The organism is Trujillonella endophytica, assembly GCF_900110555.1.
GTDB lineage: Bacteria > Actinomycetota > Actinomycetes > Mycobacteriales > Geodermatophilaceae > Trujillonella > Trujillonella endophytica.
In genome coordinates this window covers 339770-396353 of record NZ_FOEE01000003.1, presented here as the reverse complement: position 1 = coordinate 396353, position 56584 = coordinate 339770, and the positions used below count along the sequence as shown (strand labels likewise).

53 protein-coding genes (1 of these 53 only partly in view) are annotated in these 56584 nt (G+C 75.2%); 18 read left to right on the top strand and 35 right to left on the bottom strand.

The window, feature by feature from the left end; translation table 11 throughout:
* The first annotated feature begins 58 nt into the window (after nt 1-58).
* On the top strand, nt 59-562 hold the full coding sequence (locus tag BMY88_RS07135; protein ID WP_244524506.1) for an NUDIX domain-containing protein: 504 nt from the start codon (nt 59-61) through the stop codon (nt 560-562).
* 42 nt (nt 563-604) lie between these two features.
* Here BMY88_RS07135 and BMY88_RS07130 read toward each other — a convergent pair whose 3' ends face one another.
* On the bottom strand, nt 605-1111 hold the full coding sequence (locus BMY88_RS07130; RefSeq protein WP_091941551.1) for a MaoC family dehydratase: 507 nt from the start codon (nt 1109-1111) through the stop codon (nt 605-607).
* Between the two features lie 134 nt (nt 1112-1245).
* Between BMY88_RS07130 and BMY88_RS07125 the strand changes: the two genes are divergently transcribed.
* Nucleotides 1246-1734, top strand: coding sequence for a hypothetical protein (locus tag BMY88_RS07125; RefSeq protein WP_091941549.1), 489 nt, complete (start codon nt 1246-1248; stop codon nt 1732-1734).
* Nucleotides 1731-2666, top strand: a complete 936-nt coding sequence (locus tag BMY88_RS07120) for an MFS transporter permease (RefSeq protein WP_170860986.1) — start codon at nt 1731-1733, stop codon at nt 2664-2666. Before BMY88_RS07125 ends, BMY88_RS07120 begins: the two co-directional genes overlap by 4 nt.
* A 32-nt stretch (nt 2667-2698) precedes the next feature.
* Here BMY88_RS07120 and BMY88_RS07115 read toward each other — a convergent pair whose 3' ends face one another.
* Entirely contained in the window at nt 2699-2992 is a 294-nt protein-coding gene (locus BMY88_RS07115; protein WP_091941547.1) for a WXG100 family type VII secretion target, read from the bottom strand.
* A 151-nt stretch (nt 2993-3143) separates the two neighbouring features.
* On the opposite strand from BMY88_RS07115, the gene BMY88_RS07110 reads away from it, so the two are divergent.
* Nucleotides 3144-7394, top strand: coding sequence for a type VII secretion EssC family protein (locus BMY88_RS07110; protein ID WP_091941545.1), 4251 nt, complete (start codon nt 3144-3146; stop codon nt 7392-7394).
* A gap of 38 nt (nt 7395-7432) precedes the next feature.
* Here the strand turns inward: BMY88_RS07110 and BMY88_RS07105 are convergent, their stop codons facing one another.
* The 4 genes from BMY88_RS07105 to BMY88_RS07090 all read right to left on the bottom strand — a co-directional run bounded on the left by BMY88_RS07105 (nt 7433) and on the right by BMY88_RS07090 (nt 11609).
* A complete protein-coding gene (locus BMY88_RS07105; protein WP_091941543.1) occupies nt 7433-7945 on the bottom strand; it encodes a DUF6912 family protein in 513 nt (170 codons plus the stop codon).
* Nucleotides 7946-8029: 84 nt separating this feature from the next.
* Nucleotides 8030-9418, bottom strand: a complete 1389-nt coding sequence (locus BMY88_RS07100; protein WP_091941541.1) for a WS/DGAT/MGAT family O-acyltransferase — start codon at nt 9416-9418, stop codon at nt 8030-8032.
* Nucleotides 9419-9498: 80 nt separating this feature from the next.
* Entirely contained in the window at nt 9499-10794 is a 1296-nt protein-coding gene (locus BMY88_RS07095) for a CpaE/TadZ family protein (protein WP_091941539.1), read from the bottom strand.
* Nucleotides 10794-11609 (bottom strand): SAF domain-containing protein, encoded by an 816-nt coding sequence (locus tag BMY88_RS07090; protein WP_244524504.1) that lies wholly within the window; start codon nt 11607-11609, stop codon nt 10794-10796. Before BMY88_RS07090 ends, BMY88_RS07095 begins: the two co-directional genes overlap by 1 nt.
* Nucleotides 11610-11803: 194 nt before the next feature.
* On the opposite strand from BMY88_RS07090, the gene BMY88_RS07085 reads away from it, so the two are divergent.
* Entirely contained in the window at nt 11804-12073 is a 270-nt protein-coding gene (locus BMY88_RS07085) for a helix-turn-helix domain-containing protein (protein ID WP_091941533.1), read from the top strand.
* Between the two features lie 34 nt (nt 12074-12107).
* Here the strand turns inward: BMY88_RS07085 and BMY88_RS07080 are convergent, their stop codons facing one another.
* Nucleotides 12108-12674, bottom strand: coding sequence for a hypothetical protein (locus tag BMY88_RS07080; protein ID WP_091941531.1), 567 nt, complete (start codon nt 12672-12674; stop codon nt 12108-12110).
* 84 nt (nt 12675-12758) lie between these two features.
* Between BMY88_RS07080 and BMY88_RS07075 the strand changes: the two genes are divergently transcribed.
* Both BMY88_RS07075 and BMY88_RS07065 read left to right on the top strand, forming a co-directional pair.
* The gene (locus tag BMY88_RS07075) at nt 12759-13571 is read left to right on the top strand and encodes a LysM peptidoglycan-binding domain-containing protein (RefSeq protein ID WP_091941529.1); all 813 of its coding nucleotides are present in this window, start codon (nt 12759-12761) and stop codon (nt 13569-13571) included.
* Nucleotides 13568-14158 (top strand): Rv3235 family protein, encoded by a 591-nt coding sequence (locus tag BMY88_RS07065; RefSeq protein ID WP_244524503.1) that lies wholly within the window; start codon nt 13568-13570, stop codon nt 14156-14158. The genes BMY88_RS07075 and BMY88_RS07065 overlap by 4 nt, the downstream gene beginning before the upstream one ends.
* A gap of 61 nt (nt 14159-14219) precedes the next feature.
* Here the strand turns inward: BMY88_RS07065 and secA are convergent, their stop codons facing one another.
* Complete coding sequence (secA, locus tag BMY88_RS07060; protein ID WP_091941525.1) at nt 14220-17252, bottom strand: preprotein translocase subunit SecA; 3033 nt, start codon at nt 17250-17252, stop codon at nt 14220-14222.
* 60 nt (nt 17253-17312) lie between these two features.
* Here secA and BMY88_RS07055 point away from each other — a divergent pair, with 60 nt between their 5' ends.
* Nucleotides 17313-17705, top strand: coding sequence for a pyridoxamine 5'-phosphate oxidase family protein (locus BMY88_RS07055; protein ID WP_139220418.1), 393 nt, complete (start codon nt 17313-17315; stop codon nt 17703-17705).
* Nucleotides 17706-17996: 291 nt separating this feature from the next.
* Here BMY88_RS07055 and hpf read toward each other — a convergent pair whose 3' ends face one another.
* The 14 genes from hpf to BMY88_RS06980 form a co-directional block, all read right to left on the bottom strand.
* Nucleotides 17997-18689, bottom strand: a complete 693-nt coding sequence (gene hpf, locus BMY88_RS07045; protein WP_091941521.1) for a ribosome hibernation-promoting factor, HPF/YfiA family — start codon at nt 18687-18689, stop codon at nt 17997-17999.
* 39 nt (nt 18690-18728) lie between these two features.
* On the bottom strand, nt 18729-19544 hold the full coding sequence (locus BMY88_RS07040) for a ComF family protein (protein ID WP_139220417.1): 816 nt from the start codon (nt 19542-19544) through the stop codon (nt 18729-18731).
* 64 nt (nt 19545-19608) lie between these two features.
* Nucleotides 19609-21327: an LpqB family beta-propeller domain-containing protein gene (locus tag BMY88_RS07035; protein ID WP_091941519.1), complete on the bottom strand. Its 1719-nt coding sequence runs from the start codon at nt 21325-21327 to the stop codon at nt 19609-19611.
* Nucleotides 21324-22976 (bottom strand): MtrAB system histidine kinase MtrB, encoded by a 1653-nt coding sequence (mtrB, locus tag BMY88_RS07030; RefSeq protein WP_280138698.1) that lies wholly within the window; start codon nt 22974-22976, stop codon nt 21324-21326. The genes BMY88_RS07035 and mtrB overlap by 4 nt, the downstream gene beginning before the upstream one ends.
* Before the next feature lie 106 nt (nt 22977-23082).
* Nucleotides 23083-23790 carry an MtrAB system response regulator MtrA gene (gene mtrA / locus BMY88_RS07025; protein ID WP_091941515.1) on the bottom strand — a complete coding sequence of 236 codons (708 nt, stop codon included), beginning with the start codon at nt 23788-23790 and terminating at the stop codon, nt 23083-23085.
* A 110-nt stretch (nt 23791-23900) separates the two neighbouring features.
* Nucleotides 23901-25397 carry an adenosylhomocysteinase gene (gene ahcY, locus BMY88_RS07020; RefSeq protein WP_091941513.1) on the bottom strand — a complete coding sequence of 499 codons (1497 nt, stop codon included), beginning with the start codon at nt 25395-25397 and terminating at the stop codon, nt 23901-23903.
* 153 nt (nt 25398-25550) lie between these two features.
* The gene (locus BMY88_RS07015) at nt 25551-26477 is read right to left on the bottom strand and encodes a GmrSD restriction endonuclease domain-containing protein (protein WP_091941511.1); all 927 of its coding nucleotides are present in this window, start codon (nt 26475-26477) and stop codon (nt 25551-25553) included.
* An 85-nt stretch (nt 26478-26562) separates the two neighbouring features.
* Complete coding sequence (gene manA / locus BMY88_RS07010) at nt 26563-27768, bottom strand: mannose-6-phosphate isomerase, class I (RefSeq protein WP_244524502.1); 1206 nt, start codon at nt 27766-27768, stop codon at nt 26563-26565.
* Nucleotides 27769-27888: 120 nt separating this feature from the next.
* Nucleotides 27889-29685 carry a glycerol-3-phosphate dehydrogenase/oxidase gene (locus BMY88_RS07005; RefSeq protein ID WP_091941507.1) on the bottom strand — a complete coding sequence of 599 codons (1797 nt, stop codon included), beginning with the start codon at nt 29683-29685 and terminating at the stop codon, nt 27889-27891.
* 47 nt (nt 29686-29732) lie between these two features.
* Nucleotides 29733-30680, bottom strand: coding sequence for a DUF808 domain-containing protein (locus BMY88_RS07000; protein ID WP_091941505.1), 948 nt, complete (start codon nt 30678-30680; stop codon nt 29733-29735).
* A gap of 82 nt (nt 30681-30762) precedes the next feature.
* The gene (locus tag BMY88_RS06995; RefSeq protein ID WP_091941504.1) at nt 30763-31911 is read right to left on the bottom strand and encodes an SIS domain-containing protein; all 1149 of its coding nucleotides are present in this window, start codon (nt 31909-31911) and stop codon (nt 30763-30765) included.
* Nucleotides 31908-32156 carry a Trm112 family protein gene (locus BMY88_RS06990; protein ID WP_091941502.1) on the bottom strand — a complete coding sequence of 83 codons (249 nt, stop codon included), beginning with the start codon at nt 32154-32156 and terminating at the stop codon, nt 31908-31910. Before BMY88_RS06990 ends, BMY88_RS06995 begins: the two co-directional genes overlap by 4 nt.
* A complete protein-coding gene (locus tag BMY88_RS06985) occupies nt 32153-33517 on the bottom strand; it encodes a phosphomannomutase/phosphoglucomutase (protein ID WP_091941499.1) in 1365 nt (454 codons plus the stop codon). Before BMY88_RS06985 ends, BMY88_RS06990 begins: the two co-directional genes overlap by 4 nt.
* Nucleotides 33518-33817: 300 nt before the next feature.
* Entirely contained in the window at nt 33818-34168 is a 351-nt protein-coding gene (locus BMY88_RS06980; protein WP_091941497.1) for a DUF3499 domain-containing protein, read from the bottom strand.
* 110 nt (nt 34169-34278) lie between these two features.
* Here BMY88_RS06980 and dprE2 point away from each other — a divergent pair, with 110 nt between their 5' ends.
* Nucleotides 34279-35046 carry a decaprenylphospho-beta-D-erythro-pentofuranosid-2-ulose 2-reductase gene (gene dprE2, locus BMY88_RS06975; protein ID WP_244524501.1) on the top strand — a complete coding sequence of 256 codons (768 nt, stop codon included), beginning with the start codon at nt 34279-34281 and terminating at the stop codon, nt 35044-35046.
* Between the two features lie 19 nt (nt 35047-35065).
* Nucleotides 35066-35533 (top strand): metallopeptidase family protein, encoded by a 468-nt coding sequence (locus BMY88_RS06970; RefSeq protein ID WP_091941493.1) that lies wholly within the window; start codon nt 35066-35068, stop codon nt 35531-35533.
* 32 nt (nt 35534-35565) lie between these two features.
* On the opposite strand, the gene BMY88_RS06965 is transcribed toward BMY88_RS06970, so the two are convergent.
* Together BMY88_RS06965 and BMY88_RS06960 are read right to left on the bottom strand one after the other, a co-directional pair.
* Nucleotides 35566-36846 (bottom strand): glycosyltransferase 87 family protein, encoded by a 1281-nt coding sequence (locus tag BMY88_RS06965; RefSeq protein ID WP_091941491.1) that lies wholly within the window; start codon nt 36844-36846, stop codon nt 35566-35568.
* A 111-nt stretch (nt 36847-36957) separates the two neighbouring features.
* On the bottom strand, nt 36958-37848 hold the full coding sequence (locus BMY88_RS06960) for a hypothetical protein (protein WP_091941489.1): 891 nt from the start codon (nt 37846-37848) through the stop codon (nt 36958-36960).
* A gap of 84 nt (nt 37849-37932) precedes the next feature.
* Here BMY88_RS06960 and BMY88_RS23745 point away from each other — a divergent pair, with 84 nt between their 5' ends.
* Nucleotides 37933-38976, top strand: a complete 1044-nt coding sequence (locus BMY88_RS23745; RefSeq protein ID WP_091941488.1) for a hypothetical protein — start codon at nt 37933-37935, stop codon at nt 38974-38976.
* Here BMY88_RS23745 and BMY88_RS06950 read toward each other — a convergent pair.
* On the bottom strand, nt 38951-39769 hold the full coding sequence (locus BMY88_RS06950; protein ID WP_244524500.1) for a GNAT family N-acetyltransferase: 819 nt from the start codon (nt 39767-39769) through the stop codon (nt 38951-38953). The two genes, BMY88_RS23745 and BMY88_RS06950, sit on opposite strands and share 26 nt — an antisense overlap.
* A gap of 80 nt (nt 39770-39849) precedes the next feature.
* Nucleotides 39850-40185: a WhiB family transcriptional regulator gene (locus tag BMY88_RS06945; protein ID WP_091941486.1), complete on the bottom strand. Its 336-nt coding sequence runs from the start codon at nt 40183-40185 to the stop codon at nt 39850-39852.
* Nucleotides 40186-40423: 238 nt separating this feature from the next.
* On the opposite strand from BMY88_RS06945, the gene cofD reads away from it, so the two are divergent.
* Genes cofD through rfbA form a run of 3 tightly spaced genes read left to right on the top strand, consistent with a single transcriptional unit; the run spans nt 40424 to nt 43342 of the window.
* Nucleotides 40424-41374, top strand: coding sequence for a 2-phospho-L-lactate transferase (cofD, locus tag BMY88_RS06940; RefSeq protein WP_091941484.1), 951 nt, complete (start codon nt 40424-40426; stop codon nt 41372-41374).
* Complete coding sequence (locus BMY88_RS06935) at nt 41367-42443, top strand: coenzyme F420-0:L-glutamate ligase (RefSeq protein WP_091941482.1); 1077 nt, start codon at nt 41367-41369, stop codon at nt 42441-42443. The genes cofD and BMY88_RS06935 overlap by 8 nt, the downstream gene beginning before the upstream one ends.
* 29 nt (nt 42444-42472) lie before the next feature.
* A complete protein-coding gene (gene rfbA, locus BMY88_RS06930) occupies nt 42473-43342 on the top strand; it encodes a glucose-1-phosphate thymidylyltransferase RfbA (RefSeq protein ID WP_091941722.1) in 870 nt (289 codons plus the stop codon).
* Between the two features lie 16 nt (nt 43343-43358).
* Here rfbA and BMY88_RS06925 read toward each other — a convergent pair whose 3' ends face one another.
* The 5 genes from BMY88_RS06925 to BMY88_RS06905 are packed head-to-tail and all read right to left on the bottom strand — an operon-like array spanning nt 43359 to nt 47927.
* Nucleotides 43359-44057 carry an enoyl-CoA hydratase/isomerase family protein gene (locus tag BMY88_RS06925; RefSeq protein ID WP_091941480.1) on the bottom strand — a complete coding sequence of 233 codons (699 nt, stop codon included), beginning with the start codon at nt 44055-44057 and terminating at the stop codon, nt 43359-43361.
* Between the two features lie 13 nt (nt 44058-44070).
* Nucleotides 44071-45018 carry a DNA-3-methyladenine glycosylase family protein gene (locus BMY88_RS06920; protein WP_091941478.1) on the bottom strand — a complete coding sequence of 316 codons (948 nt, stop codon included), beginning with the start codon at nt 45016-45018 and terminating at the stop codon, nt 44071-44073.
* A 58-nt stretch (nt 45019-45076) separates the two neighbouring features.
* Entirely contained in the window at nt 45077-45847 is a 771-nt protein-coding gene (locus tag BMY88_RS06915; protein ID WP_091941476.1) for an SDR family NAD(P)-dependent oxidoreductase, read from the bottom strand.
* A gap of 14 nt (nt 45848-45861) precedes the next feature.
* Nucleotides 45862-46959 carry a mannose-1-phosphate guanylyltransferase gene (locus BMY88_RS06910; RefSeq protein ID WP_091941474.1) on the bottom strand — a complete coding sequence of 366 codons (1098 nt, stop codon included), beginning with the start codon at nt 46957-46959 and terminating at the stop codon, nt 45862-45864.
* On the bottom strand, nt 46956-47927 hold the full coding sequence (locus BMY88_RS06905; RefSeq protein ID WP_091941472.1) for a glycosyltransferase family 2 protein: 972 nt from the start codon (nt 47925-47927) through the stop codon (nt 46956-46958). Before BMY88_RS06905 ends, BMY88_RS06910 begins: the two co-directional genes overlap by 4 nt.
* Before the next feature lie 132 nt (nt 47928-48059).
* Between BMY88_RS06905 and BMY88_RS06900 the strand changes: the two genes are divergently transcribed.
* The 4 genes from BMY88_RS06900 to BMY88_RS06885 all read left to right on the top strand — a co-directional run bounded on the left by BMY88_RS06900 (nt 48060) and on the right by BMY88_RS06885 (nt 53770).
* Nucleotides 48060-49991: an arabinofuranosyltransferase gene (locus BMY88_RS06900; RefSeq protein WP_139220416.1), complete on the top strand. Its 1932-nt coding sequence runs from the start codon at nt 48060-48062 to the stop codon at nt 49989-49991.
* Between the two features lie 97 nt (nt 49992-50088).
* The gene (gene glf / locus BMY88_RS06895) at nt 50089-51276 is read left to right on the top strand and encodes a UDP-galactopyranose mutase (protein WP_091941468.1); all 1188 of its coding nucleotides are present in this window, start codon (nt 50089-50091) and stop codon (nt 51274-51276) included.
* Nucleotides 51276-52874 (top strand): glycosyltransferase, encoded by a 1599-nt coding sequence (locus BMY88_RS06890; protein WP_211435527.1) that lies wholly within the window; start codon nt 51276-51278, stop codon nt 52872-52874. The genes glf and BMY88_RS06890 overlap by 1 nt, the downstream gene beginning before the upstream one ends.
* On the top strand, nt 52871-53770 hold the full coding sequence (locus tag BMY88_RS06885) for a glycosyltransferase family 2 protein (RefSeq protein WP_091941466.1): 900 nt from the start codon (nt 52871-52873) through the stop codon (nt 53768-53770). The genes BMY88_RS06890 and BMY88_RS06885 overlap by 4 nt, the downstream gene beginning before the upstream one ends.
* A gap of 74 nt (nt 53771-53844) precedes the next feature.
* Here the strand turns inward: BMY88_RS06885 and BMY88_RS24115 are convergent, their stop codons facing one another.
* The 4 genes in view from BMY88_RS24115 to wzm are tightly spaced (at most 43 nt apart) and all read right to left on the bottom strand, a layout consistent with a single transcriptional unit that may run on beyond the window.
* On the bottom strand, nt 53845-54705 hold the full coding sequence (locus BMY88_RS24115; RefSeq protein ID WP_244524499.1) for a TylF/MycF/NovP-related O-methyltransferase: 861 nt from the start codon (nt 54703-54705) through the stop codon (nt 53845-53847).
* Nucleotides 54706-54748: 43 nt separating this feature from the next.
* On the bottom strand, nt 54749-55669 hold the full coding sequence (gene glfT1 / locus BMY88_RS06875) for a galactofuranosyltransferase GlfT1 (RefSeq protein ID WP_091941462.1): 921 nt from the start codon (nt 55667-55669) through the stop codon (nt 54749-54751).
* On the bottom strand, nt 55666-56439 hold the full coding sequence (gene wzt, locus BMY88_RS06870; protein ID WP_091941460.1) for a galactan export ABC transporter ATP-binding subunit Wzt/RfbE: 774 nt from the start codon (nt 56437-56439) through the stop codon (nt 55666-55668). Before wzt ends, glfT1 begins: the two co-directional genes overlap by 4 nt.
* Before the next feature lie 41 nt (nt 56440-56480).
* On the bottom strand, nt 56481-56584 hold the 3' portion of the coding sequence (gene wzm, locus BMY88_RS06865; RefSeq protein WP_091941458.1) for a galactan export ABC transporter permease subunit Wzm/RfbD. The gene runs 730 nt beyond the window's last position; only the last 104 of its 834 coding nucleotides appear in the window; its start codon lies beyond the right edge, outside the window; its stop codon occupies nt 56481-56483.

Here is a 56584-nt window from a genome sequence, read left to right as displayed (position 1 = left end):
TGGCCGTCGGGGGTTCGTCAAGCGGAGGGCGCCGGGCGAGCCGCGTAGCGTCCGCCGGGTGCCCGTGCCCGAGCCGCCCGTACCCGGTGCCGGGACCGGCGAGCCCGTGCCCGAGCCCGTACCCCGGTCGGTGCCGCAGTCCGTGCCCGAGTCGGCGCCCGTGCCCGTCGTGGCCTGCGTCGGCGCGGTGGTGCACGACGCGGCCGGGCGGCTGCTGCTGATCCGGCGGGGCACCGAGCCCGGACGGGGCCTCTGGTCGGTGCCCGGCGGCCGGGTGGAGCGGGGCGAGTCGCTCGTCGCGGCAGTCGAGCGGGAGGTCCTCGAGGAGACCGGGCTGCCGGTGCGGGCGGGGGCGGTGGTCGGCCGGGTGCGGATCCCGGGGCCGGGCGTCGTCTACGACGTCGCGGACCTGGCGTGCACTCTGCTGGACCCGACGGCGGTGCCCGTGGCCGGCGACGACGCCGACGAGGTCACCTTCGCCGCCGCGGCCGACCTGGCCCACCTGTCCTGCACCGCGGGCCTGCTGGAGAGCCTGGGCAGCTGGGGCGTGCTCCCCCGCTGAGGCCGCCGGCGACGGCGGTCGTGCCGCCGCCGGCGTCGCGGCTCAGCGCGCCACGGGCTCCGGGCGACCGGGCTGCTCGCCACCGCGCGCCTCGCCGTAGCTGCGCTTGGGGACCATCACCTTGCGCCGGAAGATGCAGACGACCGTGCCGTCCTGCTTGTAGCCGATCGTCTCGACGTACACGACCCCGCGGTCGTCCTTGGACGTGGACGGCGTCTTGTCCAGCACCGTGGTCTCGCCGTAGATGGTGTCGCCGTGGAACGTCGGCGCCACGTGCCGCAGCGACTCGACCTCCAGGTTGGCGATCGCCTTGCCCGACACGTCCGGGACGCTCATGCCCAGCAGCAGGGAGTAGATGTAGTTGCCGACGACGACGTTCTTGCCGAAGTCGGTCGTCTCGGCCGCGTAGTGCGTGTCCAGGTGCAGCGGGTGGTGGTTCATCGTGATCAGGCAGAACAGGTGGTCGTCGTACTCGGTGACCGTCTTGCCGGGCCAGTGCTTGTAGACCGCCCCGACCTCGAACTCCTCGTAGTACCGACCGAACTGCATGTGGGCGCTCCCCGCGTCGTTGCTGATGTGGCCACCGGTGGGGGCGAGGCAGCGCCGCGGGCAGGACCCGGGGAGCGGCGCCCGCGCACGCGTCGGTGACCCGTCTGGACGGGCGTCGATCCTACGATGCTGCGGTGTCCCTGCTCTCCACGGCCGAGGACACCACCGGAACGGATGTGGTCCGCCTCTCCTCGGCCTCTCGTCGGGTGCGGCTGGCCGTGACCGCCGTGGTGTTCGCGGTCGTCATGGCCGGGACCGTCTGGGGCGACGACTCCGACTTCCCCTTCGGTCCCTTCCGCATGTACTCCACCCGCGCCGATCCCGATGCCCCCGTCGTCTCCACCCGCGTCGTGGGCCTCACCGAGGCCGGCCAGGAGGTCCGCCTGTCCGGAGGGGAGGTGGGTCTGCGCCGCGCCGAGTTCGAGGGCCAGTTGCCGCGGATGCGTGCCCACCCCGAACTGCTCGGGCTGCTCGCCGAGACCTACGTCGAGCACCACCCCGGCGCCGAGCCGCTCGTCGAGGTGCGAGTGGTCCAGCGTCGCTTCGAACTGGTCGACGGTCAGCGCACCGGCGAGTACACCGACACGGTCGTCGTCGACCACGACCTGGAACCGATCCCGTGAACCGCTCCGACGCCTCCTCCCCCGCCGCCCCCGCCTCGTCCGCTGCCGAGCCGGCCCGGGCCTTCCCGCTCGGCGCGCGCTGGTGGTTCCGCCCGGTGCCGCTGGCCCGCATCGCGGTCGTCCGGACCATCGCCTACCTGTTCATCTGGGTCGACGTGTGGCTGACGACCGCCTGGGTCCGGGCGCACGCCGACGTCCCGCCGGAGTGGTACGCGCCGCTGACCATCGGTGAGCTGCTCCCCCTGCCCACCCCGACCCGCACGGTGGTCACCGTCGTGCAGTGGGCGTTGCTGCTCACCGCGCTGGCGGCGGCGACCGGGCGCGCTCCCCGCCTCCTGGGCACCGCGGTGTTCCTCCTCTACCTCGAGTGGATGGTCATCGCGATGAGCTACGGGAAGGTGGACCACGACCGCATCGCCTTCCTGGTGCTGCTCGCGGTCCTGCCGACCGTCGGCGTCGCCCGCTGGCGGGACCGCCGGCGGTCCGAGGCCGCGGGCTTCGCGATGGCTGCGGTCCTGCTCGCCGTGGTGCTCACCTACTTCCTGGCGGCCTGGGCCAAGATCCGCTTCGGCGGCTGGGACTGGCCCACCGGCGCCACCCTCGCCCGCGCCGTCATCCGCCGCGGCACCTCGTTGTCGGAGTGGACGCTGGACGCCCCCTGGCTGCTCGAGGCGCTGCAGTGGGCGATGATCGTGCTCGAGGCGCTGGCGGTGCTCCTGCTGCTCGTCTGGCGCGACCGGGCCCGGGTGGCCCTGGTGGTCTTCCTCATCGGCTTCCACCTGATGGTCTACGCCGGCGTCACGATCGTCTTCCTGCCGCACTGCGTGGCGATCCTGTCGATCCTGCCGTGGGAGCGCGTGCCGGAGCTGCGGGGCCGGCTGCTGGCGCGGCGGCACCGCCGCCCCGGCGTGCCGGCGCCCGCGACGCCGTGAGATCCCCGCCCTCCCGCTCCTGACGGCAGAGGTCACAGGAGCGAGCCGATCCTCGCGGCCATGTCGGCCTCGTGCTGCTGGTAGGAGTCGGCGACCCCCGCGAGCAGGCCGCCCATGCCGGTGAGCGCGTCGGCCACCCCCTGGGCGGACAGGCGCCACTGCTCGTACAGCTCGGTGAAGCGCACCGCCGCCTGGCTGTCGGTCCAGCCGTCCAGCACCGAGGTGTTGATGCTGCTCGACAGCCCTGCCTGGCGGGCCGTCGTCTCCGCTGCCTCCGCCCGGCACTGCCCGGCCATCGACTGCAGCGTCGCGATGTCGACCTTCACGTGTCCTCCTCCCGATCCGGGTCTCTCCCGGTGACGGCGGACGGTAGGCCGCGGTGGCGCTGGCACCGCCACGCCGTCCACAGGCGGGCCGGCCGTCCACAGATCGACGCGGAGCGGGTCCGGTGCGCCCTCATCCGCCCAGGATCGCGGCGTGAATGCAGCCCCGGCCACCGGCCGTCCGCCGACGCGCCGCTGGACCCTGGTCGGCCCGTCGGGGGCGCTGGACGTGGAGGTCACCGCGTCGGACGAGACGCCGCTGGGCGCCGTCGTCGAGCTCCTCGCGGGTGTCTCCGGCTCCGGGATCCCCCAGGTGTGGAGCGGATCGACCTGCCTGGACGCCGGCACCGAGCTGCGCTCGGCCGCCCTGGCGCACGGTGCCGTGCTCGGCGTCGGGCGGCCGGGTCCCCGGCCGCCGTGTGCGGCGTCCCCGACTGCGCTGGCCCTCGAGTTCGTGGGCGGCCCGGAGGCGGGCCGCTCGCGCCCGCTCGACGGGGGCCGGCACGTCCTCGGCCGCGGCAGCACCGCCGACGTCCCCGTCGACGACGCCGACGTCTCGCGCCGGCACGTCGAGGTGGAGGTGACCGCCGGACGCGTGTGGGTCCGGGACGCCGGGTCGGCCAACGGCAGCTCGCTCGACGACGCGGCCCTGGGTGCGGAGCCGGCCGAGTGGCCCGAGGGGTCGGTACTGCGCATCGGCTCGTCGGCCGTGACCGTGCGCGGGCCGCGTGGCGCCCGGTTGGCCGGCCGGCCGGCGCCGGGGGGCCGCACGCTCGTGCACCCGGTGGCGGAGGTGCACCCGGCCCGTTCGGAGGTGGAGGTCCGCTTCCCCGCGGAGCCCGCGCAGCTCCCACGGCGACGGCTCGCGCTGGTGGCGATCGCGGTACCGGCGATGGCCGGAGGGCTCGCCGCGTGGATCTTCTCCGCGCCGATGTTCCTGTTCTTCGCGCTGCTCAGCCCGGTCGTCGCGCTGGGGACCTGGCTCGGGGACCGGTGGACCGGTCGCCGGACGCGCCGGCGCGACGCCGTGGTCCACGCCGAGCAGGCGGCAGTCGCCCGGGGCCTGCTCGAGGACGCCATCCGCGCCGACCGGCGGGCGAGCGAGCGGGCCGCGCCGGACCTGGCCCGGCTGACCGCTGCGGCCCGTCGCCGGGCGGTTCCGCTCTGGGAACGACGCCGCGGGGATCCGGGCGCGCTCGTCGTCCGGCTGGGCCGAGGCCCGGGTACGTCCCGGGTGGTCCAGGTCGAGGCCGACGGCACCCGCACTCCCGCCCCGTGCCCCGATCTCCCCGTCACTGTCGACCTCGCGCTCACCGGTGGGCTCGCCGTCGCCGCTCCCCGTCCGCGCACCCTCGGGGTGGTGCGCAGCGTGCTCGCGCAGGCGTGCGTCCTGCTCGCCCCGGGCGAGCTGGGCGTCGCCCTGCTCACCACCCCGGACCGCCTGGCCGATTGGCGGTGGCTGCGCTGGTTGCCGCACCTGGGCGCCTCCGACGTGCGGACCGCTCCCTCGGCTGCCGACCCCGACGAGACGGCGGACGCGGGCTGGCTCGACGCGGTGGTCGCCCGGCGCACCTCCGCACGGGGCGGAGGCGGACGCCCGGGTGCCGCCGCGGGCGCCGCCCCCTGGCTGCTGGTCGTGCTCGACCGCCCGGCGGGACACCGATTGGCGGCGTCCCTGCGCGCCGCCCGGCAGGAGGGCGTCCTCACGCTCGTCCTCGGGGGCTCGACGCCGTCCGAACCGGCGGCCCTCCTGCGGGTCACCGGGGAGACGGGCCAGGACGCCGAGCTCCACGTCGCGGGATCGGCGCCCCGGGCGCTCGTCGTCGACCACCTGGCCCCGGCCGCGGCGTCGGCGCTGGCCCGAGACCTGGCACCGCTGTCGTCCCCGGCGTCCGGGAGGGAGGGGGTGCCCGCTGCGGTCCGCCTGCTCGACGTCCTTGCGGCCGACCCGCTGCTGGCGCCGGCCCCTGCCGCGGCCGGCCGGTGGTCCCGTCGGCGGGACGCACTGGTGGCCGCCCTGGGCCGATCGGCCGACGGCGTGACCACCGTCGACCTGTGCCGCGACGGCCCGCACGCGTTGATCGCCGGCACCACGGGCGCGGGCAAGTCGGAGCTGTTGCAGACCCTGATCGCCGGACTCGCAGAGGCCCACCCGCCCGACCGCTGCTCCTTCCTGCTCGTCGACTACAAGGGAGGTGCGGCGTTCGCCGAGGCCGCCGACCTCCCCCACACGGTGGGGGTGGTCACCGACCTCGACGCCCGCACCACCGAACGCGCACTCCGCTCCCTGGCCTCCGAGCTCACGCGCCGGGAGACCGTCCTCGCGGCCGCAGGGGTCGCCGACGTGGCCGCGCTGCCGGAGGCCGCGGACCTGGCGCGGCTGGTCATCGTGGTCGACGAGTTCGCGGGACTGGCCGAGGAGCTGCCCGACTTCGTCCCCGGCCTGGTCGCCATCGCGCAGCGGGGCCGGTCGCTCGGGGTGCACCTCGTGCTGGCCACGCAGCGCCCCGCCGGCGTGGTCTCCCCGGAGATCCGGGCCAACTGCAGCCTGCGCATCTGTCTGCGCACCACCGACGAGTCCGACTCCCGGGATGTGCTCGGCAGCGGTGCCGCGGCCCATCTGCCGGCGCACCGTCCGGGCCGGGCCTACCTGCGCGTCGGGGCGGCCGCCCCGGTGCTCCTCCAGGTCGCGCGCGTCGCCGGCCGCCCGGCCCGGGAGCCGGCCGGTCCCCGGGTGCGCCCATGGACGTGGCCGGGGAGCGGACCGGACGAACCCACCCCGGAGACGACGGACTCCACCGACCTGGCCCGGCTGGTGGCCGCCCTGCGCGAGCGGGCGGAGCGGGACGGCGTGCGGCCCCCGCACCGCCCGTGGTGCCCTCCGCTCCCCGATCGGCTGACCACCGCCGAGCTGAGCGACGCCCCGACGACGCGCCGGTCATCGGGCCCGGTGCTCGCGATCGGCCTGGTCGACCGCCCCGACGTGCAACGTCGGGAGGTCCTGACCCTGGACCTCGCCACGGGAGGCGGGTGGCTGGCCGTCGGCGGCCCGGCGAGCGGCCGGACGACCCTCCTGCGCACCGTGCTGGCCGAGGCGGTCACGTCCTGCACCCCCGACGAGCTGCACGTGCACGTGCTCGACCACGCCGGTGGCGCCCTCGCCCGTGCGTCCGCCGACCTCCCCCACACCGGCACGGCGGTCGCCGCGGACGACTCCCTGCGCACCGTGCGGCTGGTCGACCGGCTCGTCGCCGAGGTGGCGGCGCGCCGAGCGGTCGGCCGGTCGATGCCGCGTCTGCTGCTCCTGGTCGACGGCGTGGAGCACCTGTCCGCGCAGTTGGACGAGGCCGACCCCGCCTCCGGGTCGGGCGCCCTGCTCCGCCTGGTCCGGGAGGGCGGTGCCGCGGGACTGACGTGCCTGCTCACCGCCGACCGGGCCGTGCCCGGCGGCCGGCTCGCCGCTGCCGTCGGCACCCGGCTGGTGCTGCCGCTCGCGGAGCGGGCCGACTACGGCATGGCCGGGGTCGCCGCCCGCGCGATCCCCGGGCACCGTCCGCCCGGCCGGGCGCTGGTCGGGGAGGCGGCCCGGGAGTGCCAGATCGCGCTGCCCCGCCCCCTTCCTGTCGCGCCTCCCGCCGGCCGCGCGGGACCGGCCTCCGGCGCGCTGCGCATCCCGGTCCTCGATCCCGATCCCGAGCTCCTCCTGCCGCACGGGCCGGGTCCACACCTCCCGGCCATGACCGTGCCCGTGGGGCCCGGCGGCGACGAGGGCGACGTGCTCACCGTGGACGTCGCCCGATCCGGCGGGCTGCTGGTGGTGGGACCGCCCGGGAGCGGACGGTCGGCGGTCCTGGCCGCGGTCGCGGCACACCTCGCCGCCGCGGGCACCCCCGTCCTGCGGATCGCGGGCTCCGCCGGCCGATCGCCGGGCGCCGCTCGCCCCTGCACCGGCCCGGCAGCCGTCGGCTCGGCCGGTGCCCCGGTCGACGTCGGCCCGTCGGACCTGGCCGGCTGGACCGCCTGGGTGGAGGGGCTCGCCGGCCGGATCGCGGTCGTCGTCGTGGACGACCACGCGGCCGTGGCCGAGGCGCCGGTGGTCACCGCTCTGGCCGCGGCGATGCCGGAGGGCGTCGTCGCGGTGGTGTCGGGCGCCGCGGCGGAGCTGGCGAGCGTCTACCGGGGCCCGGTGGCCGCCCTCCGGCGCCGGCGCACCGGGCTGCTCCTGTGTCCGGGCCCGGGCGACGCCGACCTGCTCGGCGTGCGCCTGCCCCGGACGCCCGTGCCGGTGCGGCCGGGCTCGGGCTGGCTGGTGCAGTCGGGGGTTCCCCAACGGGTACAGGTCGCGCTCCGGCGCCGAGCTCCGGCTCCGGCTCCGGCTCCGGCTCCGGCTCCGGCGGCACCGTGACCGCTCGAGGCATGATGACCGCCCGGCGGCCGCCGGGCTCAGAGCAGGTCGAGCAGCGGCCCGAGTTCCTGCGTCGCGTACCAGGCCAGCTCGTGACCCTCGGCCTGGTCGACGACGAACTGCGCGTCGTCGCTGCCCAGGTCGGCCTCGAGGACGACGGCGACCGCGGTGCGGACGTCCTCCTCGGCATCCGCGCCGTCCAGGTGCACGCTGGCGACGTCGCGCATGCCGATGTCGGCGCTCACCCGGACCGCGCCGGCGTCGATGTGCGGCTCGTCCAGCGCGGCGACCGCGTCGTCGGGCACGTCGGCGGCGACGACCGCCCGCCGGCGGGGAGCGAGCGGGTCGTTGTCCAGCAGGCGCAGGCTGGCACGGGCGGCGGTCAGCAGCGCCGCGTACTCCAGCTCCTCCGCGTCGGCCTCCGCGTCGCTCACCGCGTAGTGCTGCCGCAGCACCGGGGTGACCGCGAAGGCGGTGTGCGGCCCGGCCAGCCGCCCCTCGTCCACCAGCGTCCGCAGCACGGTCGTCGTCGCCGGCAGGTACACGCGCACGCGGGTTCTTCCCTCCATCGGTGGAGCGACGACCGTATCCCGGCCGCCCCCACGCCCCTCGGCCGCGCAGGCGCGGCCGGGCGATCAGCGCGATGCCTCGACGAGCTCCGCCATCTCCTGCTCGATGAGGTCGGCCAGCAGGTCGACGTCGCCGACGGTGTCGCGGTCGGCGTTGAGGCAGACGCACACCCGCCCGTCGTAGCTGGTCATGCCGATCGACAGGCCCTGCCCACGGACCAGCGGCACCACGGGGAAGACCTCGTGCATCCGCGCACCTGCGGCGAACAACGGCACCTGCGGGCCGGGCACGTTGGTGATCACGAGGTTGAACATCCGCCGGGACAGGCCGCGCGCCGCCCGGGCACCGAGGGCGTGCAGCGTCGGCGGGGCGAAGCCGGTGAGCGCGATCAGGGCATCGGCCCCCACCGACCGGCCGGAGCGCGCGACACCGCGCATGGCGTAGCTCAGCCGCGCCAGCCGGACCCGGGGGTTGGGCTCTCCTACCGGCAGGTCGACCAGGTAACTGGCGACCCGGCTGCCCGGGGCCTCCTGCTCGTCGCTCTGCACCGACACGGGCACCAGCGCCCGCACCGACGTCGAGGCGACCACCGCGATCCCCCGGGAGAGCAGCCAGTCACGCAGGGCACCGGTCAGCACGGTCAGCAGGACGTCGTTGATGGTCCCGCCGTGCGCGCGCCGGACGGCCTTCAGGTCCTCGAGGTCCGCGCGCGCGAACGCCACCCGCCGCTGGCGCCCCCGGGCGTGGTTGAGCGGGCTCTGCGGCGCGGGGAAGACCGCAGACCGGGCGGCGCGGACGAACCCCGAGGCCGCGCCGCCGACCCGCGCGAGCGTCGCCCGCACGTCGGTCGCCGCCGCGGCGAGGCCCTCGACGGCCGCGGACGGCCGCTGCACGTACTCGGTCACCGCGGTCCGCAGCAGCTCCGCGCCGGTGGGCAGCCGGCGCGGGCGCCACGGCTCCGCATCCGGCGCCGGCAGCTCCGGCGTCGGGGAAGGGTCCAGCAGGACCTGGGCGATGTCCACCGCGCCGAGCCCGTCCACGAGGGCCGGGTGGGTCTTGGTGATGACGGCGACGCGGCCGTCGGCGAGCCCCTCGACGAGGTACAGCTCCCAGAGCGGACGCCGCGGGTCCAGCCGGCGCGCGGTGAGCCGCGAGACGAGGGAGAGCAGCTGCGCTTCGGTACCCGGCCGGGGCAGCGCCGACTGCCGGACGTGGTAGGCCACGTCGAACTCGGGATCGTCGGCCCACACCGGGTCGGCGAGCCGGCCGGGGACCTCCACCACCCGCTGGCGGTACCGCGGCACGAGCGGGAGCCGCGCCTGGACCAACGCCGCCAGCGCGTCCAGCCCACCGGCCGGCGGCTCCAGGAGCAGGACGCCGCCGACGTGCATGGGCGCGTCGGGCTCCTCGAGGTACACGAACGACGCGTCGATCGTCGTCAGGCGCTCCAGCATCGTCCCCCCTGCATCCGGCTGCCCACGCTACGCACACCCCACGTCCGCGCTCCACGCCTCGGGGGCGTCCGGAGCGCGGTTCACCCCGCGGCGCGACCCGCCCGAGCCCGGCCCCGCCGGGCGGCTCGCACCGGAACCCCGGTCAACCGCGCGGCGAGCGCGCGCAACTCCTCCCGGAGCGCCGACGCCGGGGCGGCCTCGGCCAGCGTGCGGCCCGATCCCAGGGCGGCGTCGGTGGCCCGGCGGTCGGCCGGCAGGAAGCAGTCGACCTCGCGGGCGGCGAACCGCGTCAGGGCCTCGGCGATCTCCCGGCGCGGATCGCCCGGTACGGGTCCGCGCCGGACCTGGTTGACCACCAGCAGCGGCTCGACGTCGGGGAGGACGTCGCGCAGGTCCCCCAGCGCGCGGATGCAGCGCTGCAGGGCCACCGGGTCGGCGCCGCCCACGCAGAGCACCACGTCCGCGGTCTCCAGGACCGCCAGCGTCGCCCCGTTGCGGCGCGGTGCCGCCGTGTCGAACGACAGCTCCTCGTCCTCCTCCAGGTTGAACCCGCAGTCCACGACGGTCAGTGCGGCCGTTCTCCGGGCCTCCTCCAGCACCTGCACCACCGCCGACGGCCGCAGCTCGGGCCACCGATGGGCGCGCGCCAGACCGGTCAGGACCGCCAGCCCCGGCCGCACCTCCCAGGCCAGTCGGCGCAGCGCCGCCTCGTCCAGACCCCCGGTGGCCGCCCGCCGCGCCGCCGCAGCCAGACCGGGCGACTCGTCCAGCAGTCCCAGCACCTGCGCCACCACACCGCCGTACACGTCGGCGTCGACGAGCAGCGTCTCCACGCCCAGCCGCGCCGCCTCGTCCGCGAGCCCGACGGCCACGGTCGTCCTGCCCGGCGCCCCCGTGGGGCCCCAGACCGCGACCACGATGCCCTCCCCGCCCTCGCGCTCGGCCGGACCGAGGGGCCGGGCGCCGCCGTCGAGGGCCGACCGCGTGTCCGCGACGTCGCGACCTCGCGGCGGTCCGCCGGCCACCGCGTCCCGCAGCGCCTCCGCGATGTCCTCGGGCGCGGCGTCGGCCGGCAGCACGTGCAGCACGCCCCATGCCTGCAGCCGCGCCGCCCCACGCTCGTCGCCGGGGTCCACCAGACCGACGGCGGCCACCCCGGCGGCCGCCAGCCGGGCCACCGCGTCGGCGTCCAGGCGGCGCAGGTCGGCGGAGAGCAGGGCGGCCGCCCCGGTGCCTGTGGCCGCGGCGGCGAGCAGTTCGGAGACGTCCACGCAGCGCCGCACCACGGTCACGCCGTGGTCGGCCCGGTCCAGCGCGGCGACCAGGGCCGACTCCCAGGCGGCGCCCGTGACCGCGGTGAAGACCTGGAGCGCCATCAGGACGGCGGGGCCGTGGACGCCGACGGCGTGGCCGTCGACGGAACGGACGACGGCGCAGCGGACGACGGCGAGGTCGTCGAGGTCGGCGCGGTCCCGGTCGTCGAGGGGGCCGCCGCGTCCACGGATCCGCGCAGCACGACGACCAGAGGACGGCCGGCGATCGCGGCCAGCACCTCGTCGGCGGTGTCCGCCGCCACGGACACGACCACCTGCACGGTCGTCAACGAGCCCGAGAGCACCCCGTCGTTGCGCCCGGAGACCGCCTGAACCGGCGCCGAGCCGACCACGAGGGTCACCTGGCCGTCCGCGGTCCCCGACGCACCCGCCGCGGGGTCGGCCACCGCGTACACGTCCACGATGCGGCCCCGGTCGAGTCCCGGCGGCACGAATCCGGCCTGCACCGGCAGCGCGATCTGGACGAGGTCGGGCGCCTCCTCCAGCGCCGACCCCGGCAGGAGTTCTCCGCTCCGCACCGCCCGCCCCAGGGTGCGCCCCTCGGGCCGGGTGCTGGTCGCCAGGTATCGCGCGGCGACGTCGTCCAGGCGCACGTCCACGGCGACCAGGTCACCGGCGGAGAGCACCGTGCCCGCGGCGAGGTCACCCGAGGCCGCCCACACCGGCACGGTCGTGTCGGCCGCCGCCACCACGCGCGCGCCGACCAGGACCGAGACGAGCACGAGGAGCACGCCCAGCACCAGCCGCAGGTCCAGCCAGCGCGGGGCACGGACCCGCCGCGGCACCGGCCCGCGCACCCGCGCGATCGCGGTGGGTGCCACCGGAGCCGGGGGCGGGCTCGTCCGCACGTCGGTCACCGGTGCTGCCTCCATCCGCTGTCGGCGGTGTCCCCGCCGGTTCCCGACCGTCGGGAGCCGACGGTCGGACGCAGATGATGCGGGACGGACGCGTTCCCGTGCACCGGTTGTCCACACGTTCGGGTGTGGACGGTGCGGCAGAAGCCTCCGGAGGGCTGACAGACTGGCGGTCGACCCCGGATGGGAGACCGTCGATGCCCACACCGCGTTTCCTGACCCTCGCCGACGTGGCGGAGATCCTGAACGTCTCCTGGCGACAGGTGTACGCGCTCGTCCGTCGCAAGGAACTGATCGCGATCCAGATCGGCGGGCGCGGCCAGTGGCGCGTCGAGGTCGACGAGCTCGAGCGCTTCATCCAGGAGCGCTACGCCGAGGCCCGCGCCGGGGACGTCCCGGAGCTGGAGCCGGACGCCGCGGACGCCTCCCCCGGAGCCACCAGCACGACGGCGCCCGCGGAGTCCTGATCTCCGCGCCCCGCCGGACGGACCCGGCGACCGGCTAGTCCAGGCCGGGCGCCAGCCGGCGCACCGCGGCGACGGCGTCGAGCGCGATCGCGCGCACCCCGTGCACCGCCGCGGTCCGCCGCGGCTCGTCACCCGCGTGCTCGGCCAGTTCGAGGAAGTCGGCGCCCACGCGGTCGACCGTGCCGGTGGACGTCCCGCCGTCATCGAGCAGCACCTGCACCGGGCTGCGGTCGCGGGCCAGCCCGCGCAGTGCCCAGCGGAGGTCCAGCCGGGCGACCACCTCCCCGCCGGTCGGCGCGGCCGTGCCGCGGTCCAGCCCGGTCACCGAGCGGACTGCCGCGAGGGCGACGAGCACCTCGCGCCCACCCGCCTCGGTCACCAGCAGCCAGCCGGCGCCGACCTCGGTGAGCAGCCCCCGCAGGTCCCCGAGACCTCGGCAGCGGACGGTCAGCTCCCGGCCCACCGCGCCGCCCAGCCGGTCCGCGAGGTGGATCGCACCGATCTCCAGCCGGGTCCGCGACGCGTCCTCGGCCCGCTCCGCCGCGACCTCCTCTGCCTCCCACTCCGCCTGTAGGTCGGCGAACAACCGCTGCCAGCGCATGACGGTGAGCGTACCTCTATACACATCCCTTGCGTTTGGTGACGTTTGCTTGCTCTAGTGATCCCACTACCCGAGGAGGATCCGTTGTCGCTGCGCCGCCTGGCCACCACGACCGTCGTCATGGCGGTCGCCGCGCTGCTGCTGGCGGCGCTCACCCCGGAGCTGCCCGGCCCGGCGGTGCTCTCGGACCCGCAGGGCTTCGCCGACGAGGCCGGCCCCGACGCGCTCGTCGTGGCGGCGGTGGGCCTGTCGGCCTGGGTGGCATGGGGATGGGGTGCGCTCGGCCTGCTGCTGACCGCGCTCTCCGCCGCCCCCGGCCTCGCCGGCGCCCTGGCCCGTGGCGCCGGCCGCCTGGTGCTGCCCGAGAGCGCCCGCCGGGCCGCCGCCGTGGCCCTGGGCGTGGGGCTGACCATGGGCGTGCCCGCGCTGTCGGCCTGCTCCACCCCCGCACAGCCGGTGGCCGCCGTCGAGTCGCTGCCGCAGCTCCCACCGGTGCCGGACTGGCCGATCGCCGCGGCTCCCTCCGGCACCACCGGGCCGACCGACACACCCGCCGCCGCCGGACCGGTGCCGGACTGGCCCGCCGGTGAGCCCGATGGGCCAGCGACCGGGCCCGCGACCGAGCCCGATGGGGAGCCCGCCGCCGCACCGGCCGGCGATCCCCCCGGCGGCCACGTCGTCGTCCGCGGGGACTGCCTGTGGGAGATCGCGGCGGCCGACCTGCGCGCGCGGACCGGCACGCACCCCGCCCCGCCCGACGTCTCCCGGGCCGTGGCCGCCTGGTGGACCGCCAATCGCGACGTCATCGGCCCCGATCCCGACCTGCTGCTGCCCGGTCAGGTGCTGCGCGCGCCGGCCGTCCCCACCGATCCCGCAGAGAGCGAGACCCGACGATGACCGCGTCCGCCGCGCCCGCGCCGACCGCACCCGCACCCGCACCTGCACCTGCACCGAGCGCACCCGCCCCGGCCGGCGCCTCCCCCGTCCGGTCGTTCCACCTGACCGTCGTCCACACGCCGCAGCCCCCGGCCTGCGACGGGCCGGCCCTCCCCCTGGTCCGGCGCGGGATCGCGCCACCGCGGGCGCCGCACCGGCCGGGACCCCGGCCCCGCGAGAGGCACCAGCGCCTGGCGGACTTCGGCCCCACCTGGTCCGGCCGCGGCGACCTGCCCGACCCGGGCCTGGCCGGACGGCGCCTGTTCCTGCTCGTCCTCGAGGGCCTGGCGGGGTTGCGGCCGCTCGCGCAGGTGCAGGCGCTGACCGCGCCCAACCTCTACGCGGGCCTGGCCGCCCGTCCCCGGCCGGCCTGGTGCTCGGGCGGCACGGCGCCGGTCCTGCTCGGGCCCGTGCACGTGTGCGAGCCGGTCGACGGCGTCGCCGAGATCAGCGCGGTGGCCCGCCGGTCGGGCCGGGCCCACGCCGTGGCCGCCCGACTGGAGGGCCTCGACGGCCGCTGGCGCTGCACCGCCCTGCAGATCGGCTAGGCCCCGACCCCTCGCGCGGGCCCGCGGCGGGCCGGCCGGCGACGGGGGGCGAGGGGGCCCCTCACTTGGCCGCGCCGTGGCAGAACTTGTACTTCTTGCCCGAGCCGCAGGGGCAGGGCGAGTTGCGCGCCGGCTCCTTGTTGCCGCTGACCGTGACGGTCTTCGCCGCCTTGGCCGCGCCGCCCTCCCGGGGCGAGGCGTCCAGCGTGGGCGCGGAGTACGTGAGGTTCTCGTCCCGGCGGGGCTCGTCCAGGCCCTTGACGGCCAGCTGCGGGCCCGTGCCCGACGGAGCCGGCTCGTCCACGGTCGGCGCCGGAGCCGCGGCCCGGGCCACCGGCTTCGCCGTCCGCTTGCCCGGGCCGGCGCCGGCGCTGCGGCGGGCGGCCGGGGCGGCCTTGGCCGGGGTCGTCCCGGTGCTCTTGCCCGGGCCGGTCGCGCCGGGAGCACCGGCGGGCGCGGTGCCGGCGCCGTTGCCGGCGGCCGCGGCCGCGGCCGCCTGCTGACGCGCCAGGACGCGGGCCGTGCCCTCCTGAGCAGCCGCGAGCGCCTTGGCCTCCGCCTCGGACCGGGCCGCAGCAGCTTCGGCCTCCTGCTGCTCCTTGGTCTTGACCTCGAGGTTGAACAGGAAGCCGACGGACTCCTCCTTGATGCCGTCGAGCATCGCGTTGAACATGTCGAAGCCCTCGCGCTGGTACTCCACGACCGGGTCGCGGTTGGCCATCGCGCGCAGGTGGATGCCGGCCCGCAGGTAGTCCATCTCGTAGAGGTGCTCGCGCCACTTGCGGTCGAGCACGCTCAGCAGCACCCGCCGCTCCAGCTCGCGCATGACCTCGGCGCCGAGCGTGGTCTCCCGCTCGTCGTAGGCGGTGTGGACATCGTCCAGCAGCTCCGAGCGCAGCGTCTCCGGCGCCAGCGCGGCCTGCTCGCCGTCGGCCACGCGCTCCAGCAGCTCGTCGCGGTCCAGGCCCACCGGGTAGAGCGCCTTCAGGCCGGTCCACAGCTGCTCGAGGTCCCAGTCCTCGGCGTACCCGGTCTCGGTCGCGCCGTCGACGTAGGCCCCGATGACGTCGTCGAGCATGTGCTGGACCTGGTCGGCCAGGTCCTCGCCGTCGAGGATCTTGCGCCGCTCGTCGTAGATGACGGTGCGCTGCCGGTTGAGCACCTCGTCGTACTTGAGCACGTTCTTGCGGATCTCGAAGTTCTGCTGCTCGACCTGGGTCTGCGCCGACAGGATCGCGCGGCTGACCATCTTCGACTCGATCGGCTGGTCGTCGGGCACCCGCAGGGTGTTCATCATCGACTCGAGCATCGGGCCGTTGAACCGGCGCATCAGGTCGTCGCCGAGGGAGAGGTAGAAGCGCGACTCCCCTGGGTCGCCCTGCCGGCCGGAACGGCCGCGCAGCTGGTTGTCGATCCGGCGGCTCTCGTGGCGCTCGGTGCCCAGCACGTACAGACCACCGGCCTCGACGACCTGCTCGTGCTCCTCGGCGACCTGCTGCTTGGCCTTCTCCAGGGCGTCGTCCCAGGCGGCCTCGTACTCCTCCGGGGTCTCCGTGGGAGTCAGACCGCGGGCGCGCAGCACCTCGTCGGCGATGAAGTCGGGGTTGCCGCCGAGCTGGATGTCGGTGCCTCGGCCGGCCATGTTGGTGGCCACGGTGACGGCGCCGAGCCGCCCGGCCGCGGCGACGATCGTCGCCTCCCGCGCGTGGTTCTTCGCGTTGAGCACCTCGTGCGCGATGCCGCGGCGCACCAGGTACTTCGACAGCAGCTCGGACTTCTCGACGCTGGCGGTGCCGACGAGGATCGGCTGGCCGGCCTCGTGCCGCTCCGCGATGTCCTCGACGACCGCGTCCAGCTTGGCCTTCTCGGTCTTGTAGATGACGTCGGAGCGGTCCATGCGGACCATCGGCCGGTTCGTCGGGATCGGGACGACGCCGAGCGAGTAGGTCTGGGAGAGCTCAGCTGCCTCGGTCTGGGCGGTGCCGGTCATCCCCGACAGCTTCTCGTAGAGCCGGAAGTAGTTCTGCAGGGTGATCGTGGCGAGGGTCTGGTTCTCGTCCTTGATCTGCACCTTCTCCTTGGCCTCGATGGCCTGGTGCATGCCCTCGTTGTAGCGCCGCCCCGACAGCACGCGGCCGGTGAACTCGTCGACGATGAGCACCTCGCCGTTGCTGACGATGTACTGCTGGTCGCGGTGGTAGAGCTCCTTGGCCTTGAGCGCGTTGTTCAGGTAGCTGATCAGCGGGGAGTTGACCGCCTCGTACAGGTTCTCGATGCCGAGCTGGTCCTCGACGAACTCGACGCCCTCCTCGGTGACGGCGACCGTGCGCTTGGCCTCCTCCACCTCGTAGTGCACGTCGCGCTTCATCTGCGGCACGATCCGCGCGAACTCCTGGTACCACTTGCCCGCCGACTCGGCCGGCCCGCTGATGATCAGCGGGGTCCGGGCCTCGTCGATGAGGATGGAGTCCACCTCGTCGACCACCGCGTAGTGGTGCCCCCGCTGCACGAGGTCGGCCTTGCTCCAGGCCATGTTGTCGCGCAGGTAGTCGAAGCCGAACTCGTTGTTCGTGCCGTAGGTGATGTCGCAGGCGTACTGCTCGCGCCGGTGCGCCGGCCGCTCGCCGGACAGGATCGTGCCCACGGACAGGCCGAGGAAGCGGTGCACCCGCCCCATCCACTCGGCGTCGCGCTTGGCCAGGTAGTCGTTGACCGTGATGACGTGCACGCCGTCGCCGGTCAGCGCGTTGAGGTAGGCCGGGAGGACGCCGGTCAGCGTCTTGCCCTCGCCGGTGCGCATCTCGGCGATGTTGCCCAGGTGCAGGGCGGCTCCGCCCATGATCTGCACGCGGAAGTGCCGCTGGCCCAGGGTGCGGGTGGCGGCCTCCCGGACGACGGCGAACGCCTCCGGCAGCAGCTCGTCGAGGGACTCCCCGTCGGCGTAGCGCTCCTTGAACTCGTCGGTCTTCGCCCGCAGTTCGGCATCGGTCAGGTCGACGTAATCGTCGGCCAGCGACTCGACCGCATCGGCGATCTTGTTCAGCCGACGGACGATCTTTCCCTCACCGGCACGGAGGATCCTCGAGAACACCACGGACCCCAGGGTAGGCGGCCCGCCTGCGGACACGGTGAGCAGCGCGCATACCCTCCGCCGGTGGTTTCCGACCCGCGCACCCTGGGCCCCGGCACGCTCACCTTCCTCACCGAACGGCACCTCGCCACGCTGACCACCCTGCGCGCCGACGGCAGCCCGCACGTCGTCCCCGTGGGGGTCACCTTCGACCCGGAGACGGCGACGGCCCGCGTCATCACCTCGGGCTCGTCGGCCAAGGCCCGGCACGTGCGGGCCGGGCAGGCCCGGGTCGCGGTCTGCCAGGTGGACGGCCGCCGCTGGCTGACCCTGGAGGGGACGGCGGTGGTGCGGGACGACGCGGACGCCGTCCGGGAAGCCGTCGAGCGCTATGCCCTCCGCTACCGGCAGCCGCGGGAGAACCCGGCACGGGTGGTCATCGAGATCTCGGTCGACCGGGTCCTGGGGAACACGTGAGGGAGGACCCCGTCCTCCGGACCCCTCGCCAGCTCGGTGCGAGCCTCAGGACGGGGCCGGGAACGGCTCGACGCGGCGCGACGACGGATCACTGACGATCCCGGCCGAGATGGACCTGAGCGGCATCGACCTGACCACCGAGGTCGTGCGGACGGAGCGACTCGACCTGCGTCCCTACCGGACCGCCGACGTCGATGCCGTCCTCACCGCGTGCCAGGACCCGGAACGGCCGAGCGGGCGGGCTGAGCGGAGTCGCTCGGTGACGGTTTCCGTCACCGAGCGACTCCGCTCCTAGCGGGCTCCCGCCGGCTCGGCGGCTGCCGGTACATGCGAGGTCTGCCCGTCGAGGGGCGTCTCGACCAGCCGGATGAGGCCGTAGTCGTAGGCGTGCCGGCGGTAGACGACCGTCGGCGTGTCCGTGTCGGCGCACTGGAACAGGAAGAAGTCGTGGCCGACCAGTTCCATCTCGTGGAGGGCCTGGTCGACGGTCATCGGCGTGGCCGGATGGTGCTTCTCCCGGACGATCCGCCCGGGCAGGTGCTCGTCGAGGTCGGTCACGAGCGGTTCGCCGTCGACCTGGGAGTCCAGGTCTCCGGTGAACGACGACTCGACGGGGGGCAGCGACTCGGCGGTGTTGCCGCCGATCCGCACGCTGGCCGGGGTGCGCCGGCCGTGGTGCACCCGGCGGCGGTCGGCCGCCTTGCGCAGCCGGTTCTCCAGCTTGGTCGAGGCGATGTCGAGGGCCGCGTAGAAGTCGGGCGCGGCCGCCTCCGCCCGGACGACGGGGCCCTTGCCCCGCAGGGTGATCTCCACGCGCTGGCAGTTGGACGCCTGTCGTGGGTTCTTCTCGTGGAACAACTCGACGTCCATGCGGAGCATCTTCAGCTTGCCGTCGAACCGGTCCAGCGAACCGACCTTGTCCTCGACGTGCTGGCGGTAGTGCTCCGGCACTTCGACGTTCCTGCCGCGGACAACGATCTCCATGAGACCTCCCGGTAGCTCGGGTGTGAGTCCAATTGGACGCTAGTCGCCCTCCCGGGGTCCCGACAGTCGATCAGCGGGGCGCCAGGGCCCTCGGTCACCGGAACTCCGTCGTCCGCGCAGGTGGCTCGCCGAGGCACCCGCCGGGGGTCGGCGCGGGGTCGCGGCCACGACGGCGGCCAGCACCGGCGTGTCGTCGACGGAGGTCCCGGCGAGCGCGGCGGCCGCCTCGGTCAGCGTGGCGCCGCTGGTCACCACGTCGTCGACGAGCACCAGCAGCACCCCGCGGCGGACCGCTCCCCCGCGGACGGCGAAGCTGCCGGCCAGGTTCTCGCGGCGCTGGACGGACGACAGACCCGCCGAGTCGGCGACCCGCCCGGACCGCCCGAGCAGCCGCGCGACCTCCGCGGGCACGCCGGCCGACCGCAGCTCGGCGACGGCGGCGCGGGCCAGCTCGGCGACGTGGTCGCGCCCCCGCGCGCGCAGCGCCGCCCGGGTCGCGGGCAGCGGCACCAGCAGCACCGGGGTGCCCGCGCCGGCCGCGGGGACACCGGCCCGGACGGCCGCCACCGCCAGGGCCAGCGCCGCGCCGAGCGGGCGCGCCAGCTCGGCCCGGCCGTGCTCCTTGAACGCGTTGACCGCCGGGCGCACCGGCCCGGCGTAGACCGCCGCCGCGACCGTGGGCGGGAAACCCGCCGGGAAGCGCCGCGGCTGCGCCAGGTGCGGCACGGTGAACTCCCGCACGCAACCGCGGCACAGCAGCACCCCGGGCACCCCGCACCCGGCGCAGATCCGCGGGAGCACCAGGTCGCCCAGCGCCCCGGCGGTCGCCCGGACCAGCTCCCCGACGTCGCGCACGCCCCACCCTGCACGCGCCGCCACCCCCCCGGCCAGCCGTCGGTCGGCGTTGTGGACGCGTCGGCTACGCGGGGAAGAAGGGCTCCGTGCCGGGCACCGGCTGCTGCCCGCGCACGAGGGTCAGCCAGGTGCCGCCCGACAGCTGCCAGATCGTGCTGCTCGGGAATCCGGCGGTGACGAGCGGCTGCTGCCCCGGCGCGGCGGCGATCGAGATCGGCAGCCCGGGCAGCCCGGCGGTGGGCACGGCGGCCAGCCCCCAGCCGTCCACGCGGAGCGAGTACGGCGCGGTGCCGTCCTCGCCCTCCCCCGACGCCAGCACCAGCAAGCGGTCGGGCGCGCTCCACGCCACGTCGGTCACCCCGGTCAGCGACGGCGCCACCGGGCGCAGGTTCCGCAGCTCCACCGGGCCGTCGTCGTCCCGGACCACGGTGCCGACGTACAGCTGGTTGCCGTTGACGATCACGGCGGCCCGGACGCCGTCCGGCGAGAGCTGGAGCGCCGACGCGCGGCCCAGCACCTCCAGGGTCAGTGCGTTGACGACCTGCGGCCGGCCGTCCGCGGGGACCCGCACGACGGCGGTGCCGTTGCGGACGGTCCAGAACTCGGTCCGGGTGGCGGCGACCGACGGCGCGGTGAAGGTCTCGCCGTCCAGCACCTCCTGGAGGTCACCGCCGTAGGCGCCGACCAGCAACCGCGCCGCGCCGTCGCGGGTCGTCGTCCCCACCATCGACGACAGCTCACCCGTCCGGGGATCGGCGGCGATCGCCGCGCTCTGCAAGGCGTACGCCGCCTGGCCCGCGGGGCCGGGAGCGGCCTCGCCGTCGGTGAGCCGGAGCGCGCCGGCGGGGTCGAGGAAGTGCCCGACCGCGCCGACCGGCGCCGCCTCGGGGTCGAAGGTCGACCAGTCCTCGACGGACTGCTCCGCGGGGATCCCGTCCAGCACCAGCGGCTCGCCGTCCACCAGGAGCTCCACCGACGGCGCCCCGGGCAGCTGGTTGAGCGTCCACACGACCTGCGCGCACAGGACGGGCAGCTCGGGCGCGGCCAGGTCGGCGATCCCCGCGAGCTCGACGGTGACCGCCTGACCGGAGACCGTGACCGCCCGCACGAGCCGGGCACCGGTCAGCGCGTTCTCCACGCCGCCGTCCAGCGCCGACGCTGGTCCCGCCAGGAGCCGCTCCATCAGCGCCGTCGGCTGCGCCTCGCCCGAGATCAGGTAGCGCAGGTCGGGGACCACCCGCTGCCGCGTCGGGTCGACGAAGTAGACGGCCCGCTCGTCGTAGAGCTGCTCGAAGTCGGCCTGGACCATCAGCAGCCCCTCGGGCGTCGGCGGGATGCTGATCCGCCACTCCCCGCCGACCTCCTCGAGGGCGACGTCGGCCCGGTAGGGCTGCCCGGAGCCGACCGTGAAGACCCCGCGCGAGTCGACCGTGCCGACCAGGTCGGCGGTGATCTGCACCCGGCCCTCGGGCGTCGTCACCGTGGCGTAGTCGCCCCCGATGACGGTGATGCCGCTCTCGTCGGACCAGGTCTCGGCGGCCGCGGACGTCAGGTACTGCCGCGCCACCGGATGGGTGCGGACGGTGCTGGCCGCGGCGCTGATGAAGCCGCGCACGATCTCCTCCGCCGTCGCGCCCTCCTCGGGTTCGAGGGGCTCGACGCCGACGTCCTCCGGGCCGCGGGGCGGCTCCTGGGTGATCTGCACGGTCGGCGAGCTGGACGGCACGGTGGAGCAGCCGGCCAGGAACAGCAGCGCGATGACGACGACGAGGCCCCGGTTCACGGCGCACCGCCCGGACGGCGGACGATCGTCGGCCGCAGCGGCAGCGGGGAGCTGGCCAGTTCCCCGCCCGCGGTGAGCGGCAGGGTCAGCCGGAACTGGGCCCCCAGCTCGGGCTGCCCCCACACCTGCAGCCAGCCGCCGTGCAGGCGCGCGTCCTCCAGGCTGATCGACAGCCCCAGGCCGCTGCCCCCGACCGTGCGGACCCGCGAGGGGTCGGCCCGCCAGAACCGGTCGAACACGTGCTGGGCGTCCGCCGGCCCCAGCCCCACGCCGTGGTCCCGGACGGTGACCGCCACCGCCACCCGGTTCGCCGCCCAGGTGAGCTCGATCGGCCGGCCCGCGCCGTGCTCCACCGCGTTGCCGACGAGGTTGCGCAGGATGCGCTGCACGCGCCGCGCGTCGACCTCCGCGATCACCGGCTGCTGCGGCCCCCGCAGGCGGAGCTCGCAGCCGTGCATGGTCGCCAGCGCCGACAGGTCGTCGGCGACCCGGCGGACGAGCGCGCCGACGTCGGTGGGCTCCCAGTCCAGGACCGCGGCCCCGGCGTCGTAGCGGCTGATCTCCAGCAGGTCGGTCAGCAGCGTCTCGAACCGGTCGAGCTCGGTGTGCAGCAGTTCCGCCGACCGGGCCACGTGCGGCGCGAACTCGCCGCGCGACTCGTGCAGCACCTCGGCGGCCATCTGGACCGTCGTCAGCGGGGTGCGCAGCTCGTGGCTGACGTCGGAGGTGAACCGCTGCTGCAGCTGGGAGAGCGCCTCGAGCTGGGTGATCTGGCGCTGCAGGCTGTCGGCCATCGCGTTGAAGCTGGTCGCCAGGCGGGCCAGGTCGTCCTCGCCGCGCACCGTCATCCGCTCGGCGAGCTGCCCCTCGGCCAACCGCTGGGCGGTGCCCGCGGCGCGCCGGACCGGGTCGACCACCAGACGGGTCACGAGCACCCCAATGCCGACGACGAAGAGGGTGAGCGCGATGCCGCTGATGACGACGGTGCTGCGGATCCGCGACAGGCTCTCCTCCTCCTGGTCGAGGGGGAAGGCGTAGTACAGCTCGATCCGCTCGTCGCCGGTTGCGTCGACCGTGACCGGCGCCCCGATCAGCAGAGTCGGCTGGGGCACGCCCTCGGCGTCGGGCACCGGGGCGTACTGGGAGAACTGGCCTCCGGAGTCCACGCCCGCCCGCAGGCCGTCGGGCAGCGCGTCGACGACCCCCCGCCGGCCCGCGGCGAGCTCCCGGTCGCCGCTGCGGTGGATCATGACGACGTCGAAGTCACCGGCCGAGCCGGCCCGGCTGCGCAGCCCCTCGACCGTCCGGCTCAGGGTGGACCGCAGGCTCGCGGCATCGCCGGTGGCGATCCCGGCGACCTCGTCGCGGGCGTACACGACGCCGGCCTGCGCCTGGTCGATGGCCGCGTCGCGCTTGACCGACAGGAGCTGGTCACGGATCTGGCTGAACAGGACGAGGCTGACGATGATCACGACGGTGCCCGCGACGACCATGGTGATCGCGCCGATCCGCACGTGCAGCGACGACCGCCACGCGTGCACAGCGGTGGCCGCCAGCCGGCGCGCCGCACGCCGCGTGCGGGCGGCGCGGACCTGCAGTCGCCGCCGCACCCGGACGGGACCGGGTGCGCCGCCGGGTGGCCCGCTCACCGGCGCAGGAGGTGGGACGGCGACGGGCGCCTCCGCGGGCCGTGCGGTCACGGGACGGGGGCGCCACTCACGGGAACGACCGGCTCGCTCCCACGGCGCGCTCCGCTCACGGCGGGCCGGCCTTGTACCCGACGCCGCGCACGGTCAGCACGATCTCGGGCCGCTCCGGGTCGCGCTCGATCTTCGCCCGCAGCCGCTGCACGTGGACGTTGACCAGCCGGGTGTCGGCCGCGTGCCGGTAGCCCCAGACCTGCTCGAGGAGCAGCTCGCGGGTGAACACCTGGCGGGGCTTGCGCGCCAGGGCCACGAGCAGGTCGAACTCGAGCGGCGTCAGCGCGATCGGGGCGCCGTCCCGGGTGACCTGGTGGGCCGGCACGTCGATGGCGATGTCGCCGATCGCGAGGTTCTCCGCCTGGCCGCTCTCGCCGCGGCGCAGCTGCGCCCGGACGCGGGCGACGAGCTCCACCGGCTTGAAGGGCTTGGTGACGTAGTCGTCGGCGCCGGCCTCCAGGCCCTGGACGACGTCGATGGTGTCGCCCTTCGCCGTGAGCATCACGATCGGGACGCTGGACTGCGTGCGGATGTCCTGGCAGATCTGCAGCCCGTTGCGCCCGGGCAGCATCAGGTCCAGCAGCACGATGTCCGGGCGGGTCTGCTGGAAGACGCCCACCGCCCGGTTCCCGTCGGAGACGAAGGCCGGTTCGTAGCCCTCGCGTCGCAGGACGATGCCGAGCATCTCGGCGAGGGCGGCGTCGTCGTCGACGACGAGGACGCGGCCGCGACTGGGTCCGTTCGACGCTGCGGTGGATGCCACGGGGCCATTCTGCGCTGTCGCACCCCGCAAACGGCGACACCCGCCCGGTCGGATGACCGGACGGGTGTCCCAGAGGCACCGCGAGTCCCCCGCGAGGGGGGCTCGGCGGCTCAGTAGCGGTAGTGGTCGGACTTGTACGGGCCCTCGACGGGGACGCCGATGTAGTCGGCCTGCACCTTGGTCAGCTCGGTGAGCTTGACGCCCAGCGCGTCCAGGTGCAGCCGGGCCACGTGCTCGTCGAGCTTCTTCGGCAGGACGGTCACAGTGGGCGTCCTGCCCTCGTAGGCGGCCCGGTTGTCCCACAGCTCGATCTGGGCGAGCACCTGGTTGGAGAACGAGGCGCTCATGACGAAGCTGGGGTGACCGGTCGCGTTGCCGAGGTTCAGCAGCCGGCCCTCGGAGAGCACGATGATCGTGTGGCCGTCGGCGAAGCGCCACTCGTCGACCTGCGGCTTGATCGTCGTCCGCGTGATGCCCGGGGTGCGGGCGAGGCCGGCCATGTCGATCTCGTTGTCGAAGTGGCCGATGTTGCCGATGATCGCCTGGTGCTTGGTCCGGCCCAGCAGGTCGGCCGTGATGATGTCCTTGTTGCCGGTCGTCGTGATGATGATGTCGGCCTTGTCGACGGCCTCGTCGAGCGTGGTCACCTCGTAGCCCTCCATCGCCGCCTGCAGCGCGCAGATGGGGTCGATCTCGGTGACGATGACCCGGGCGCCCTGGCCACGGAGGGACTCCGCGGAGCCCTTGCCGACGTCCCCGAAGCCGCAGACCACGGCGACCTTGCCGCCGATCATCACGTCGGTGCCCCGGTTGATGCCGTCGATCAGCGAGTGCCGGATCCCGTAGAGGTTGTCGAACTTGCTCTTGGTGACCGAGTCGTTGACGTTGATCGCCGGGAAGAGCAGCCGGCCGTCGCGGGCGAGCTCGTACAGGCGCATGACGCCGGTGGTGGTCTCCTCGGTGACGCCCTTGATGCCCTGGCCGATGCGGGTCCAGTAGGAGCCGTCCTCGGCCAGCGTGCCGCGCAGCACGTCGAGGATGACGCCGTACTCCTCGGAGTCGGCCTCGGTGGTGTCCGGGACGACGCCGTCGGCCTCGAAGCGGGTGCCCAGGTGCACCAGCAGCGTCGCGTCACCGCCGTCGTCGAGCAGCATGTTCGGCCCCACGATCCCGCCGTCGCCGTCGCGGAACTCGAACAGGCGCTGCGTGCACCACCAGTACTCGGGCAGGCTCTCGCCCTTCCAGGCGAACACGGGCACGCCGGCCGGCGCCTCGGGGGTGCCGTCGCCCACGACGATCGCGGCGGCCGCGTGGTCCTGGGTGGAGAAGATGTTGCAGCTGACCCAGCGGACGTCGGCGCCCAGCGCCGTGAGCGTCTCGATGAGGACGGCGGTCTGCACGGTCATGTGCAGGGAGCCGGCGATGCGGGCGCCGGCCAGGGGCTGGGCGTCGCCGTACTCGGCGCGCAGGGCCATGAGGCCGGGCATCTCGTGCTCGGCGAGCTGGATCTCCTTGCGACCGAAGGCCGCCAGGGAGAGGTCGGCGACCTTGTAGTCGGCCTCGCCGGAGGGGGTGGACAGGGCAGCGGTGCCGGTAGAGGCAGTCATGTCGCTCCAGGGATCAGGCCCGACGCGACGGTCGCGGCGGGTCCGGGGGTGCGGGGAGAAGCGAGCATGCCGAGGCCTCGGCGGGGCTCGTGCCTCCTCCAGGGTAACCCCGGGCGCGCGCGCCGTCAGGATCGCGGCGTCCCCCTCGTGGGGTCAGGACTCGCAGCCGACGCCGTCGCCGTCCCCGTCGAAGGCCGGGTCGAAGCCGGGGTCACCGCGCCGGATCGGCGCGGCGCCGGCCGCGCGGACCGCCGCGCAGTCGGCGTAGAGGACCGGCGCGTCCGGTGCGTCCTGCGCGCCGGTCCCGGGCGGGTCCGCGGCGGGGGCGCCGTCGGGGAGGGGCTGGTCGGGGCAGTCGGCGAGGACGCGGGCCGTGGCGTCCCGCTCGGCGGCGGTCATCCACAGCCCGTAGTGCAGCTTGACCGCGACCTGGCGGGCGACGTAGTCGCACCGGTAGGCGCGGTTGGGCGGCAGCCAGGTCGCGGCGTCGCCGTCGCTCTTCTGCTGGTTGAGCGGCCCGTCGACGGCCAGCAGGTTCGCCGGGTCGTTGGCGAAGGCGGTACGGGTGGCGTCGTCCCAGCCCTGCGCGCCCTTCTGCCAGGCGTCGGACAGGGCGACGACGTGGTCGATCTGCACGTCGTCGCTCGTGTCCTGCCCGCGGCGGAACTCGATCGTCGTCCCGGAGTAGGGATCGGCGAGGGTGCCCGAGACGACGACGCAGTCGTGGGTGCCCGGCTTGAACGTCTCCCCGGTCAGGTCGCGGGCCAGCACGTCGTTGCGGGTGTCGCAGCCGTTGCGGTCGGTGTCCACCCAGCCGGCGCCGAACAGGTCGCGGTCGTAGCCGGTCTGCGGCGCGCGGCCGCGGACGGCGACCTCGCCCAGCGCGGCCAGCGCGGTGTCCGGGCGGGCGCCGCCGGGGTCCTCCGCCGGGGCGTCGGCCGGCGCGTCGGCGGGGGCGTCGGCGGGGACCTCGGCCGCGGTGCCGGACGTGTCGCTGCCGTAGGTGGTCTCGCAGCCGCCGAGGACGACCAGGGCCGCCGCGAGGGCGACGACGGGCCGCAGCGGGCCGGCGATGCGCATGGCGCGGGCCCTCCCGGGGCGACGGTGTTCCGGACCCGCCGACGCTACGACCGCTGGCAGACGGGCCCGAGGAGCCGCGCCGGGGTCAGCGCAGGTTCGTGGTCGTCCGGTAGAGGACGGCGGGTCCGCGGGCGCTCACCGGCTGCCCGGCCGGCACGAACGCCGACTCGCCCCGGCGCAGCACGAGATCGCCGTCGGCGGAGGCGAGCACCGCCTCGCCCTCGGTGCACAGCAGGACCTGCGGCCCGGCGGTGGTGAGGCTGCCCACCTGCGCGTCGAGCTGGCAGCGGGTCAGGTCGAAGTCCTCGACGGGCACCGGGTAGCGCAGCCCGCCGGGGCCGAGCACGGGGTGCAGCACGGGCACCTTGCCGTCGGTGAAGTCGAGGACCTCGATGAGCGCCGCCAGGTCGACGTGCTTGCGGGTCAGGCCGCCGCGCAGGACGTTGTCCGAGCTGGCCATGACCTCCACGCCCGCGCCGCACAGGTAGGCGTGCAGGTTGCCCGCGGGCAGGAAGATCGCCTCACCGGGCGCGAGCTTCAGGTGGTTGCACAGCAGGGAGATGACCACGCCCGCATCACCCGGGTAGGTCTCGGCCAGGCGGGCGGCCCAGCGGTAGGTGTTGATGAACTCGGGGTCCGCGGCGGCGACGAACTGCGCGGCGCGGCGGGCGACCGCCTCGACGAGGTGGGTGCGCCGCTTGCCCGACAGCGCGATGAGCTGCGGGATGGCGGCGCGCAGGCCGCCGCGGGCGAGCGCGGCGATGGTGGGCTTGAGCTCGGGGAGCTGGAGCTTGGCGAGGCAGTGCAGCGACTCCTCGACCGGGCGGAAGCCGCAGAGCGCCTCGAAGGTGGTCAGCGCGAGCAGCAGCTCGGGCTTGTGCCAGGGGTCCTTGAAGGTCCGGGTGGGGTCGTCCTGCGGAACTCCGGCGGCCTCCTCGGCCGCGTACCCGGCCATGGCCTGCTCGATGGTGGGGTGCGCCTGCAGCGACAGCGGCGTCTCGGCGGCGAGCACCTTCATCAGGAAGGGCAGCCGGGTGCCGAAGCGCTCGCGCACCCGGGCGCCGAGCAGGGCGTCCGGCTCGGCGAGGATCGCCTTGTCCAGCGGCCGCCCGTCGGCCAGCACGCTGGGCAGGTCGGGGTGTGCGCCCATCCACAGCTCGGCGTGCGGCTGGTCGGCGGGCGTCGGCCGGCCGAGCAGCTCGGGGATCACGGTGTGACTGCCCCACGGGTAGTGCCGCACGTTGCTGGTGAGCTGCCACATCGTCGACGAGGTTACCGGCGAGTTGGGCACGGGAGCTGTGTAGCCCACCGCGGGCGCGAAGGGCATCCCCCTGGCGAGGTGATGCCCCTCGCAGCGGCGCGCGGGGAGTGTCGCGCCGAGGTCCGCCGGGAGCCCGCCCGAGGGCCCCGCTCAGACCGCGGCGCGCACGTCCGGCGCCCCCAGGCGTGCGGCGTCCGCGGTCCGGTCGTCGGGCATCCGTTGCGACTCCCGCTCGGCGGCGACGCGCGCCTCGTAGTGGGCGACCTCACGGTCGGTCCGCTCGTCGTCCCAGCCGAGCACGCCGCGCATGAGCTCGGCGACCGCCCGGGCCGACTCGGTCCCGCGGTGAGGGGTGGTGATCGAGACCCGGGTGCGCCGGGTGAGGACGTCGTCCAGGTGCAGCGCGCCCTCGGCCGTGACGGCGTGCACCACCTCAGCGGCCAGGTGCGCGGGCGCGCCGGGCAGCGGCCGGGCCAGTTCCGGGTCGCTCGCGGCCAGGGCGAGGACGGCACCGACCTGGTCGCCGTGCCGCTGCAGCAGCCGCGCGACCGTGTCCTCGGGCAGGCCGGCGGCGGCCGCGAGGTCCGGGGCGGCGTCCTTCACCGCGTTCCAGCGGTGCGCCCCGACCAGCGGCAGCTGCGCCGTCCGGGACTCCGGCACGCCGGGCAGGCCCTCGGTGGCCGCGTCGACCGCGTCGGCCGCCATCACCCGGTAGGTCGTGTACTTGCCGCCGGCCACGAGCACCAGGCCGGGCGCGGGCGTGACCACCGCGTGCTCCCGCGAGAGCCGGCTGGTCTGGTCGGCCTCCCCGGCCAGCAGCGGCCGCAGGCCGGCGTAGACGCCGATGATGCGGTCGGGGGTGAGCGGCCGGGTGAGCACCCGGTTGACCTGCCCCAGCAGGTAGCCGATGTCGGCGCTGCTGGCGGCGGGGTGGTCGCGGTCGAGCCGCCACGGGGTGTCGGTGGTGCCGACGATCCACTGCTCGCCCCAGGGGATGACGAACAGCACGCTGGTCGGCGTCCGCAGGATCAGCCCCGGCCGCTGCTCGTCGGGCCCGCCGGCCGTGGCCACGCCGCCGGAGGCGCCGCGGGCGAACTCGCCGCCGTCGATCGCGTCCCGCGGCACCACCAGGTGTACGCCCTTGCTCGCGCGCACCCGCAGGCTGGGGGCGGCGTCGCCGAGCATCTCCCCCACGTCGTCGCTCCACACGCCGGTCGCGGCGACGACGCTGCGCGCCCGGACCACGAAGGACGACCCGTCGGTCAGGTCGGCCACCCGCACGCCGACCACCGGGGCGGCGTCGTCCCCGCCGTCGCGTAGCAGCGCGGTGACCCGCGCGCTGGACAGCGCGGCGGCACCGAGACCGGCCGCGGTCCGGACGACGGCCAGGGTGTGCCGCGCGTCGTCGACCTGGGCGTCCCAGTAGCGGATCGCGCCCCTGATGGCGTCGCGGCGCAGCCCGGGGAACTCGGCGAGGGCGGCGCGGCGAGACAGGTGCCGGTGGGTCGGGACCCCGCGGTCGGCGGTCAGCGCGGCACCGAGGGCGTCGTACAGCGCGACGCCGGCGCCGTAGTAGGCGCGCTGCCACACCGGAGAGGTCAGCGGCAGCAGGAAGGGCAGGGGCCGGACCAGGTGCGGGGCGATCGTCGTGACCAGCCGGGAGCGCTCCTGCAGCGCCTCGTGCACCAGCGGGAAGGCCAGCTGCTCCAGGTAGCGCAGCCCGCCGTGGATGAGCTTGCTGGAGCGGCTGGACGTGCCGGCCGCCCAGTCCCGGGCCTCCAGCAGACCCACGGACAGGCCGCGGCTGGCGGCGTCGAGAGCCGCCCCGGCGCCGGTGACGCCGCCCCCGATCACCAGGACGTCGACGACGCCGTCGATCAGGCGGGTGCGATCGGCGCGCCGGCGCTCGGGTGACAGCAGCGTGCGGTCGGTCGTCCCCCGGTCCATGTCCCCCACTGTTCCAGTGGTCGCGCCGTCCGGCCGCCCGCGAGAGGTCAGTGCGCGGCCGCCCGGCCCTTGCCGCGGACCCGCTGCACGAGCATGACCACGACCACGACGATCGCGCCGACGATGAGGCCGACGAAGGCGCTGGCCAGCGTGTTCGCGCACCAGGCCAGGACGCCGCCGAGCGCCCCGGTGGCCTCCTCCACCGCGTGCTCGATCTCGTGGACCAGGTGGTAGGGGCCCGTCCAGCCGAGCTCGTCGGCGCCCACCAGGAGGATGTGGCCGCCGACCCACAGCATCGCGGCGGTCCCGATGACGGTGAGCGCGGTGAGGAGCTTGGGCATCGCCTTGACCAGGCCGCGCCCGAACCCGGCCGCCGCGCCGGTGCCCCGCTCGGCCAGGCGCAGCCCGGCGTCGTCCATCTTCACGATCAGTCCGACGACGCCGTAGACCAGCACCGTGATGGCGATGGCCACCACGACGAGCGTCAGGAGGCGGGCGACGAACGGCTCGTCGGTCACCTCGTTCAGCGAGATCACCATGATCTCGGCGGAGAGGATGAAGTCGGTGCGGACGGCGCCCGAGACGATGGTGTTCTCGTCCTTGGGCTCGTCGTCCTCGCCGCCGTGGCCGTGGCCGTGCCCGCTGACCTTCTCCCACACCTTCTCGGCGCCCTCGTAGCAGAGGTAGGTGCCGCCGAGCATGAGCAACGGGGTGAGCAGGACCTCGGCGAACTGACTGAGCAGCATGATCGCCGGGAGGATGAAGAGCAGCTTGTTGCGCATCGACCCCTTGGCGATGCGGAGCACGATCGGGATCTCGCGCTCGGCGGCCAGTCCCCGGACGTACTGGGGGGTCACCGCGGTGTCGTCCACGACCACGCCGGCGGCCTTCGCGCTGGCCTTCGCGGCAGCGGCGCCGATGTCGTCGATCGAGGCCGCCGCCGCGCGCGTCAGCGTCGCGACGTCGTCCAGCAGGGCTGCCAGTCCACCGGCCACGGGAGGTCCTTCCGGTTGCTCGGCACTCGTCGGCCGTTGTCGTCGATGGTGGGGCGTCCGGTCGCGTCGCGCGACCGGTTGGTCACGCCCGGAGTGCCCGCTCCTGGTCCAGCGCGAGGGCGAGGTAGACGGCGCTGAAGTCGGCGACGGCCAGCTGGCGGGCCAGCTGGCACATGCGGCCGTGGCGCTCGGGGTCCCCGTGCTCGGCGAGACCACTGACCGGGACGTTCGCCGTCGCCGCGGTGCTCAGCACCTCGTGCATGGCCTCGGCGGCCGACCGCGGCTCGCGCTCGCCGTGACCGTCGTGATCACCCCCGTCGGTGTCGCGGATGGTCAGCAGTCGCAGCCGGCGGCCGGAGTCCTCGGCACGATCGCGGAAGAAGCCGTCGTCGTCCCCGTCCCGGGCGGCCAGCGGACCGCTCAGCACCGCGCGCGCGGCGACCCGCTGGTCGGGCAGCCGGAAGGTCGTGACCGGCAGGCCCGCGAGGGTCTCGAGCTGGTCGGCCACGCGGGTGGCCGCCGCGCCGGCCAGCGGGCCCTCCGCCGCGATGACGGGCAGCGCGTCCAGGAGCTCGAGCGCCAGCGTCTTGGCGGGGTTGACGAAGGACTCCTGCGCGGGGCCGCACTCGCGGGCGACCTCGTCGAGTGCGTCGGCGATCGCCGCGAGGTCGGCCGTCTGCGCGGACACCAGGCCGAGGTCGGTGGCCAGCTTGAGCAGCGGGGTCAGCAGCGACCACAGCGTCGTGTGGCGCACCCGGGACCGCGGCAGCGGCACGTAGGGCGCACGGGCGGTCGAGCAGGCGGCGCGCAGCGGCGCGTCCTCGGCGCCGATGCCGACCAGGGTCACGCCGCGACGAGCGGCCTCGTAGGCCGGGGCGACGGCGTACCTGCCGGCACCGGTCCGGGTGGCCACCACGGTGATGTCGGTGGGCCCCGTCCAGACCGGCAGGTCCGGACCCGGGACGACGTCGACGGTGACCGGGCTGGTGGGCCCCAGCAACGCACGCAGGACCGAGGCGGCCACCGCACCCTCGCGGCGGGCCACGATGACCAGCCCGCGGGGGCGCCCGCCCTCGGCGACCCGCTCGAGCCCGGCCTCCTCGGTCAGGCGCGCGGTCTCCCGGACCTGCGCGCCGGCCCCGGCGACGGCGGGCAGCAGTCCCCGCGGGTCACGGGCGCGCAGCACCTCCAGGTCGTCGAGGACCTCCTCGGCCAGCTCCGGAGAGGTCATGCGCCGGTGGTCCCCCGCTGCCTGGCCAGCTCGTCGGCGTCCCGGTGGCGGGCCTCGTCGAGCAGCAGCACGGGGATGCCGTCGCGGACCGGGAACGCCCGGTCGCAGGTGGTGCACAGCAGCTCGCTCGCGGCCTCGTCGGCCGTCAGCGGGCTGTGGTGGGTGTCGGGGCAGGCGAGGATCTCCAGCAGGGCGGGGTCCAGGCCCAGCGGCCCCGAAGTCGACCCCGTCGATGTCTCGGTCATGCGCGCACCATCTCCAGTACTCGGTCCCGTAGCCGTTCCATCGTGGCCGCGTCCGGCGCCTCGACGTTGAGCCGCAGCAGCGGCTCGGTGTTGCTCGCCCGCAGGTTGAACCACGAGCCGTCCGCCAGCTCGACCGTCAGCCCGTCCAGCTCGTCGAGGACGGCACCCTCGCCGCCCTCGAACGCCTTGCGCACCGCCGCGGTCCGGGCCGCCGCGTTGTCCACCGTCGAGTTGATCTCCCCGGACGCCGCGTAGCGGCTGTAGGCGGCGGTGAGCTCCGACAGAGGCCGGCTCTGCTCGCCGAGCGCGGCGAGCACGTGCATCGCGGCGAGCATGCCCGTGTCGGCACGCCAGAAGTCGCGGAAGTAGTAGTGGGCCGAGTGCTCTCCACCGAAGACGGCGTCGGTGCGGGCCATCTCGGCCTTGATGAACGAGTGCCCGACCCGCGTGCGCACCGGATCGCCCCCGTGCTCGCGAACGATCTCCGGCACCGCCCGCGAGGTGATCAGGTTGTGGATGATCGTGGTCCCGCGGCCCTTCGCCAGTTCCCGGACGGCGACCAGGGCCGTGATCGCCGAGGGGCTCACCGGCTCACCGCGTTCGTCGACGACGAAGACGCGGTCCGCGTCGCCGTCGAAGGCCAGGCCGATGTCGGCGCCCTCGCGCACGACGGCCGCCTGGAGATCGACCAGGTTGGCGGGATCGAGCGGGTTGGCCTCGTGGTTGGGGAAGCTCCCGTCGAGCTCGAAGTACAGCGGCACCACGTCCAGCGGCAGGCCGTCGAGGACGACCGGCACGGTGTGCCCGCCCATCCCGTTGCCGGCGTCGACGACGACGCGCAGCCGGCGGATGCCCGAGAGGTCGACGAGCCCGCGCAGGTATCTGGCGTACTCCGACAGCAGGTCGCGCTGGCCGATGGTCGCCTGCCGGTCGGGGGCACGGTCGTAGGTGTCGCGCTCGGCCCACTCCCGGATGGTGACCAGACCGGACTCCTGGCCGATGGGCGCGGCTCCGGCGCGGCACATCTTGATGCCGTTGTACTGCGCGGGGTTGTGGCTCGCGGTGAACATGGCGCCGGGGATGTCCAGCGAGCCGGCCGCGAAGTAGAGGAGGTCGGTCGAGCCCAGGCCCGCCTCGACCACGTCCACGCCGCGGGAGAGGACGCCCTCGGCGAAGGCACGCGACAGGGGGATCGACGAGTCGCGCATGTCGTGGGCCGTGACGACGGCGCTCGCACCGCTCTCGCTCCGCACGAACTCGCCGAAGGCCGCGCCGATCCGGCGGGCGACGCTCTCGTCCCACTCGTCGGGCACCACGCCACGGACGTCGTACGCCTTGATGATCGAGCGCAGATCGCCCACGTGTTCGTCACCCCTCGCCGGATCCTCGCGACGACTCGGCCCGGCCGCGCGCCGGTCGATCCTATGGACGTGGCCGCACGCCGGGCACGGCGGAGCGGCCCTGCGGACCGCAGGGATGACTCGCATGCCTCGGACCGTGCCCGATCGGAGGAGTGGCGGCGGCCTGTTCGTCCGCAGGCCCGGGCCCTGTCCACGGTCCCGTTCCTGCTGATCGGAGGCTCGCGAACTCGCCGGCATCGAACCTGTGTACGAGAAATTCCTCCGACCCGCCGGGTCGGCTCGGGTCGGCGCGGATGGGGCTCAGCTGAGGTCGGGCAGGACCCGCAGGTGCCCGCGGCGCGTGCCACGACCGTCGTCGGCCGGATCGCGTGGCGGCTCGGGGCGCGCGGCCTCGCGGACGGCGTCGGCCAGCGCCAGCAGGTCGTCCCCGGTCGGGCCGACGTCGTCGACGTCGATCTCGTGCCGGACGACCTCCCAGCCCCGGGGCACCGTGAGCCGCTGGGCGTGGAACTCGCAGAGGTCGTAGCTGTGCGGCTCCGAGAAGGTCGCCAACGGACCCACGACAGCGGTCGACTCCGCGTAGACGTAGGTCAAGGTCGCGCCCGCCGGCTGCGCGCAACCGCTGCGCGAGCAGCGTCGGGACTGCCTCACCACCGGTTCCTCACGCGTCGAACAGTAGACGCGAGAGCGCGACGATGGCAGCAGGCACACCGGGTTTCTCGCGTGACGAGTGCAGGAGCCACATCCTGCACGATGGCACCGTGACGAGGCCCCAGGTGCGCACCGACAGCGATGCCGTACTCGTCCTCGGCGGGCGCAGCGAGATCGGGCTCGCCATCGCGCGACGCCTGGTCGCCGCCGGCTCGACGCGCGTCGTCCTGGCCGCGCGCCGCGCCGACGACCTCGACGAGGAGGTGCGCAACCTTCAGGGGGCCGGCGCCGAGGCCGTGCACTGCATCGAGTTCGACGCCGACGACCTGGCCGGCCACGCCGAGGTCCTGGCCCAGATCGAGCGCCGGTACGGCCTGCCCGCCACCACGCTCGTCGCCTTCGGGGTGCTGGGCGACCAGGTCGCCGCCGAGCAGGACCCGGCCGCCGCGGTCGCGGTCGTGCACACCGACTACGTCGCCCAGGTACACCTGCTCACCCTCCTCGCGCAGCGCTACCGCGAGGCCGGCCGCGGCCGGATCGTCGTCTTCTCCTCGGTCGCCGGCGTCCGGGTCCGCCGCGCCAACTACGTGTACGGGTCGGCCAAGGCCGGGCTCGACGGCTTCGCCAGCGGGCTCTCCGACGCCCTGACCGGCTCGGGGGTACGGCTGCTCCTGGTCCGGCCCGGCTTCGTCGTCGGCCGGATGACCCGGGGCATGTCGCCGGCCCCGCTGTCGAGCACCCCGGACACCGTCGCCGACGCGGTGGCCGGCGCGCTCGCCCGCGACCGGGAGGTCGTCTGGGTCCCGGGGCGGCTCCGCCTGCTGTCTGCCCTGATGCAGGTCACCCCGCGCGCGCTGTGGCGCCGGCTGCCCCGCTGAGACGTACCCTTCTGCCGCCATGACCCGACCTCCGCGCCGCCCGACCCGCTCCCGCCGGGACCGGCACGGCCGTGGGCTGCGCGGACGGCTCGTGCCGGCGGAGGTCCCGCTGTCGCGCAGCCGCGCCGAGCAGTTCGACGACCTCGTCCTCGACGCGGTCGAGGAGCTCGAGCGGCGCTGGGAGCGCGAGCTCGCCGGCGTGGAGTTCGCCGTCGAGGACGTTCCCTGGGTGGAGCACACCAGCCCCGACGAGGTCGTGCTCGACGCCGACGTGCTGGACGACGGCAGCGTGCCCCTGGCGCGGGTCCTCCCCGCCCACCGCGAGGACGGCCGCGACGTGCCGGCGCGGATCATCGTCTACCGGCGACCGCTGGAGATCCGGGCGCACGACCCGGAGGATCTCGCCGACCTGGTGCGCGACGTCGTCGTCGACCAGGTCGCCGTCCTGCTGGGCCGCGACCCCGAGGAGATCGACCCCACGGGCTGAGCCGGCCGCGGCGCATCGCCGCGGCCGGGTGCTCAGACCCCCGAGCGGACCGTGCTGCGGGGACCCGCGATCCGGGTGCGGATCGGCCTGCCGTGCCGGGGCAAGGGCGGGAGGACGACGGTGTCCTGCGGCTCCTCCGGCGGGGCGGGGACGTCCGGCACGCCGGGCCGGGCCTGGCGCCACGCCCACACGACGAGCACCCCGAACAGGATCGACCAGCCGACGGGCCACCGGGCGACGTCGACGGTGTCGGTCAGCCCCGGGGACCCGGGGAACGTCCAGTGGTTGGGCCCGGTGAACAGGCACACCGCGAACCACGCCGCCGGGCTGCGCATCGCGGATCCGGCCCGCACGACCGTGACCAGGAGCGGCACGAGGAACAGCGAGTAGTAGGCCTGGCTCAGCGAGCCCGACAGGAACATTGCCAGGACCAGGAGGCCGTAGGAGGCGGAGCTCCGCAGCACCGCGTCCTCGACCACCCGCAGCCGCCACACGGCGACGACGGCCAGCACCAGCACCAGGAGCCGGGCCGCGGCGATCGCCCAGGCGGGCACGCCGAAGTAGGTGCCCGTGGCCCAGAGCGAGTTGTTCCACCCCACCCGTGAGGTGAGCAGGTTCGGGACCGTCACGGAGAAGAAGTCCGAGCGCGCGGGGACCAGCGCCAGCCCGACGACGTTGAGGACCACCGGGATCGAGATCGCCCAGCCCAGCGTCTGCCACCGCCGCCGCAACAGCGGCACCAGCAGCAACAGGACCAGCACCGGCTTCAGGGCCAGGGACACCCCGAGCAGGACCCCGGCGAGCACCCACCGGCCGCGCAGGTCGGCCAGGAGGAACCCGGCCCCGAGCGCCAGCAGGAGCGAGTTGTTGAGATTGCCGAGCAGGAGCGTCGACGTCAGCGCCTCGCTGACGCAGACACCGAGGGTGGTCGCCGCGGCCACGGCCCCCGTCAGCGGCGCACCGACGAAGCGCAGCGCGCACGCGATGCCGGTCGCCGCGGCGGCGATCGACACGGTGGTCCAGACGGCGAACGCCACGTCGTGGCCGACGAGCCCGAACGGCAGCATCGCCAGCAACCCGCTGGGGGTCAGCAGGAACCACGGGTCGGCGTAGACGGAGGCGCCGTCCCAGAACCGCGTCGCGCCGTCGTGGAGGGCGCGGAAGTCGACGTCGTACCGCTCACCGGAGTAGGCCTGCAGCGCGAGGTGCGCGGCGGCCATCAGGGCCAGCGGCCACAGGACGGCGGTGAGCGCGGAGTGCGGTGCGGTGCGCCGGCCGGTCGGCGATGCGGCGGCCGGGCGGACATCGATCACGTTGCGGAAACTATCCACATCGGAACGACTACGTGCGGTAGCTGAGGGGCCCGCGCCCAGTGGGACGACAGTGACGAACCTTCACGGCGGAACGCTCCGTCCGGTGCCGGCTCAGCCCCGCACGGGAACGGGGCTGCCCAGCTCCACCGCGCGCTGCCGGGCCTCCGCCAGCCGCTGCCGGGCGGCGCCGACGTCCGGTCCGTCGGCCCAGCCGTAGCCGGTCACCCGCTCGACGAGCTGCTCGAGCGCGATCGCGTGCCACAGCAGCCCGACGTCGGGCCCCTCCCATCCGGCGGTGCGATCGAGGACGACGTCGGCGATCTCCGCCCGGTCCTCCTCGTCCGGCGTCGAGGCCCAGAGGGTGAGCAGGTCCCGATGCCGGGAGGCCGCCCGCACCCCCGTCCACTCCAGGACCACGAGCCCGCGGTCGGCGTCGAGGACGGCGTTGGCCGCGCAGAGGTCGCCGTGCGTCACCTCCGAGAGCGGCAGCTGCGCCGCGGCGGCGCGGACGGCACGCACCTCCCCCAGGGGCACGCCCGCGCGCACCAGCCGCCCGGTGTCCTGCACCGTGCCGCGGAGCCGGCTCAGCCCGCCACCGGACGCGGGTCGCCACGGCGCGCCGGACGGCGCGGGCAGCGGGGCGATGCGGACGGCGGCGTCGACGGCGGCCTCCGTCCAGCGCGGTCCGCCCGAGGGGGCGGGGTGCAACCGGCGCGAGAGCAGCCAGCGGCCGTCGTCGGCGGCCGCGAGCACCTCCGGCACACCGATGCCGCGCTCCTCGGCCCAGCGGCGGCCGCGCAGCTCCGCGCGCAGCCGGCGCCGTCCGCTCTCGGTGACCGCCAGGTCGAGGACCCGGTCGGGCAGCACCCCCGTCACGGTGCCCAGCACCGCGGAGTGGTCGGCCACGGTCATCGGCTCGGCGGCCACACCCAGTTCCGCGAGGAGCGCGCCGAGCCGCTGCTCCAACGCGCTCCCGGGAGCACCGGACCCGTCGCCGACCATGCGCGGATCGTCCCAGCCCGCCCGGCCGCCCGCACCCAGGGGCCGCTGCCCCGACGGCGCGGTGGCCCCGGGGACCGTCCTGCGATGCTGAGCGCGATGGACGCCGCCCCCGCGCTCTGGCTCGCGCTCGGCGCCGTCCTGCTCGGGCTGACCGGGCTGCTCGCCGCGCCCGTCGGCCGGGGCCGCCCGCGGCCGGCCCGCCCGGTGACCGCCTCCGCCGCGCCCCCGCCGCGCGGCGCCTTCCCGGACGACGACCTTCCGGCGTTCCGGCTCCTGCCCCCCGGCACCCCCGGCGAGCCCCCGCCCGGCGCGGTCCCGGCGCCGGCGCGGGCGCGGGCGCGGGTCGCACCCGCGCCGCACGACGACGCGACGGACGGCCCGTCGACCGGCCGGGTGCTGGCGGCGATGGCGGTCGCCGCGCTGGCCCTGGTGGCCCTGCTCGCCGGCGTCGCGAGCCTCGACGCGGACCCGGATCCGGAGCCGGGCGGCACCCCGGGCGGCCCCGCGGCCCGGACCACGGCCGGCCCCACGGCCGGGAACAGCACCACATCCACCCCGCCCCGGCTGCCCGCCCTGCCCCCGCCACCGACCGACCCCGCGCCCGGGGAGGCCGGCGCCGGGGCCCTGGCCGTGGTGTCGGTCCCGCTCGACGCCGGCGGGCACGCCGCCCGCCTGGCCTTCGCGCCGCTGGTGCTCGAGCGCCGCGCCGTCGGGGTGACGGTCGCCGTCCCGACGGTCGGCGTGACCGCGCGGTCCGACGGCACCGCGCTGGCGCACCTGCGGCTGCCGACCTGGAACTGCCTGATGCCCTGGGCACCCGTGGACCCGGCGGCGGCGGGGTGCTCCCCCGGCCCGGTCGAGTACGCTGACCTGCCCTCTCCCGCCCTGCGGTCGAGCGCCGAGAACGGCGGGCTGCGCCTCACGGGGCGCTTCCCCACCTACACCAGGCCCGCGGGCGGACCCCCGGCCTACACCGGCCGGGTCTACGAGTTCGCGGTCACGCTGGCCGCCGACGGGCCGGCCGCCGAGGACGCCTGGGTACCGGCGCGCGGCACGCTGTTCCTGGGCACCGAGCGGGCGGAATCGCTGCCCGACCCGGCCGTCAGCGCGGTACGACGGGGCGGCTGAGCCACCCACCGGCGAGGCGCACCGACGTCGTGGGCGCCCCCATCTCCCGGCCGAACGCCTCGGGCTCGCCGCAGCCGACCCACGGCTGCCGGTCGGCGCCGTCGACGAGGGTCAGCAAGGCCGCCCGCATCGCGTCGCCCTCGCCCACGACGGCGGCCTCCACCTGGCCGATCGCCGCGTGCAGCCGGGCGGTGGCCCGCAGGGCGGCGCGCACCCGCCGATCGGGCTGGGCGGCGAGCAGCCCGGGCAGCACGCGCTCGACGTCGCGGGGGGCGCGGCTGCGGCTGACCGGCGGGCCGAGGGCGTCCAGCCGGTCGACCAGCCGGCTGCTGCGGGCCGTGGCGAAGGCCGCGTCCGGGCGCAGGGCCCCCAGGGCACGCGACGTGGGGTCGCCCAGGGGCAGACCGGCCAAGGACAGCGTCCACGGCGTCCCCCGGTCGCCGACGACGGCCAGCACCCCGGCGGCCAGCCGCGCGGCCACGTCGTCGTCCCGGGCCAGCAGCCGGCCCGGCGGCCGCCCCGGCGGCACGACGCCCGCGCCGTCGCCGAGCAGCGTCACCGCGAGCGCGGCGCCGCGCCGGCGGGCCGACAGCAGGGCCAGCCCGTCGGGCCGGGACCCGGCGTTCCCCTCGACGACCACCGCGATGGGCCGGTGGGCGGGCCGGGCGTTCAGGACGGCGGTCAGCCACGGCGCGCGCGCCGGGACGGGAGCCCCCAGCGCCGCCATCAGCGCGGCGGCGGCGCGGACCTCACCGGCGACGCGATTCCGGCCGCCGACCACCCGCGTCTGCACGGCCCCATCTCATCAGGGGTCGGCCATCGCCCCGCGGCCCCCTCGCAGGGACCCACCCCGAGCTCGCGAGGGGTCCTTCGTCAGACCGCGCGGCGGCGGAGCCGGCGACGCTCGCGCTCGGAGAGCCCGCCCCAGATGCCGAAGCGCTCGTCGTTGGCCAGCGCGTACTCCAGGCACTCGGCCTTGACCTCGCAGCCGGTGCAGATCTTCTTCGCCTCGCGCGTGGAGCCGCCCTTCTCGGGGAAGAACGCCTCCGGGTCGGTCTCGGCACAGAGCGAGCGCTCCTGCCAGGACTGCGCATCGTCGTCACCCAGGCCCAGCAGGCTGCCGAAGGCGGGAGTCGAGGCAACGGTCCCCCGGTCGGCCGACCGCTCCGACGCGCTCACGTACTCGCTCAACCACGACACCTCAGCCATGACGATGCGTCCCCTCTCGCTCTCGTCGCCGGGGCGATCCACGAGACGATCCCGCGGGTCAGCTCTCGGTGACACCGCGGGAATTACACGCGTGTCGTTGGGTGACCGTCAACTTCGCATGGTGTAACCAAATGACCACAGGAGCCCCACCAGTCACAGATCGTTCGTCACATCTCGTCCTGGGCCGCGACACGCCGGGCGAACAGTGCACAAGTGCCCATGAGGCACGATGAGTTTCGTGGAGATCGTCGTACTGGCCGGCGGCATCGGCGGCGCCCGGTTCCTCACCGGACTCAAGGACGTCACACGGGGGTCACGGATCACCGCGGTCGTCAACACCGGCGACGACGTCACCCTGCACGGGATGCGGATCTGCCCCGACCTCGACACGGTCATGTACACCCTCGGCGGTGGCATCGACCCCGAGCGGGGGTGGGGCCTGGCCGGCGAGACCTGGCGGGTCAAGGAGGAACTGGCCGCCTACGGCGCGGAGCCCACCTGGTTCGGCCTCGGCGACCGCGACCTGGCCACCCACCTCATCCGGACCCGGATGCTCGACGCCGGCTACCCCCTGTCGCAGGTGACGGCGGCGCTCGCGGACCGCTGGCAGCCCGGCGTCGACCTGCTGCCGATGAGCGACCAGCGGGTCGAGACCCACGTGGTCGTCGACGACCCGGACACCGGCCGGCCCGCGGCGATCCATTTCCAGGAGTGGTGGGTGCGGCACCGGGCGGAGCTCCCCGCCTCCGGGTTCGTCCAGGTCGGCGTCGACGACGCCCGCCCCGCGCCCGGGGTGGTCGAGGCCCTCGCCCGCGCCGACGCGGTGCTGCTGGCGCCGTCCAACCCGGTTGTCTCCGTCGGCACCGTGCTCGGGGTGCCCGGGATGCGCGCGGCGCTGCTGGCCTCGCCCGGGAAGATCGTCGCGGTGTCCCCCATCGTCGGCGGCGGGCCGGTGCGCGGCATGGCCGACCGGTGCCTGCCGGTGGTCGGCGTCGAGGTCAGCGCCGAGGGCGTCGGCCGGCACTACGGGGCCCGCACCGACGGGGGCCTGCTCGACGCGTGGCTGGTCGCCCCGGGGGACGCCGCCGACGTGCCGGGCGTCGACGTCCGGCAGGTGCCGCTGCTGATGTCCTCCCCCGAGACCACCGCCGCGCTGGCCCGTGCGGCCCTCGAGGCCGCGGGTGTCTGAGCCGCCGCCGGTGCCCGCGGTGCCGCCGGCGGGGCTCTCGGTGCATCCCGTGCCGGGGTTGCCGGAGTTCGGGCCGGGCGACGACCTGGCGGGCGCGATCGCCGGGGCCGCGCCCTGGCTGGCCGACGAGGACGTCGTCGTCGTGACCTCCAAGGTCGTGGCCAAGGTCGAGGGCCGGCTGGTGTCCGTCGCCCCCGGCGAGGACCGCGAGGCCGCCCGGCAGCGCGCCATCGACGACGAGACCGTGCGCGTCGTGGCCCGCCGCGGGCCCCTGCGGATCGTCGAGACCCGGCACGGCTGGGTGGTGGCCGCCGCCGGCATCGACGCCTCCAACGTCGCCGGGGACTCCCTCGTCCTGCTGCCCGAGGACGCCGACGCCTCGGCCGCCCGGCTGCGCGCCCGCCTGGCCGAACTGCTCGGCGTGGACGTCGCCGTGGTGGTCAGCGACACCTTCGGCCGCACGTGGCGGGAGGGGCTGACCGACGTCGCCGTGGGCGCGGCCGGCATCGCGCCGCTGGCCGACTTCCGCGGCACGATCGACGCGCACGGCAACCAGCTGGAGACCACGCAGGTCGCCGTCGTCGACGAGCTGGCCGCCGCCGCGGACCTGGTGAAGGGCAAGCTCGCCGGCCTGCCCGTGGCCGTCGTCCGCGGCTGGGCCGTCGACCGGCCGGCCGAGGACCCCGGCACCCGGCCGCTGGTGCGCCTGGGCCCCGGCGACCTCTTCCGGTACGGCACGCGCGACCTGGTGGCCAGCCGGGCGCCCGAGGGCGAGCTGGTGCCCCGGCCCGGCGAGCTGGACGCGGTGGCCGACGCCTTCCGGGCCGCCGTCGCCGCCCTGCCCGAGTTCCCGGTCGTGCTGCGCTACGGAGGCCAGGGGGACGGCGTGGTCGACGTCCACCTGCCCGAGCGCGCGACGATCACCACGGCGCTCAACCTCGGTGCGGTCCTCGGGGCGGTCGTGGTGCAGCTGCACGCCGAGGGGTGGGCCAGCCGGTGGGAGCCGGTCGGCACCCCGGGCGGCTCCTCACTCGTCGGAAGGTTGTGGCTGGGCTCACCGCCCGCCTGACCAGCACGGAGTCGGTAGCGTCCCTGCCCATGCGCGGGATCATCCTGGCCGGGGGCACGGGCAGTCGCCTCTTCCCCATCACCCAGGCAGTCAGCAAGCAGCTGATGCCGGTCTACGACAAGCCGATGGTGTACTACCCGCTGTCGACGCTGATGATGGCCGGCGTCCGCGAGGTGCTGGTCATCACCACCCCCGGCGACCAGGCCGCCTTCCGCGCCCTGCTGGGCGACGGCGGCCGGCTGGGCATGCGCATCGAGTACGCCGTCCAGGAGCGACCCGAGGGCCTGGCCCAGGCGTTCCTCATCGGCGCGGACTTCATCGGCGGCGAGTCGGTCGCGCTGGTCCTGGGCGACAACATCTTCTACGGCGCCGGCCTGGGCACCGCCCTGGGCCGGCTGCCCGCCCCCGACGGCGGGCACGTGTTCGCCTACCACGTGGCGAACCCGCAGGAGTACGGCGTCGTGGAGTTCGACGGCGCGGGCCGGGTGCTCTCCATCGAGGAGAAGCCGGCCGCCCCCAAGAGCTCCTACGCCGTGCCCGGGCTGTACTTCTACGAGGCCGGCGTCGTCGACGTCGCCCGCGGGATCACGCCCAGCGCGCGCGGCGAGCTGGAGATCACGGCGGTCAACGAGCACTACCTGCACCAGGGCCGGCTGACCGTCACCGTGCTCGACCGGGGCACCGCGTGGCTGGACACCGGCACCTTCGCCTCGTTGCGCCAGGCGACCGAGTTCGTCTCGGTCGTCGAGGAGCGGCAGGGGCTCAAGATCGGCTGCATCGAGGAGGTCGCCTGGCGGCAGGGCTGGCTGTCCGACGCCGACCTGCAGGCGATCGCCGAGCCGCTGGGCAAGAGCGGCTACGGGGTCTACCTGACGGGCCTGCTCGCCGGTCCGCACTGAGGCCCGGCGGCGCCGGTCAGGCCAGCCGCGCGACGACCTCGCGGTGGACCGCGCGCTTGACCGCCGCCAGCCCGCTCGCGGGCACCTGCGCCAGCTCCGCGGCCAGCTCGAGCGCGGCGGTCCGCGCCGACCCCGCGGGCACGACCCGGGCGACCAGGCCCCAGCGCAGCGCCTCGTCGGCGGGCACCCGGCGGCCCAGCCCCAGGATCTCGGTCAGCACGCCCGGCGGCACGAACCGCGACCACACCAGCTCGCACGCCGGGGCCGGGGCGATGCCGAAGCGGGCGTGCGGCTCCTGGAGATAGGCGTCGTCGTCCATGACGGCGACGTCGGCCATCGCGACCAGCTCCGCGCCCCAGCCGATCGCGAAGCCGTGCACGGCGACGACCAGCGGCTTGACGAGCTCGGCGAAGGCCAGCCGCAGGCGCTCCGCGGTCAGGTCCGACAGCTCCCGCTGCAGCTCCTCGGCGGCGGTCCCGGTGACGAGCTGCTCCAGCACCGCCGTGTCACCGCCCGAGGAGAGACCGCGGCCGCGGCCGCTGAGCACGACCGCCCGGACGTCGTCGTCCGCGGCCGCCGCGCGCAGCGCGGCGTTGAGGTCGGCCTGCAGCTGCGGGCTCGCGGCGTTGAGCTTGTCGGGGCGGTCCAGCTCCACGGAGAGGACGGCGCCGACGCGCTCCACCACCACGGTTGCATCGGTGTCCTGTGCGGGCACGTCTCGGCCTTCCTCAGATCCGGCGGTGGTCGGTCGGGGCGTTGCGCGGGCCGAAGCGCGGGGCTCGCGCGAGCCCGTTGGCCAGCAGCAGCCGCACCACCCGGTGCCGCTGCCCGCGCCACGGCTCCAGCAGCGCCATCATCGCGTCGTCGTCGGTGCGGGCGGCCCCCGTGAGCGCGAAGCCGACCTGGTTCTTCAGGTGGTAGTCGCCGTAGCTCACGGTGTCGGGGCAGCCGAAGACCCGCTGCACCACCTCGGCCGCCGTCCACACACCGATGCCCGGCACGGTCCGCAGCCGGCGCTGCAGGTCGGCGGAGTCGAGCGCCTCCGGGGGCTCCATGCGGGCCGCCACCGAGGTGACCGCGCGCAGCGCCCGCCGCCGGGCGCCGTCCAGGCCGCAGCGGTGCCACTCCCAGTCGGTCACCTCCAGCAGCCGGCGCGGGGACGGCGGCACCCGCATGCCGTCGGGCGCCGGGCCGGGCGCGGGCTCCCCCGCCAGCCGCAGCAGCGCCCGCCACACCCGGTGCGCCTCGGTGGTGGTGACCTTCTGCTCCAGCACGGCCGGGACGAGGCAGTCCCAGGTCCGCCCGGTGCGGCCCAGGCGCAGCCACGGGGTGGTGCGGTGCAGCCGGGACAGCAGCGGGTGGTCCCCGCAGTCCAGCTCCGACGGGTCGTCGTCCCTGCCGAGCCAGGCCGGCACGCGGCTGCCGGCCCACTCCGCGCCCGGCCCCCAGGCGGCGATCCGCACCTCGCCCGACACCACGGCGATCCGCACCGTCGCCGCACCGTCGGGGGTGCTCGTCACGCGCCAGACCCGGTCGGGCTCGAAGCGCAGCGTGGGGTCGCCGGTGCCGCGCAGGTGCACCGACAGCGTGCGCCGGACGTCGAGCGGCCAGTCCGGCGCGAAGGCGTCCTCGAACGACGGGGGGGCCGGGCGGGACAGGGTGGTGGTGGTGCTCACGGCGTGCTCCGGGGTGCGGGGGAAGCGGTGCTCGCGTCGGGGGTGATCGGCGGGCAGGTCAGCGGGGCGCCATCCGGAGGGCGCCGTCCATCCGGACGACCTCGCCGTTGAGGTATCCGTGCTCGACGATCGCGAGGGCCAGCTGCGCGAAGTCGTCGGGGCGGCCCAGGCGCCGCGGGAACGGGATGCCGGCCGCCAGTGCCGTGCGCGCCTCCTCGGGGAGGCCGGCCAGCAGCGGCGTGTCGACCAGCCCCGGAGCGATCGTGCAGACCCGGACGCCGATCCCGGCCAGGTCCCGCGCCGCCGGCAGGGTCAGTCCCACGATCCCGCCCTTGGACGCCGCGTACGCGACCTGGCCGATCTGCCCCTCGTAGGCGGCGATCGAGGCGGTGTTGACGATCACGCCGCGCTCGCCGTCCTCGGCCGGCTCGGTCCGCGCCATCGCGGCGGCGGCCAGCCGCAGCACGTTGAACGTGCCGACGAGGTTGATCATCACCGTCTTCGTGAACTGCTCCAGCCCGTGCGGGGAGCCGTCGCGGGCGACCGTGCGCTCGGCCCAGCCGATGCCGGCGCAGTTGACGGCGATCCGCAGCGGCAGGCCCGCGCCGGTCGCCGCGGCGATCGCCGCCGCCACCGACGCCTCGTCGGTGACGTCGGTGCGGACGAAGGCCGCCTTCCCGCCGAGCTCGGCGGCCAGCGCCTCGCCGGCGTCGGCGTTCAGGTCCAGGATCGTCACGGCCGCGCCGCGCGCGGCCAGGGCCCGCGCGGTGGCGGCGCCGAGGCCCGAGGCCCCTCCGGAGACGACGGCGGCGACCTCGAAGCTCGTCATGCAGCCGAGGTTAGTCAGGAGAAGCGGGACCCGTGCCGGGCCTCGATCTCGGCCAGCAGCTGCTTGACGCGCTCCGCGTCGGAGACCGGGCAGACCATCGTGACGTCGGCGGTGTGCACCACGACGCTGTCGCGCAGCCCGACCAGCGCGACGAGGTGCTCCGGGTCGTCGCTGAACACGATGTTCCCGGCCGCGTCGAGGGCGACCGACAGCCCGCGGACGGCGTTGCCGCCCGCCGTCTCCAGCGTCTGCGCCAACGCCGGCCAGGAGCCCACGTCCAGCCAGTCCACGTCCAGGTCGGCGACCAGCACCCGCCCCGGCTCGCGGGCGGCGGGCTCCAGCACCGCGTAGTCGACGCTGATCTTCGGCAGCGTCGGGAAGACCTCGGCGAGGACGGCGGTGCGCCGCTCCCCCGCCGGCGCGGCGACGACCCGGGCCAGCCCCGCGGCGCTCTCGGGCAGGTGCTCGGCCAGCGCGTCGAGCACGGTGCGGGCCCGCCAGACGAACATGCCCGAGTTCCACAGGTACTCCCCCGAGGCCAGGTATTCCTCGGCGGTCGAGCGGTCGGGCTTCTCCACGAATGCCGCGGCCTCGGCGACGCCCGGCACCTCCGTCGGCCCGCCCCGGCGCACGTAGCCGAACCCGGTGGCCGGCGAGGTCGGCCGGATGCCGAGGGTGACCAGCGAGCGCGGCCGGGCGGCCAGCGCGTCGTAGGCCGTGCGCAGCGCGTCGGCGAACCGCTCGACGGGGCGGATGACGTGGTCGGCACTGACCACCGCGAGCTCGGCGTCCGGATCGGCGTCGGCCACCAGCGCCGCGGTGAGCCCGACGGCGTTGGCCGTGTCACGGGCCACCGGCTCGAGCACCAGCCGGTCGGCGCGCAGCCGGGGCAGCGCGGCGCGCACCTGCTCGCCGTAGCGGGCGGCGGTGCACACCCAGATCCGCTCGGCGGGGAGCACCGCCTCCAGCCGGGTGAAGGCCTCCGCCAGCAGGCTGTGCGCCCCGCCGCCGGGCTCGGCGACGACGTCCAGCAGCTGCTTGGGCCGCTCGGCGCGCGACAGCGGCCACAGCCGCGTGCCCGACCCGCCGGCCATGATCACGGCGTGCCTCACCGGGCCACCCCGTCGCGCGCGGCGCGGCTCGGCCGGGCCAGTTTCGCCCCGCCCGGGACCCGGGCGCGGCCGACGTCGTCGGCCCGGCGCTGGAACGGCGCGCCGGCGGCCACCCGCCCGCTGACGTAGGACACCAGCATCCGGGCCCCCAGGCCCGCCCGCAGGCCCGCCCGCAGCGGCGCGTTGCGCCGGCCGGGGTGCCGCGCGGACAGGTAGCGCAGCGCGCTGGTGTGGTGCACCCGCGCCATCCGGTGCGGCTCGCGCCGGGTGGCGTGCCCGCCCTCGTGGACGACGACGGCCGACGGCGCGTAGACGTGCAGCCAGCCGCGGCGCCCCAGCCGCTCGGCGAGGTCGACGTCCTCGAAGTACATGAAGTAGCCCGGGTCGAAGCCGCCGACCGAGGAGAAGGCCGCGACGTCCACCAGCAGGCACGAGCCCGACAACCACCCGGCCGGCCGCTCCCGGGGCGCCTCGCGCTCGCGCCGGTAGCGCGCCGTCCACGGATTGCCCGGCCACACCCACCCGACCAGGGCGTGCCCGATCCCGGTGGACAGCCGCGGCAGGTCGCGCGCGGAGGGGTACAGCTCGCCCTCGGGCGTCCGGATCGCCGGGCCGACGGTCGCGGCGCGGGGCCAGCGGTCGGCCACGGCGAGCAGATCGTCGACCGAGCCGGGCTCGAAGCGGACGTCGGGGTTGGCCACGAGCGCCCAGCCCTCGGTCAGCCCGGCCATCCCGGCGTTGACCGCGGCGCCGTACCCGACGTTGCCGCCGGTGCGCAGGAGCCGCACGTGCGGGTGCGCGGCGACCGCGGCCTCGGGTGCGCCGTCGGTGGACCCGTTGTCGGCCAGCACGACCTCGGTGGGCCGGGTCGTGGCCGTGGCGAGCGACCGCACGAAGCCCTCGAGCGTCTCCCCCGGGGAGTACGTCACCGCCACGACGCGCAGCGGCCGGTCCTCGGGCGTGTCCATGGGGACGAACGTATCCGGCCCGACGCGCCCGGCCGCGGACCGCGCCGGTCGCGGCGTCCCGGTCACCCGGCGTGGGAGGCTTCCCGGCGCCTCCGCGCGGCGACGGGCCGCGCACCGCAGGAGAGGGTGGACATGGACCAGGTTCCCGGTCGGGACCCGCGACCGGCCGGGACGTCGGAGGGCGCCCGCCACGGACGGCGCCTCCTCCTGCTCCCCTGGCTCGGGGCCCCGGTGGCGGTGCTCGCGGCCTGGCTGGTGCTGCCCCCCGGCAGCGACCTGCGCTCGCAGTACCAGATCTCGGTGCTGGTCCTGGCCGCCGCGCCCCTGCTGGCCTGGCTGCTCACCCGCGGCAGCGCGCTGGCCCACCACAGCGCCGGGGCCCTGGTGGCCGCGCTGCTGCCGGCGATGACGCTCATCTCGCTGCAGGGCACCGACTGGTACTTCTCCGCCGTCCAGGGCGACCAGGCCTTCCGGTACGAGTATGCCACCCGCTTCGCCGACGACCTCAGCCTCTCCGACTACACCTACGCCGACGTGCCGGCGTTCTACTCGCCGGGCTTCTTCTGGGTGGTCGGCCTGGTCTCCAAGGTGACCGGGATCGAGGCCTGGCGCACCTACACGTGGGTCGCGGTCGCCACCCTGTACCTCGCCGGCGTCGTCGCGTACTTCCTGTGGCGGCGCACCTGCGGCACCCGGCTGTCGGCCGCCCTCCTCGCGGTCACCGTCATCGGGCTGCCGTCGGCCGACCAGGCGTGGATGTGGTCGCAGACGCTGCTGTTCTCCGGCGCCTACGAGCCCTACGCGTGGCTCGTCGCGCTCTCGGCTCCCGCCCTGCTCACCTGGTACGCCTCCTCGCCCGGGCGGCTCGACGTGCGGCGCGGCGTGCTCCTCGGGGTGGCCATCGGTGTCGCCGCGTGGCTGTACGTCCTCTACGCCCTGGTGATCGCCCTCGCCGCCGTCGTGGTCGTGCTGCTGCAGCGGCGGGAGCGGGCGCCGCTGGAGCTCGCCCTCTCCGGCCTCACCGCGATCGTGCTCGTCTCCCCCTGGCTCGGACCGTTCCTCGTCGAGTGGCTCGACGCCGGCATGCCCACGTCGGACGCGCTGACGTTCATCGAGCCCGACGGCTCCTACGGCACCCTCGTGACCGCCGTCGCCTCGCCCTGGCTGCTGGTCGCCCTGGGCGGCGCGGTGACGCTGATGACCGCCGACCCCGAGGTGCACCGCCGGCTGCGCGGCGTGCGGGCGCTGGCCGCCACCGTGCTCGGGCTCGGTCTGGCCCAGGCGGTGCTCGGCCAGGCCGGCCAGGGCGTCCTGTTCCACCGCCTCCTGCTCGTGCTCGGGATCACGCTCCTGGCCGCGGGGACCTTCGCCGCCTGGATCCTGTACCCGCGGCTGCGGCCCCGCCTGGCGGCCGCGGGGGCGGTGCTGCGCCGGCCGCAGCGGGTCGCGGTCGCCGTCCTGGCGGTCCTGCTCGTCGTCGGGCTCGGCGGCCACGCCCGCGAGTGGACGCTGCGCGAGACCGAGGCCGAGCTCCGCCGGCTGGCCCAGGACACGCCCTACCCGGACGGCTCCTTCCCGCGGACGGCGTCGGCCGAGACGCGGGAGAAGTACGGAGACTTCACGCCGACCGCGGACCTGGACGCGGCCATCCGGGAGGCCGCCGCCGCCGCCGGGCAGGGCGAGCCGGGGCCGGTCCTCACCGACAACGTGGCTCTCCTGGCCACCACGCCGCTGCACGGCTACCAGCAGTGGTGGGGGCTCTACGCCAATCCGCTCGGCGAGTACCCGGTGCGCCGCGCGTTCCTCGAGGGCCTGGAGGACCTGCCGGCCGCCGACCTCGTGCAGCGGCTGCGCGAGGACCCGGACGCGCCCGCCGTGCTCGCCCTGCAGCGCGACCCCGACGAGCCGGACACCGTGGTGTTCCGATCCATGGACTGGGACCCCTCCCAGGGCGGCTCCCTGCACTGGTCGGTCCGGCTGCCCGTCGCGCTGTTCGACGACCCGGCCTTCGAGACGGCCACGGTGGGGACCTGGGTCGTCGCCGCCCTGCGGACGACGGACTGAGACTCCTGGGACGAGAGGGACGGGCCCGTCTCAAAATCGCCCCACACGCCCGCCGCGTCCCATCCGCCGGCGGAGTCCGCCGGTACAGTCGCCAGGCGTGACTTCAGCACCACCTGATCTCGTCGTCGTCGGTTCCGGGTTCTTCGGGCTCACGGTCGCCGAGCGGGTCGCCACCCAACTGGACAAGCGGGTGCTGGTCATCGACCGCCGCTCCCACATCGGCGGGAACGCGTACTCCGAACCCGAACCGGAGACCGGCATCGAGGTGCACGTCTACGGCGCGCACCTGTTCCACACGTCGAACGAGCGGGTCTGGCAGTACGTCAACCAGTTCACCGAGTTCACGGGCTACCAGCACCGGGTCTTCACGACCTACTCCGGGCAGACGTACTCGTTCCCGATGAACCTGCTGACCCTGTGCCAGTACTTCGGTCGCAGCTTCACCCCCGACGAGGCCCGCGCGCTCGTGGCCGAGCAGGCCGCCGAGATCGACACGGCCGCCGTCGGCAACCTCGAGGAGAAGGCGATCTCGCTGATCGGCCGCCCCCTCTACGAGGCCTTCGTGCGCGGGTACACGAAGAAGCAGTGGCAGACCGATCCGACCGAGCTGCCCGCCGCGGTGATCGCGCGGCTGCCGGTCCGCTACAACTTCGAGAACCGCTACTTCAACGACACCTACGAGGGCCTGCCCAAGGACGGGTACACGGCCTGGCTGCAGCGGATGGCCGACCACCCGAACATCGAGGTGCGGCTGTCCACGGACTACTTCGACGTCCGCGACGACCTGCCCTCCGACGTCCCCACCGTCTTCACCGGGCCGATCGACAAGTACTTCGACTACGAGGCCGGCGAGCTGGGCTGGCGCACCCTGGACTTCGAGACCGAGGTGCTGCCGGTCGGCGACTTCCAGGGCACGCCGGTGATGAACTACGCCGACGAGGACGTGCCCTACACGCGCATCCACGAGTTCCGGCACTTCCACCCCGAGCGCGACTACCCCACGGACAAGACGGTCGTCGTCCGCGAGTACTCGCGGGCCGCGGAGTCCGGCGACGAGCCCTACTACCCGATCAACACCCCCGAGGACCGCGCGAAGCTCGAGCGGTACCGCGAGCTGGCCAAGAAGGAGGCCGTGGACCGGCGCGTGCTCTTCGGCGGCCGGCTGGGCACCTACAAGTACCTGGACATGCACATGGCGATCGGCTCGGCGCTGAGCATGGTCGACAACCGCATCCGCCCCTTCTTCGACCAGGGTGGCGCGCTCGACGGCCGCCTGGAGGACTGATGGGCGTCGACGTCTACCAGCTCGTCGAGGAGCCGGACTGGTTCTCGGCCCTCTCCCCCCGCGAGAGCCGGCTGCTCCAGGGCGCGCTGGCCTACCACACGCTGGTACGACCGGGGCAGCGCGTGCGCCTCACGGTGCTGCGCACCGACGGCCCCCACCCGCCGTCGCTGACCGACCAGTCGACCACCCGCATCGAGTGGCCGTCGGACCGGACCGTCGTCGGCACCATCGAGGCGCAGGCCACCGGGACGCCGGTCTCCGCGACCGCCGCGGTGGACGTCGTGGTGGACCTCGGCGGCCCGCCGGAGTCGCTGATGCGCCTGGAGCGCCCACCGGGGCGGGTCCACGAGGTCCGCAGCGCCGTCCGCGCGCGCATCCCCGTGGCCTTCGACGTCGCGCGCCAGAAGCGCACCGACCGGCTGGAGAACCGGCGGCTCTCCCGGCCCATCCCGCGGGTCGGGCGGTCCCAGACCCGCGGGACCGGCTCGGCCTCCGGCAGCCCGCGCGCGGTGCTGTTCGGCCTGCACTGGCTCGAGCTCGGCGGCGCCGAGAAGTGGGCGGCCGAGACGGTCGGGATGGCGCGCGACGCCGGCCTGGTCCCGATCGTCCTGAGCGACCGCCCCTCCGGGCACCCCGACATCGCCCGCCCGGTCTTCGACGACGCGCTGGTCATCCCGCTCTCCCACCCGATGACGGGCGAGCAGGAGTCCCGGCTGCTCAGCGACCTGTTCCGGCGGTTCGACGTCCGCGGCGTGCACGTGCACCACTGCACCTGGCTGTACAACCGCCTGCCCTGGATCCGCGCGCACTACCCGGGGACGTCGCTGGTGGACTCGCTGCACGTCCTGGAGTGGCGCACCGGCGGGTTCGTCGACATCGCGCTGCGGATGTCCAACGTGATGGACTCCCACCACGTCATCTCCCCGCAGCTGCGCGACTATCTCGTGGACCGGCAGGGACTGCCGCGGGAGAAGGTCAGCCTCGCGACGCTCGCCGACCTCACCGTCGATCCGGCCGGCTCCCCCGCCGTCGCCGCGGCGCCGCGGGCCCCCGGAGCGCCGCTGACGGTGGCCTTCGTGGGCCGCTTCACCCAGCAGAAGCGCCCCTACCTGTTCCTCCGCCTCGCCGCCCGGCTGCACAAGCGGCTCGGCGACCGGGTGCGGTTCGTGATGCACGGCGACGGCGAGCTGGCCGCGGAGGTCCGCGCCGACCACGCGCGGCTCGGCCTGGCCGGCGTCGTGGAGCTGCGCGGGACCGGCCGCCCGGTCGCCGACACGCTCGCGGAGGCCGACGTCCTGGTCATCAGCTCCGACAACGAGGGCGTCACGCTCACCTCGTTCGAGGCCGACGCCCACGGCGTGCTCGTGCTCAGCGCCGACGTCGGCTCGCAGGCCTCCGTCGTCCCCGAGGCGATGCTCGTGCCCCGCGCGCCGCTGGCCTTCCTCGCCGCGGCCGAGCGGGCCGTCGTGCAGCTCTGCGACGACCCGGGCCTCGCCGCCCGCCTGCTCCTCCAACAGCGCAGCCGGGTGGACGCCTTCGCCGCCCTGCCGCGAGCCCGGGACTGGACCCGGGCGCTCTACGAAAGGTGGGCCTCATGACGAACGTGGCCGCGGTCATCGTCACGTACAACCGCGCCGACAAGCTCGGCAAGGTCGTCGAGAACGTCCTGGCCCAGGACCGCCCCGCCGACCAGGTGATCATCGTCGACAACGCGTCGACCGACTCCACGGCCGAGGTGCTGGCCGCCTACGAGGGCCGCCCCACGGTGACCGTCGAGCGGCTGAGCGAGAACACCGGCGGCGCCGGTGGCTTCGCGCACGGCATGTCCCTGGCCTACGAGCAGGGCGCCGACTTCGTCTGGATCATGGACGACGACTGCTACGCCGACTCCGACGCCCTCCGCACCCTGCTCGATGGGCACGCGCGGGCCGAGGACAGCATGGGCATGCGCCTGCCCTTCGCCTGCTCGGTCGTCCGCTGGACCGACGGCGACATCTGCGAGATGAACAACCCCGAGCCGACCTGGGACTGGGGCAAGCTCCTCGCGCGCGGCGAGCAGAGCGTGCTGGTGAACTCCTGCTCGTTCGTCTCCGTGATGTTCCCGCGCTGGGCGCTCACCCAGTTCGGGCTGCCGCTGGCCGAGTACTTCATCTGGTTCGACGACCAGGAGTACACCCGCCGCCTGTCCAAGGCCGGGCCGGGCGTCCAGGTCCTGACCAGCGGCGTCCTGCACGACCTCGGCGTGAACCGCGGCGTGAACTTCGGCGACGTCAACGCCGGCAACATGTGGAAGTTCGAGTACGGCGTGCGCAACGAGGCCTCCTACCGCTGGCACCACGAGGACGCGTTCGCGGCCCTGCGCTTCGCGCAGCGGCTGTTCAGCGGCCTCCGCGGCGGCGGGGTGCCGTGGCCGCTGCGCCGCCGGCTGGCCCGCAAGTGGGTCGAGGGCATCCGCTTCGACCCGAAGCCGCGCTTCCCCCGCACCGTCCTCTGACGGTCGGACCTCACGACGCCGAACGCCGGTGTCCCCGCACGGGGGGACACCGGCGTTCGGCGTCGTGGACCGGCTCAGCCCCAGGGCGTCGTCAGCACCGTGGCGACCAGCTGCTCGTGGTCGAGGCTGTAGGCCTCCCAGCGGTAGGTGACACCCGTCCGCTCGACGAACTCCCCCCAGGCCCGGTGCTCGTGGTCCTGCCAGCCGGGGTAGTTGAAGTACTCGTCGAAGACCACGATCGTCCCCGGCACCAGTCGGTCGCCCAGCAGGTCGAGCACCGTCTTCGTGGAGGAGTACAGGTCGGCGTCCAGGTGCAGGAAGGCCACCGGTCCCTCGTGCTCGGCGAGGAAGCCCGGGAGGGTGTCCTCGAAGAGCCCGACGACCAGCTCGGCCCCCGGCACCTCGGGCAGCGCCTCCTGGGCGAAGGCGCCCACCGGGAAGTCGCTGCGCCAGGTCTCGGGCAGGCCGCTGAACACGTCGAAGCCGACCACCGGTCGACCGGGGCACTCCTCGGCGATGACCCGCAGCGTCCCGCCGCTCCCGACCCCGAACTCCAGGACCAGCCCGGGGAGCTCACCGACGAGGCGGAGCCCGTGCCGGAGGGTGTCGTGCGGGTCCGGGTAGCGCGGGAGGCCCGGCATCTGCTCCAGGACGAAGCGCGTCGTCTCCTCCAGCGCGAGGACGTCACCGGCGAACCCGATGTCGCGACGGTGCCGGTGCTCGTAGCCGGCGATCGCCTGCTGGGCCCGCAGGACCTCCGCGCGCAGGTCCTCGACCTGACGGCCGAGCGCCTCGGCGCGCTGCTCGGCGCGCTGCCGCTCGGCCTCGGCCAGGCCCACGAGCTGGCGCAGGAGCGCCCGCGTCTCCTCCGGCCGGGCCTCCTGGACGGCCTCCCGGGCAGCCTCTCGCGCGGCGCGCACCAGCTTCCCGCGCACGGCTGTCCTCGCGCGATCGATCATCTCTGTGTCCTCCGGGACGTCATCCGGCGCTGCCGGGTGGGCCGAATCGCTCCTGGCGTCCGGCGCGGGTGAGGGTGAGCCAGCTCCGCAGCCCGCGGACGTCCTTCCGGCTCAGGAAGAAGTAGCCGAAGCGGACCAGTTCCAGGGGGAACAGCCAGCGCATGCCGGGCTGGGCCATCAGGTACCCGCGGTTGCGGTAGACGTAGAACCGCTTCACGTCGTCGGACGGGTACTGCGCCGACAGGCGACCGCCGAGGATCGGCAGGAACTCGTCACCGCCCTGCGGGTGCAGGTAGCGGACGCGCATCGTCGTCCCGAACCGCAGGCCCGAGCGCGTCAGCCGGCGGTGGATCTCGGTCTCGTCGCCGCGGATGAACAGCCGCAGGTCGGGGACGCCGACCGCGCGGAAGGCGTCGGCGCGGAACAGCGCCCCGTTGAACAGCGAGGCGTAGGACGGCAGGAACTCGTCCGGCGCGAAGTCGGCGACGGCGGACCGCCAGCGCAGCCCCCGCCGGAGGGGGAAGGCCAGCCGGCCCGGGTCGGCCTCGTCGACGACGGCCGGCGACACCTCCGCCAGGTCCCGCGCCCGCGCCTCCTCGAGCAGCGTCGCGAGGACGGCGGTGCCGTCGGGGCGGCCGTCGTCGTCGGCGCACCAGACCCAGTCCGCGCCCAGCGAGAGCGCGGTGAGCAGCCCGAGGGCGAAGCCCCCGGCGCCCCCCAGGTTGGCGTGCGAGGGCAGGTAGACCGTCTCCGCGGCGCACTCGGCCACGACCGCGGCGGTCTCGGCCGACGCGCCGTTGTCGACGACGACGACCCGGTCCACCGGCCGGCTCTGGCTCGCCACGCTGCGCAGGCTCTCCCGGAGCAGCGCATCCCTGTGGCGCGTGACGATCACCGCGACGACGAGCTCGCCGGGCGGTCGGGCGGCGGACGCGGTCATGCCGCGCCGTGGCCCTTCTCGAGCGGCCAGGCCTCGGGGCCCTTGTAGGCCGTGAGGACCTCCTTGAGCGACCCCTGCTGCTTGATCCGCCCGTGCTCCATCCAGATCGCGCTGGTGCACAGCTGGCGCAGGAACTCGTCGGAGTGGGAGGCGAACACCAGCAGGCCGGCACGCGCGACGAGGTCGCCGAGGCGGTCGCGGGCCTTCTCCAGGAAGGCCGCGTCCACGGCCCCGATCCCCTCGTCCAGGAGCAGGATCTCCGGGTCGATGCTGGTGACCACGCCCAGCGCCAGGCGCACCCGCATACCCGTGGAGTAGGTGCGCAGCGGCATCGAGAGGAAGTCGCCGAGCTCGGTGAACTCCGCGATGTCGTCGACCCGCTTCTCCATCTGCTTGCGGGTCATGCCGAGGAACAGCCCGCGGATCAGGATGTTCTCGTACCCGGAGATCTCCGGGTCCATCCCGACGCCGAGGTCGAACACGGGCGCGACCTTGCCGTGGACGACGGCGGTGCCACTGGTCGGCTCGTAGATGCCGGCGAGCAGCCGGAGCAGCGTGGACTTGCCGGCGCCGTTGTGGCCGACGAGACCCACGCGGGCGCCGTCCTCCAGGTCCACCGTCACCTCGTGCAGGGCCTGGATGACCGGGACCTTCGCGCCGCTGTCGATGTTGCCGCCGACGACCCCGAGCACCGTCTTCTTCAGCGAACGGCTCTTCGCGTCGAAGATGGGGAAGTCGACCGACGCGTCGCGCGTCGTGATGCTGACCACTGGTGTGCCTCTCTGGCGTGGACGCCCGGTACCGCGGACCGTCAGACCCAGTACGCGACGCGGGCGCGGTAGCGCCGCATCACGAGGATCGCCAGGACCCAGCCGACGACGGTGATCGCGAGGACCACCAGCCAGTGTCGGATCT

Excerpts from the sequence above, each read along its gene's own strand:
- BMY88_RS07005 (WP_091941507.1), bottom strand. The coding sequence starts at position 29,685 with ATGGACCGGGGGACGACCGACCGCACGCTGCTGTCACCCGAGCGCCGG.
- BMY88_RS06960 (WP_091941489.1), bottom strand. The coding sequence starts at position 37,848 with ATGGTCGGCGACGGGTCCGGTGCTCCCGGGAGCGCGTTGGAGCAGCGG.
- hpf (WP_091941521.1), bottom strand. The coding sequence starts at position 18,689 with ATGGAGATCGTTGTCCGCGGCAGGAACGTCGAAGTGCCGGAGCACTAC.
- BMY88_RS07100 (WP_091941541.1), bottom strand. The coding sequence starts at position 9,418 with ATGCTGGAGCGCCTGACGACGATCGACGCGTCGTTCGTGTACCTCGAG.
- rfbA (WP_091941722.1), top strand. The coding sequence starts at position 42,473 with ATGCGCGGGATCATCCTGGCCGGGGGCACGGGCAGTCGCCTCTTCCCC.
- BMY88_RS07015 (WP_091941511.1), bottom strand. The coding sequence starts at position 26,477 with ATGCGCATCGCCGGCCCGCTGCGGCCCGTCGTCGCCCTCGCGGCGGCC.
- BMY88_RS23745 (WP_091941488.1), top strand. The coding sequence starts at position 37,933 with ATGCTGAGCGCGATGGACGCCGCCCCCGCGCTCTGGCTCGCGCTCGGC.
- BMY88_RS06915 (WP_091941476.1), bottom strand. The coding sequence starts at position 45,847 with ATGACGAGCTTCGAGGTCGCCGCCGTCGTCTCCGGAGGGGCCTCGGGC.
- BMY88_RS06990 (WP_091941502.1), bottom strand. The coding sequence starts at position 32,156 with ATGACCGAGACATCGACGGGGTCGACTTCGGGGCCGCTGGGCCTGGAC.
- BMY88_RS07080 (WP_091941531.1), bottom strand. The coding sequence starts at position 12,674 with ATGCGCTGGCAGCGGTTGTTCGCCGACCTACAGGCGGAGTGGGAGGCA.
- BMY88_RS06995 (WP_091941504.1), bottom strand. The coding sequence starts at position 31,911 with ATGACCTCTCCGGAGCTGGCCGAGGAGGTCCTCGACGACCTGGAGGTG.
- BMY88_RS06970 (WP_091941493.1), top strand. The coding sequence starts at position 35,066 with ATGACCCGACCTCCGCGCCGCCCGACCCGCTCCCGCCGGGACCGGCAC.
- BMY88_RS06885 (WP_091941466.1), top strand. The coding sequence starts at position 52,871 with ATGACGAACGTGGCCGCGGTCATCGTCACGTACAACCGCGCCGACAAG.
- BMY88_RS06945 (WP_091941486.1), bottom strand. The coding sequence starts at position 40,185 with ATGGCTGAGGTGTCGTGGTTGAGCGAGTACGTGAGCGCGTCGGAGCGG.
- ahcY (WP_091941513.1), bottom strand. The coding sequence starts at position 25,397 with ATGACTGCCTCTACCGGCACCGCTGCCCTGTCCACCCCCTCCGGCGAG.
- glfT1 (WP_091941462.1), bottom strand. The coding sequence starts at position 55,669 with ATGACCGCGTCCGCCGCCCGACCGCCCGGCGAGCTCGTCGTCGCGGTG.
- BMY88_RS07095 (WP_091941539.1), bottom strand. The coding sequence starts at position 10,794 with ATGGCGCTCCAGGTCTTCACCGCGGTCACGGGCGCCGCCTGGGAGTCG.
- BMY88_RS07065 (WP_244524503.1), top strand. The coding sequence starts at position 13,568 with ATGACCGCGTCCGCCGCGCCCGCGCCGACCGCACCCGCACCCGCACCT.
- BMY88_RS06900 (WP_139220416.1), top strand. The coding sequence starts at position 48,060 with ATGGACCAGGTTCCCGGTCGGGACCCGCGACCGGCCGGGACGTCGGAG.
- BMY88_RS06905 (WP_091941472.1), bottom strand. The coding sequence starts at position 47,927 with ATGGACACGCCCGAGGACCGGCCGCTGCGCGTCGTGGCGGTGACGTAC.
- BMY88_RS07085 (WP_091941533.1), top strand. The coding sequence starts at position 11,804 with ATGCCCACACCGCGTTTCCTGACCCTCGCCGACGTGGCGGAGATCCTG.
- BMY88_RS07130 (WP_091941551.1), bottom strand. The coding sequence starts at position 1,111 with ATGCAGTTCGGTCGGTACTACGAGGAGTTCGAGGTCGGGGCGGTCTAC.
- BMY88_RS06890 (WP_211435527.1), top strand. The coding sequence starts at position 51,276 with ATGGGCGTCGACGTCTACCAGCTCGTCGAGGAGCCGGACTGGTTCTCG.